Annotated in this window: 48 protein-coding genes and 1 tRNA gene (2 of these 49 only partly in view); 21 read left to right on the top strand and 28 right to left on the bottom strand. The window is 65.2% G+C overall.

The window, feature by feature from the left end:
• A protein-coding gene (locus LDN95_RS07415; protein WP_226017021.1) for a glycoside hydrolase family 68 protein crosses the window boundary here: on the top strand, positions 1-1015 show its 3' portion. The gene continues 137 nt to the left of window position 1, outside the view; only the last 1015 of its 1152 coding nucleotides appear in the window; the start codon falls outside the window, past its left edge; it ends in the stop codon at positions 1013-1015.
• Positions 1016-1045: 30 nt separating this feature from the next.
• Here LDN95_RS07415 and LDN95_RS07410 read toward each other — a convergent pair whose 3' ends face one another.
• Positions 1046-2125 (bottom strand): LacI family DNA-binding transcriptional regulator, encoded by a 1080-nt coding sequence (locus tag LDN95_RS07410; RefSeq protein ID WP_226017020.1) that lies wholly within the window; start codon positions 2123-2125, stop codon positions 1046-1048.
• A 246-nt stretch (positions 2126-2371) separates the two neighbouring features.
• On the opposite strand from LDN95_RS07410, the gene LDN95_RS07405 reads away from it, so the two are divergent.
• From LDN95_RS07405 to LDN95_RS07395, 3 genes are all read left to right on the top strand, one after another.
• On the top strand, positions 2372-4894 hold the full coding sequence (locus LDN95_RS07405) for a TonB-dependent receptor domain-containing protein (protein WP_226017019.1): 2523 nt from the start codon (positions 2372-2374) through the stop codon (positions 4892-4894).
• A gap of 195 nt (positions 4895-5089) precedes the next feature.
• Positions 5090-6616 (top strand): tryptophan halogenase family protein, encoded by a 1527-nt coding sequence (locus tag LDN95_RS07400; RefSeq protein ID WP_226017018.1) that lies wholly within the window; start codon positions 5090-5092, stop codon positions 6614-6616.
• The gene (locus tag LDN95_RS07395) at positions 6564-7997 is read left to right on the top strand and encodes a putative 2OG-Fe(II) oxygenase (RefSeq protein WP_226017017.1); all 1434 of its coding nucleotides are present in this window, start codon (positions 6564-6566) and stop codon (positions 7995-7997) included. The genes LDN95_RS07400 and LDN95_RS07395 overlap by 53 nt, the downstream gene beginning before the upstream one ends.
• On the opposite strand, the gene LDN95_RS07390 is transcribed toward LDN95_RS07395, so the two are convergent.
• The 4 genes from LDN95_RS07390 to LDN95_RS07375 all read right to left on the bottom strand — a co-directional run bounded on the left by LDN95_RS07390 (position 7991) and on the right by LDN95_RS07375 (position 13459).
• The gene (locus LDN95_RS07390; RefSeq protein WP_226017016.1) at positions 7991-8896 is read right to left on the bottom strand and encodes an ROK family protein; all 906 of its coding nucleotides are present in this window, start codon (positions 8894-8896) and stop codon (positions 7991-7993) included. The two genes, LDN95_RS07395 and LDN95_RS07390, sit on opposite strands and share 7 nt — an antisense overlap.
• 131 nt (positions 8897-9027) lie before the next feature.
• Positions 9028-10032, bottom strand: a complete 1005-nt coding sequence (locus tag LDN95_RS07385; RefSeq protein WP_226017015.1) for a LysR family transcriptional regulator — start codon at positions 10030-10032, stop codon at positions 9028-9030.
• A gap of 11 nt (positions 10033-10043) precedes the next feature.
• Positions 10044-10964: an NAD-dependent epimerase/dehydratase family protein gene (locus LDN95_RS07380; RefSeq protein WP_226017014.1), complete on the bottom strand. Its 921-nt coding sequence runs from the start codon at positions 10962-10964 to the stop codon at positions 10044-10046.
• A gap of 11 nt (positions 10965-10975) precedes the next feature.
• A complete protein-coding gene (locus LDN95_RS07375; RefSeq protein ID WP_226017013.1) occupies positions 10976-13459 on the bottom strand; it encodes a TonB-dependent receptor in 2484 nt (827 codons plus the stop codon).
• 170 nt (positions 13460-13629) lie between these two features.
• Here LDN95_RS07375 and LDN95_RS07370 point away from each other — a divergent pair, with 170 nt between their 5' ends.
• Entirely contained in the window at positions 13630-14769 is a 1140-nt protein-coding gene (locus LDN95_RS07370; protein WP_226017012.1) for an FAD-dependent monooxygenase, read from the top strand.
• Positions 14770-14784: 15 nt separating this feature from the next.
• Here the strand turns inward: LDN95_RS07370 and LDN95_RS07365 are convergent, their stop codons facing one another.
• Positions 14785-15447, bottom strand: coding sequence for a TetR/AcrR family transcriptional regulator (locus LDN95_RS07365; RefSeq protein ID WP_226017011.1), 663 nt, complete (start codon positions 15445-15447; stop codon positions 14785-14787).
• A 121-nt stretch (positions 15448-15568) separates the two neighbouring features.
• Here LDN95_RS07365 and LDN95_RS07360 point away from each other — a divergent pair, with 121 nt between their 5' ends.
• Genes LDN95_RS07360 through LDN95_RS07350 form a run of 3 tightly spaced genes read left to right on the top strand, consistent with a single transcriptional unit; the run spans position 15569 to position 21161 of the window.
• Positions 15569-16654 carry an efflux RND transporter periplasmic adaptor subunit gene (locus tag LDN95_RS07360; protein ID WP_226017010.1) on the top strand — a complete coding sequence of 362 codons (1086 nt, stop codon included), beginning with the start codon at positions 15569-15571 and terminating at the stop codon, positions 16652-16654.
• Positions 16651-19740 carry an efflux RND transporter permease subunit gene (locus LDN95_RS07355; RefSeq protein WP_226017009.1) on the top strand — a complete coding sequence of 1030 codons (3090 nt, stop codon included), beginning with the start codon at positions 16651-16653 and terminating at the stop codon, positions 19738-19740. Before LDN95_RS07360 ends, LDN95_RS07355 begins: the two co-directional genes overlap by 4 nt.
• On the top strand, positions 19737-21161 hold the full coding sequence (locus LDN95_RS07350) for an efflux transporter outer membrane subunit (protein WP_226017008.1): 1425 nt from the start codon (positions 19737-19739) through the stop codon (positions 21159-21161). Before LDN95_RS07355 ends, LDN95_RS07350 begins: the two co-directional genes overlap by 4 nt.
• 76 nt (positions 21162-21237) lie before the next feature.
• Here the strand turns inward: LDN95_RS07350 and LDN95_RS07345 are convergent, their stop codons facing one another.
• The 13 genes from LDN95_RS07345 to aroA form a co-directional block, all read right to left on the bottom strand.
• Positions 21238-22791 (bottom strand): DHA2 family efflux MFS transporter permease subunit, encoded by a 1554-nt coding sequence (locus LDN95_RS07345; protein WP_226017007.1) that lies wholly within the window; start codon positions 22789-22791, stop codon positions 21238-21240.
• Positions 22792-22795: 4 nt separating this feature from the next.
• Positions 22796-23866, bottom strand: a complete 1071-nt coding sequence (locus LDN95_RS07340; RefSeq protein ID WP_226017006.1) for an HlyD family secretion protein — start codon at positions 23864-23866, stop codon at positions 22796-22798.
• Complete coding sequence (locus LDN95_RS07335; RefSeq protein ID WP_226017005.1) at positions 23859-24308, bottom strand: MarR family winged helix-turn-helix transcriptional regulator; 450 nt, start codon at positions 24306-24308, stop codon at positions 23859-23861. Before LDN95_RS07335 ends, LDN95_RS07340 begins: the two co-directional genes overlap by 8 nt.
• A 103-nt stretch (positions 24309-24411) precedes the next feature.
• Positions 24412-25938, bottom strand: a complete 1527-nt coding sequence (locus LDN95_RS07330; RefSeq protein ID WP_370631666.1) for an AMP nucleosidase — start codon at positions 25936-25938, stop codon at positions 24412-24414.
• A gap of 785 nt (positions 25939-26723) precedes the next feature.
• A complete protein-coding gene (locus tag LDN95_RS07325) occupies positions 26724-28907 on the bottom strand; it encodes a penicillin acylase family protein (protein ID WP_226017003.1) in 2184 nt (727 codons plus the stop codon).
• A gap of 26 nt (positions 28908-28933) precedes the next feature.
• The gene (locus tag LDN95_RS07320) at positions 28934-31240 is read right to left on the bottom strand and encodes a penicillin acylase family protein (RefSeq protein WP_226017002.1); all 2307 of its coding nucleotides are present in this window, start codon (positions 31238-31240) and stop codon (positions 28934-28936) included.
• A gap of 168 nt (positions 31241-31408) precedes the next feature.
• Positions 31409-32008, bottom strand: coding sequence for a 50S ribosomal protein L9 (gene rplI / locus LDN95_RS07315; protein WP_226017001.1), 600 nt, complete (start codon positions 32006-32008; stop codon positions 31409-31411).
• Between the two features lie 12 nt (positions 32009-32020).
• Positions 32021-32245 (bottom strand): 30S ribosomal protein S18, encoded by a 225-nt coding sequence (gene rpsR, locus LDN95_RS07310; RefSeq protein WP_226017000.1) that lies wholly within the window; start codon positions 32243-32245, stop codon positions 32021-32023.
• A 3-nt stretch (positions 32246-32248) separates the two neighbouring features.
• Positions 32249-32611: a 30S ribosomal protein S6 gene (gene rpsF / locus LDN95_RS07305; RefSeq protein ID WP_226016999.1), complete on the bottom strand. Its 363-nt coding sequence runs from the start codon at positions 32609-32611 to the stop codon at positions 32249-32251.
• 171 nt (positions 32612-32782) lie between these two features.
• On the bottom strand, positions 32783-33931 hold the full coding sequence (locus LDN95_RS07300; RefSeq protein ID WP_226016998.1) for an acyltransferase family protein: 1149 nt from the start codon (positions 33929-33931) through the stop codon (positions 32783-32785).
• A gap of 150 nt (positions 33932-34081) precedes the next feature.
• Complete coding sequence (locus LDN95_RS07295) at positions 34082-34528, bottom strand: PilZ domain-containing protein (RefSeq protein WP_226016997.1); 447 nt, start codon at positions 34526-34528, stop codon at positions 34082-34084.
• Positions 34529-34621: 93 nt separating this feature from the next.
• Positions 34622-35254 carry a (d)CMP kinase gene (locus LDN95_RS07290; RefSeq protein WP_226016996.1) on the bottom strand — a complete coding sequence of 211 codons (633 nt, stop codon included), beginning with the start codon at positions 35252-35254 and terminating at the stop codon, positions 34622-34624.
• Positions 35251-36612: a 3-phosphoshikimate 1-carboxyvinyltransferase gene (aroA, locus tag LDN95_RS07285; RefSeq protein ID WP_226016995.1), complete on the bottom strand. Its 1362-nt coding sequence runs from the start codon at positions 36610-36612 to the stop codon at positions 35251-35253. The genes LDN95_RS07290 and aroA overlap by 4 nt, the downstream gene beginning before the upstream one ends.
• A 225-nt stretch (positions 36613-36837) precedes the next feature.
• Between aroA and LDN95_RS07280 the strand changes: the two genes are divergently transcribed.
• The 3 genes from LDN95_RS07280 to LDN95_RS07270 all read left to right on the top strand — a co-directional run bounded on the left by LDN95_RS07280 (position 36838) and on the right by LDN95_RS07270 (position 38205).
• Positions 36838-37155: an FYDLN acid domain-containing protein gene (locus LDN95_RS07280; RefSeq protein WP_226016994.1), complete on the top strand. Its 318-nt coding sequence runs from the start codon at positions 36838-36840 to the stop codon at positions 37153-37155.
• Between the two features lie 166 nt (positions 37156-37321).
• Positions 37322-37397 (top strand) — tRNA-Ala (locus tag LDN95_RS07275).
• A 61-nt stretch (positions 37398-37458) separates the two neighbouring features.
• The gene (locus LDN95_RS07270; protein ID WP_226016993.1) at positions 37459-38205 is read left to right on the top strand and encodes an enoyl-CoA hydratase/isomerase family protein; all 747 of its coding nucleotides are present in this window, start codon (positions 37459-37461) and stop codon (positions 38203-38205) included.
• A 9-nt stretch (positions 38206-38214) separates the two neighbouring features.
• Here the strand turns inward: LDN95_RS07270 and LDN95_RS07265 are convergent, their stop codons facing one another.
• Positions 38215-39153, bottom strand: coding sequence for an isopenicillin N synthase family oxygenase (locus tag LDN95_RS07265; protein WP_226016992.1), 939 nt, complete (start codon positions 39151-39153; stop codon positions 38215-38217).
• A gap of 89 nt (positions 39154-39242) precedes the next feature.
• On the opposite strand from LDN95_RS07265, the gene LDN95_RS07260 reads away from it, so the two are divergent.
• Positions 39243-39689, top strand: a complete 447-nt coding sequence (locus LDN95_RS07260; RefSeq protein WP_226016991.1) for an EVE domain-containing protein — start codon at positions 39243-39245, stop codon at positions 39687-39689.
• A gap of 159 nt (positions 39690-39848) precedes the next feature.
• Positions 39849-40133 (top strand): hypothetical protein, encoded by a 285-nt coding sequence (locus LDN95_RS07255; RefSeq protein WP_226016990.1) that lies wholly within the window; start codon positions 39849-39851, stop codon positions 40131-40133.
• Positions 40134-40149: 16 nt separating this feature from the next.
• On the opposite strand, the gene LDN95_RS07250 is transcribed toward LDN95_RS07255, so the two are convergent.
• Positions 40150-41550: an MFS transporter gene (locus tag LDN95_RS07250; RefSeq protein WP_226017094.1), complete on the bottom strand. Its 1401-nt coding sequence runs from the start codon at positions 41548-41550 to the stop codon at positions 40150-40152.
• Between the two features lie 166 nt (positions 41551-41716).
• Here LDN95_RS07250 and pgsA point away from each other — a divergent pair, with 166 nt between their 5' ends.
• Positions 41717-42310 (top strand): CDP-diacylglycerol--glycerol-3-phosphate 3-phosphatidyltransferase, encoded by a 594-nt coding sequence (gene pgsA, locus LDN95_RS07245; protein WP_226016989.1) that lies wholly within the window; start codon positions 41717-41719, stop codon positions 42308-42310.
• A gap of 17 nt (positions 42311-42327) precedes the next feature.
• Here pgsA and LDN95_RS07240 read toward each other — a convergent pair whose 3' ends face one another.
• Genes LDN95_RS07240 through rnd form a run of 3 tightly spaced genes read right to left on the bottom strand, consistent with a single transcriptional unit; the run spans position 42328 to position 44865 of the window.
• Entirely contained in the window at positions 42328-42666 is a 339-nt protein-coding gene (locus tag LDN95_RS07240) for an SMR family transporter (RefSeq protein WP_226016988.1), read from the bottom strand.
• Complete coding sequence (locus LDN95_RS07235) at positions 42663-43559, bottom strand: hydrogen peroxide-inducible genes activator (protein ID WP_226016987.1); 897 nt, start codon at positions 43557-43559, stop codon at positions 42663-42665. Before LDN95_RS07235 ends, LDN95_RS07240 begins: the two co-directional genes overlap by 4 nt.
• A 13-nt stretch (positions 43560-43572) precedes the next feature.
• Positions 43573-44865, bottom strand: a complete 1293-nt coding sequence (rnd, locus tag LDN95_RS07230; RefSeq protein WP_226016986.1) for a ribonuclease D — start codon at positions 44863-44865, stop codon at positions 43573-43575.
• Positions 44866-45007: 142 nt separating this feature from the next.
• Here rnd and aspS point away from each other — a divergent pair, with 142 nt between their 5' ends.
• The 6 genes from aspS (at position 45008) to LDN95_RS07200 (ending at position 50822) form a co-directional block, all read left to right on the top strand.
• On the top strand, positions 45008-46789 hold the full coding sequence (aspS, locus tag LDN95_RS07225; RefSeq protein ID WP_226016985.1) for an aspartate--tRNA ligase: 1782 nt from the start codon (positions 45008-45010) through the stop codon (positions 46787-46789).
• Between the two features lie 149 nt (positions 46790-46938).
• Positions 46939-47175 (top strand): acyl carrier protein, encoded by a 237-nt coding sequence (locus tag LDN95_RS07220; protein ID WP_028657713.1) that lies wholly within the window; start codon positions 46939-46941, stop codon positions 47173-47175.
• 138 nt (positions 47176-47313) lie between these two features.
• A complete protein-coding gene (gene fabF / locus LDN95_RS07215) occupies positions 47314-48570 on the top strand; it encodes a beta-ketoacyl-ACP synthase II (protein ID WP_226016984.1) in 1257 nt (418 codons plus the stop codon).
• Positions 48571-48680: 110 nt separating this feature from the next.
• Complete coding sequence (gene mltG, locus LDN95_RS07210) at positions 48681-49664, top strand: endolytic transglycosylase MltG (protein WP_226016983.1); 984 nt, start codon at positions 48681-48683, stop codon at positions 49662-49664.
• A 300-nt stretch (positions 49665-49964) separates the two neighbouring features.
• A complete protein-coding gene (locus LDN95_RS07205) occupies positions 49965-50504 on the top strand; it encodes a 2'-5' RNA ligase family protein (RefSeq protein WP_226016982.1) in 540 nt (179 codons plus the stop codon).
• Positions 50505-50516: 12 nt separating this feature from the next.
• Positions 50517-50822, top strand: a complete 306-nt coding sequence (locus LDN95_RS07200; protein WP_226016981.1) for a hypothetical protein — start codon at positions 50517-50519, stop codon at positions 50820-50822.
• Between the two features lie 153 nt (positions 50823-50975).
• On the opposite strand, the gene eat is transcribed toward LDN95_RS07200, so the two are convergent.
• The 4 genes from eat to LDN95_RS07180 form a co-directional block, all read right to left on the bottom strand.
• Positions 50976-52337 (bottom strand): ethanolamine permease, encoded by a 1362-nt coding sequence (eat, locus tag LDN95_RS07195; RefSeq protein WP_226016980.1) that lies wholly within the window; start codon positions 52335-52337, stop codon positions 50976-50978.
• Entirely contained in the window at positions 52334-53143 is an 810-nt protein-coding gene (gene eutC, locus LDN95_RS07190) for an ethanolamine ammonia-lyase subunit EutC (protein WP_226016979.1), read from the bottom strand. The genes eat and eutC overlap by 4 nt, the downstream gene beginning before the upstream one ends.
• Positions 53140-54525, bottom strand: coding sequence for an ethanolamine ammonia-lyase subunit EutB (locus LDN95_RS07185; protein WP_226016978.1), 1386 nt, complete (start codon positions 54523-54525; stop codon positions 53140-53142). Before LDN95_RS07185 ends, eutC begins: the two co-directional genes overlap by 4 nt.
• 122 nt (positions 54526-54647) lie before the next feature.
• Entirely contained in the window at positions 54648-55976 is a 1329-nt protein-coding gene (locus LDN95_RS07180; protein ID WP_226016977.1) for a DUF5690 family protein, read from the bottom strand.
• A 248-nt stretch (positions 55977-56224) separates the two neighbouring features.
• On the opposite strand from LDN95_RS07180, the gene LDN95_RS07175 reads away from it, so the two are divergent.
• Positions 56225-57142: the 5' portion of an aspartate aminotransferase family protein gene (locus LDN95_RS07175; RefSeq protein WP_226016976.1), read on the top strand. 477 nt of this gene lie beyond the right edge of the window; the window shows 918 of its 1395 coding nt (coding positions 1-918); it begins with the start codon at positions 56225-56227; its stop codon lies beyond the right edge, outside the window.

Raw genomic sequence — 57142 nt, 5'->3', positions numbered from 1 at the left:
AGGGCTGGACTTGTGGGATTGCTGGCCGCTGGCGCACGAGGATGGCCGCACGGTCGTCCATGCCGGGCGGACCTGGTGGTTCTTCCTCAGTTCGCCGATCTTTCCCGATCCGGTGACGCGCCACGGCTTTGCCCGGATACGCCTGCTCAGCCGGGGTGCCGACGGCTGGCGCGATCACGGCAATGCCTTGCCCGACGGGCTCAATCCCGGCACGCGCGAATGGGCCGGTAGCGCGGTGCTGCATGACGATGGCCGCGCGGTGACGTTGTTCTATACCGTTGCCGGGCGACGCGATGGCCCGTTCTCGTTCGAACAGCGGCTGTTTGCGGTGCCCGGCACGCTGGGACCGCAAGGGCCGGAAGGCTGGCAGACCCCGGAGGAGATCATCGTTGCCGATGGCGTTCGCTATATTGCCGACAGGCAGGAGATCGAGGCGCCCGAACCCGGCACGATCAAGGGCTTTCGCGATCCGGCCTGGTTCCGCGATCCAGCCACCGGGGTTGCGCACATCGTCTTTACCGCCAGCGCTGCGTGGGATGACAATCGCTTCAATGGCATCGTCGGGGTCGCCACATGGGATGGCACGTGCTGGGCGCTGGGCGACCCGGTGATCGAGGCGATCGGCGTAAACAACGAGCTGGAGCGCCCCAACGTCCATTTCCGCGACGGGCGCTATTACCTGTTCTGGTCAACCCAGCGGCATACCTTCAATCCGCAGGCGGTGCCGGGGCCGAACGGCATCTATGGCGCGGTGGCGGACAGCTTTTCCGGTCCATGGCGCGCCATCAACGGCAGCGGGCTGGTGGCGGCCAACCCGGCAACCGAACAGACCCAGACCTATAGCTGGTGGGTGACTGGCGAGGACGAGGTATGGAGCTTCGTCGATTACTGGGGGATGCAGGGCCGCGCATTGGCGGACCATCCCGAACTGCTGCGTGCGCAATTCGGCGGCACGGCCGCTCCGGTGTTTCGCCTGCGGTTTGCAGGCGATGCTGTGACGGTCGCCGCTGACTGAGCAGCCCCGACAGGTGATCCGGCGACGGGCTCAGGCGCTTTCGCGGATCACCAGTTCCGGCTGCATCACGGTAGAGGGGGTGTCGACCCCGGCGATGCGTTGCATCAGCGATGCCACCATCGCCTTGGCCCCGCCCGCGATATCCTGACGGATCGTGGTCAACTGGGGGACCGTGCGCGTTGCCAGCGGCAGATCATCGAACCCGATCACCGCGATTTCCTGCGGCACTTGCGCGCCACGTTCATGCAGGATGCGCAAGGTGGTCATGGCGATCACGTCCGAGGCGGCGACGATGCCGTCCACCGCGCGGTCAACCTTGCTGAAGTTGGCCGCGATCTGGTCGGCCAGATCATCGCTGGAAAGCGTGGTCGGCACGACTTCCAGTGTGGCGCCTGAGGCACCATCCACCGCATCGCGGGCGCCGGCCAGACGGTCGGCGATTTCCGGCGCGCGCGGATCGCCGAAGAAGGCGAGGCGGCGCTTGCCTTGCGCGATCAGCCGTTCGGCTGCGAGGCGTCCGCCGGCGCGGTTGTCGCTGCCGACGCTGCAATGGCGGTGCTCTGGACGGCTGGTGCCCCACACCACCAGCGGCAGGTAGTGGTCGGCCACACGATCGATCACGTCGGTCTGGTCCGACTGGCCGATCAGCAGGGCGCCGTCGAGCATTCCCGAATCGACGATGCGGTCGAGCCATTCCACATCACCCGGAATGACCCGGCTGAGCATGATGTCGTGGCCGCTTTCGGTCAGTTCGTCGGCGAGATAGCCGAACAGGCTCATGAAGAACGGGTCGGAGATGTGCTGGCGACTGTCGTGGCCCAGGGGAATCACCACGCCGATCACGCCGGTGCGCTGCATGCGCAGCTTGCTGGCCATCTGGTTGGGGCGAAAGCCGTGTTCGCGCGCGATCGCCTGGATCCGTTCGCGGGTCTGCGGGTTGACCAGCGATTTGCCCGCCAGCGCGCGCGAAACCGTGCCGGGCGACACGCCGGCGATGCGGGCCAGTTCGGTGATGTTACGGATGCGGCGTTTGCCCGCTTCGGCTGGTACAGCGTCTGCAGCGTACGTCTCGGCGCCAGTCTTGGTGGGTTCGTCAGGAGTTCCGGTCATGTCATCGTGTTCTTAGGTGAGTGGCAACCGATTGCAAGGTTTCGCCCGAACAAGCTTCGGAGGAGTGCGCAATCCCGGCACACCACAAGTGATGCGGCAATGCCACAGTCCGACGATAGGATGAAGTGTGGCGATGGCAAACAGTGCAAACCTTTGCAAAATTCGTTGCAAACGTTTGTAGGAGGGATTATCCGACACTCGATTCCCACGGATTGACGTGGGGACACCACTATGGGGGATGACCTGATGAAGCGCCCTGCTTATTATACCTGCGTGTCCGTTGCTGCTCTTGTCGGCGCGGTCGTTGCTGCGCCCGCCTTTGCACAGTCCGCCGCTCCTGCGGCCAGCGAGGCTTCGGCCGAACCTGACACCGCCGAAATCGTCGTTACCGCTGCTGCGGGCGACAAGGCCGCCCGCCTGTCCTCGATCTCCGTTTCGCAGATCTCGCAGGAAGCGGTGACCAACTTCACCCCGCGTTCGCAAGCCGAAGTATTGCGCACGATCCCCGGCCTGAACGTGCAGGACACGGCTGGACCGGGTGGCAACGCCAACATCGGCGTGCGCGGTATCCCGGTGTCGACCGGCGGTTCGGAATATGTCGGCCTGCAGGAAGATGGCCTGCCGGTGACGCTGTTTGGCGACATGCAGTTCGGCAACAACGACTACTGGGTGCGCTTCGACAACAACGTCGATCGCGTCGAAGCGGTGCGCGGCGGTTCAGCCTCGACTTTCTCCAGCCAGGCGCCCGGCGCGGTCATCAACTATGTGTCCAAGACCGGCGAAAAGCAGGGCGGCGAAATCGGCCTGTCGACCGCGCTGAACTATCGCGAAACGCGCCTTGATTTCGACTACGGCGGCCATCTGTCGGACAGCGTGCGCTTCCACATCGGCGGCTATGCAATCACCGGCAACGGGCCCACGCACTTGCCCTATAACGCCCAGAAGGGCTACCAGATCAAGGGCAACATCACCAAGGAACTGGCTGATGGCAAGGGCTACATTCGCCTGAACTTCAAGCGGTTGGACGACAAGGAGCCGACCTTCGCCTCGATGCCGTCGCTGGTGTCGCTGTCGGGCAAGACGATCACCGGCTACAGCACGTTCGATGGCGTCGATGCGCGCAAGTATGCCTCGACCGGCTTGTACAACCAGAACTTCCAGATCCTCGGTTCCGATGGCGCGATCCGCACTGTGCCGATGGAGGGCATCCACCCGGTTGCCACCACGCTGGGCGGCGAATTCCACTACGAATTCTCCGACATGTTCAACGTGACCGACAAGGCGCGCTGGACCGATATGAGCGGCACGTTCTCGAACCAGTGGACTGGCGAAGTTGCCACCTCTTCGGTCATCGGCAAGACCATCGGTGATGCGTTCGGCACGCAGGGCGACACCCGCAAGATCGCGGCGATCCGCTATGCCGCAGGGCCGAAGCAGGGTCAGCTCTATACCTCGAACTTCCTCAGCAACAGCGCGCAGGCCTATGTCCAGATGAAGGACGTCGGCAGCTTCGTGAATGACCTAACGCTGACCGGCAAGTTCGCGGTGGGCGAAGGTTCGAAGGTTACCGCACACGCCGGCTGGTTCCTGATGCGTCAATCCATCGCGATGGATTGGCACATCAACAACGCCACCCAATCGCTCAATTCGTCGGGCAACCCGGTACCGCTTGACCTGTTCGATGCCGCTGGCAACCAGCTTTCAGCCAACGGGCTGACCGGCTTCAACAACCAGTGGGGCGGATGCTGCGGCGGTCGTTCGTATGACCTGACTTATACCGACAACGCACCTTACGTGCAGTTGGAAGGCCAGTTCGGTCACCTCAACCTTGACGCCAGCGTCCGCTTTGACAGCGTGAAGGCCGAAGGTAACGCCTATGCTCCGGTTACCGGTGGCACCGTCACCGTTTCCGACGGTCTGGGCAGTGCAGTTCTGCCGACGTCCAAGACCGGTTCCACGCCGGTCAACGTGCTGAACTATACCCGCAACTATTCGAGCTGGTCGTTCGGCGCGCTGTATGAGCTGAACAGCAACACCAGCGCGTTCATCCGCGTCAGCCGTGGCGGCCGCTTCAACGCCGACCGTCTGCTTTACAACAACAACAACTTCACCGCCGACGGCCAGTTGACCGCGGGCGGCAGCTACCTCTCGGTCAACTACGTGACCCAGCAGGAACTGGGCGTGAAGCAGCGCGGCACGTTCGGCTCGTCGGGTCGCTACCACGCCGAGGTGACCCTGTACCGGGCGCAAGTGAAGGAGAGCAACTATGACTTCACCGCGCCTTCGCGCAACGAAAGCCCGTTCATCGATGCGGTCTATCACTCGTACGGCGTCGAAGCGTCGGCCGGGTTGAAGGCGGGCAACTTCGGTGTCGACGGCTATGTCGTCTATACCCATGCCGAAAACGCGGCGAACAAGGCAACGCCGGTGGCCATGCCCAAGTTCACCTGGCTGGTTTCGCCCAGCTATGACGCGGGCATCGCGGCGGTCGGTCTGTCGGCCAGCGGCCAGTCGAACTTCCTGGTGTCGGGCGGCTACACCGCGCCGGGCCGGACGTTCGTCAACGGCTACGTCAAGGTCCGTCCGGCTGAGGCGGTCGAAGTCTCGCTCAACGTCAACAACTTGTTCAACACGCTGGGCTATCGCGCCAACAACGGCAGCATTGCCGTCGCCGGTCCGACTGCCGGGCTGAGCGCCAACCAGGGCATCTTCGACAACAGCGCAATGCTGGGCCGGACAATGACTGCGGCGATCCGCTACCGCTTCTGATCGGGGCATTTGCGCCTCGGAACCTGTGGTGCAGGCCGACCTCCCTCCCGGTTGGCCTGCATCCGGTTCGATAGCGAACAAGCCTTCGGTCGTACCGGAGAGGCGGGCAGGGCATTCGTCCAGGCCCGCCTTTTCTGTTTGGCGCGGCGGCGTGTCGGCTTAGGATAAAAGCCAATGGGAGCCAGAGGGATGGCCATGGGGCAGGAAACAAACGACCGGGCGATCCGCTCGATCCTGATCGTCGGTGGCGGCACCGCCGGGTGGATGAGTGCCGCCGCGCTGATCCGCGCTTTGCCGCAGGGTTGCGCGATCACGCTGGTCGAATCCGACGAGATCGGCACGGTCGGCGTGGGCGAGGCGACTATCCCGCCGATCCGCCTGTTCAACCAGATGCTGGGCATCGACGAGCGCGAGTTCGTGGCGCGCACGTTCGGATCGTTCAAACTGGGTATCGAGTTCGTCGACTGGGGGCGGCAGGGGCACCGCTATTTCCATCCGTTCGGTCCCTATGGCCGGGCGTTCGATACGGTGGACGTCCATCAGTACTGGCTGCGCGCGCGGGCCGAGGGCGAGACCGCACCGCTCGACGATCATGCGATGGCATGGCAACTGGCCAAGGCAGGACGCTTTGCCCAGCCGTCGCCCGATCCGCGCAACGTGTTGTCGACGTTCGACTATGCCTATCATTTCGATGCCGGGCTCTATGCCCGCTTCTTGCGCGATTACGCGGAGCAGCGCGGCGTGGTGCGGGTCGAAGGCAAGATCGGCAGCGTCCGCCAGAACACCACCAGCGGCTTTGTCGAAGGGGTGACGCTCGAGGACGGTCGTGTGCTCGATGCCGACCTGTTCGTCGATTGCTCGGGCTTTCGCGGGTTGCTGATCGAAGGCGCGCTCAAGACCGGGTATCAGGAATGGACGCAATGGCTGCCCTGCGATCGGGCGATGGCGGTGCCTTGCGAGAATGTCGGGCCGCTGACGCCCTATACCCGCTCCACCGCGCGCGAGGCCGGGTGGCAGTGGCGCATTCCGCTGCAGCACCGCACCGGCAATGGCTATGTCTTTTGCAGCCAGTTCCTGTCCGAACAGGATGCCGCCGACAAACTGTTGCAACGGCTCGATGGCAAGGCGCTGGCCGATCCGCGCCCGCTGCGTTTCACCACCGGGCGGCGCAACGCCTTCTGGAACCGCAACGTTGTGGCCATCGGCCTGTCGAGCGGGTTCATGGAGCCGCTCGAATCAACCTCGATCCACCTGATTCAGGCCGGGATCGCCAAGCTCATCGCGCTGTTTCCCGACCGCAGCTTCGACCCGCTGGTGATCGAAGAGTACAACCGCGTCGCGGTGAACGAGTACGAGCGCATCCGCGACTTCCTGATCCTGCATTACAAGCTGACCGAGCGCAGCGACAGCGAACTGTGGCGGTACTGCGCGGCCATGGACATCCCCGACACATTGCTGACCAAGATCGAGCACTTCCGCCGCTATGGCAGATTGGTTGCGCGCGATGCCGATCTGTTCGGCCCGCCAAGCTGGCTGGCGGTGCATATCGGCCAGTTCAACGATCCGGTCGGCACCGATCCCGTCGCCGATTACCGGTCGGTGGATGGGCGCGGCTGGCTTTCCAAGCTGCGCACCGCGATGCAGGCTGCGGCGCAACAGACCCCGACGCATGAAGCGTTCATCGCCGCCAACTGCGCGGCCGGTCAGCCGGTGCGTGGCTGAAAGCGCGGCCTCACTGCTCGCTGAGGGGCTGCTGGCTGAGGGTCTGAAGGCCCGCGCCGACCAGCGGCTTGACCACGCGCTTGGTGCGTTGACCCGTGCCGCCCACATCGCGCCGCGCGATGCGAACGTGGCGCTGGCGCTGGCGCACGTGCGCTACGAGGCCGGGTTGACGGCGGTCGAGCAGTTCGCTCGGGCGCGCGATCTGGCGCCCGAGCGGTTCGAGCCGCTGCGGGGTCATGCGCTTGCGTTGGCGGGCGAGGGCGAGACCACTGCGGCACTCGCCTTGTTGGATGAGACGCTGGCGGCCAATCCGCTTTGGCTGGATGGGCACCGGCTGGCGGCCAGCTTGCGCACCACGGCCGGGCTCGACGATTTCGATGTGGGTTTTGCCCGCGCCGTGAAGGCGGCACCCGATGCGCTGCCGTTATGGCTCGGCTGGTTCCATCTGCTGGCGCAGGCACGCTGCTGGGAGCGGGCTAGCGCGGTGCTCGATGCGGCGCAGGCGCGCTTTGGCACCACCCGCGCGGTGCGTTTCGGCAGGCTCTACCTGTTGAGCGAATCCGGCGAGGCGGCGGACGATCCCGCGCTGTTCGATGCGGTGGAGGGTGAGGCCGACGCCGGACTGGACCTTGCCCGCATCCGCCACTTCCTGCGCGGCGGGCAGTGGGACCGCGCGCGGCAGGTCGGCGAACGCCACCTTGGCCAGCCGAGCGTGCGTCCGTTCTGGCCCTACCTGACGCTCGCATGGCGCTTGCTGGATGACCCGCGCGGGCGGTGGCTCGATCGCGGCATGGACTTTGTCCGCACGATCGATCTGGGACTGAGCGAGCCGGAACTGACCGATCTGGCGGTTACTTTGCGCGCGCTCCATACCGCGCGGGCGCCCTGGCACGAACAGTCGGTGCGCGGGGGCACACAGACCGACCGGCCGCTGCTGCTGCGGCTCGACCCGGCAATCATGCGGGTGCGCAGCGCGATCGAGCAGGCTGTGGCCGGCTACATCGCGCAACTGCCCCGGCCGGACGCCACACATCCTTTGCTGGCGCCACCGCGCGCGGCATTTCGGCTGGCTGGAAGCTGGTCGGTGCGGCTTCGAGCGCAAGGTTACCACGCCACGCACACCCATCCGCAAGGCTGGATCAGTTCGGCGCTGTATGTTTCGGTTCCGCCCGTGCACGATCTGGGTGCGGCGCCTGCCGGGCACCTTCAGTTCGGCGCGGGGCCACCCGAACTCGGCCTGCCGCTTCAGCCTTATGGCGATGTTGCTCCTGCGGCGGGGCGGTTGATCCTGTTCCCTTCGACGCTGTGGCATGGAACGGTGCCGTTTGTCGGCGGAGAGCGCCTCACCATCGCCTTCGACGTGGTGCCCGCTGTTCAATAAGCGCCCGAAAGCGCCTGCCTGGCCAGCGCGATGGCCCCGGTGATCCCCGCATCGTCGCCAAGGCCGGGCGCGACGATATAGGCCTTCAGCCCCGGATCGAACCGGGGGTGGTTGATATAGCCGTTCAGCGCCGCCTCGGTCCGGGTACGAACCGCTTCGATCAATCCGGGCGCCTTCATCACGCCGCCGCCAAAGATCAGCCGGTCGGGCATGTGCAACAGCACCAGCGTGCAGGACAGATGCGCGATATAGCCCGCAATCAGGGGGATCGCGTCGGGGTCGTTGGCCATCTGGTCAAGGCTGCGGCCCCAGCGGCGCTCAATCGCGGCGCCGCTTGCCAGACCCTCAAGGCAATCGCCATGGTAGGGACAGCACCCGACGAACGGGTCGACGGCAAAGTCGTGTGGCGGCTTGATGTGGCCACTCTCGTAGTGCGAAAAGCCCATCAGCGCGCGCCCATCACGCACCACGCCGGTGCCGATGCCAGTGCCGATGGTGGTGTAGGCCAACGTCTGGCAGCCCTTACCAGCACCTGCCAAACATTCGCCGATGGCCGCACCGTTGACGTCGGTATCGACCACGATCGGCGCGCCGAAGCTGGCCAGCGCGTCGTGAAACCGTGCGCCCGCCCAGCCCGGCTTGGGCGTGGTCGTAAAGGTGCCATAGGCGCAGGAGGCGGGATCGATATCGATCGGGCCGAAGCTCGCGATGCCGAACGCGGAGATCGGGCCATGGGTGGCGCTGGCTTGCGCATAGAATTCGATCAGCGCCGGAAAGCAGGTGGCCGGGGTCTCGGTCGGGATGCGGGTACGGGCAAGGATGGTGCCGTCTGTTCGTGCCAGAACCGCCACGAATTTGGTCCCGCCAGCTTCGATCGCGCCGATCAACTGTTCCGCCATAGTGCCTCATCCCGTCTGACCGCCGATGCTGTCGAAGCCCGGCTGCATGCTTGGCATGGCGCAAGCGCGCGTGCTTTGCAATCCTTTGCAATCGAATGCCTGACCGGTTCCGGACTGATCGCCGAGGTCGGTCAGGCCCCGCGCAGGATGGGATGGTCGTGTTGAAAATGAACCGCGATTTCGTCGCGCCGGGCATCGGCAATCGGCACCACGCGCGCGTCAGCGGCCGGATCGCTTTCATGGGCGAAAGCCGCCAGCCGTTCGACCACCCAACGCAGCGCGCGGTCGTTGTTGTTCGAGATATGCCACTGGACCACTTCGCGGATCGGTGGAATGTCGAACGGCACTTCGCGCAACGCCAGCGGCAGGTTGGCCACGACTTGCGTTGCCAGACGGCGATGCATGGTGGCAATCCGCTTGGTGCCGAGCACCAACCCCGGCTGCGACAGGAATGTGGGCGCAACGATCTCGATCCGGCGTTGGGTTTTCTGGCGGCGCACGAACCAGTCGTCAAACGCGGGTGTCCGGCTCTTGCCGAAGCGCGCCGTGACATGGCCCAGCGCAAAATACTTCTCGCGCGTCATTTCACCCTGCAATGCGGGATTGGCGGCATCACCCACCACCACGTAGTCATCCTCGAACAGGACCTGGCTCGGGTGGTCGGGGCTGATGACGTAATCGACGGTCAACAGCAAATCGATCTGGCCGCGTTCCAGCGCGTCGCCGGGATTGTCGCCCATCGGCTGGATTTCGAAGCGCAAGTTGGGTGCCTCTGCCTCAAGCATGGCAAGAGCACCGGCCAGCAGCACTTGGGTGGAATAGTCAGACGCCATGAGCCGGATGAACCGGTCGCAGGAAGCCGGGTCGAAATCGGGCGCGATGGCAATGGTCGTGCGGATTTGTTCGAGCACCAGTCGCACCGGTTCGATCAGTTCTTCGGCGCGGGCGGTCAGCACCATTGTGCGCCCTTTGACCACCAGCAGTTCGTCGCCGAAATAATCGCGCAGGCGGCCCAGTGCGCTCGATGTGGCCGATTGCGACAAGCACAGCCGATCTGCCGCCAGACTGACGCTGCGTTCGGACAGCAACACGTCGAGCGCAACCAGCAGGTTCAGGTCAAGGCGCTGGAACCGCACGATATCTCTCCTCAGGTCAGCGTCTTGAGCGCGCTGTCCACGAGCCTATCAAGATTGCCGTCATGCGCAAAGCCCGCATGCTCCGCAGCCGGAGTGGCAAGCGGTGGCTGCGCGCCGAAAGCGGCCTCCAACGCGGCATCGGGCAAATAGGTGACCAGTTCCGCCGATGCGCCGCACTGGCGCGCTATGGTGGCGGCAAGGTCACCCATCGTCACCCTCAGCGCAGGGAGGGTGACAGCGTAAGTCGGCGGCAGCAGCGCGGTATCGAGCGTCAGCGCGTGGATGAAATTGTCGGCACAGCGCGACACCGATTGCGCCCAGATGGTTGCCTCTGCGGAGACCGGGCAGGTAAAGGCCTCATCCGCGCGCAAGGCGTGGAACAAGTTGGACATGAACGCGCTTTTCATGCCCGATGGGCCTTTGGGGCGGGCCAGAATCCCCGGCAGCCGCACGGTGACCCCGTCGATCAGCCCGCGATTGGCAAATAGCGCGACCGCGTGTTCCATCATCGCCTTGTGCGCGCCGTAGATCATCTTCGGGCTGAGCGGGGTGGCGTCATCGACAAACGGGGGCAGCGGATCACCAAACACCGCGATCGAACTGGCATAAACGAAGCGCGGCCGGTTGCCGAAGGCGCTGCTCTCCAGCAGCAGATCGTACATTGCGTCGATATTGATGCGGCGCGAGGCGGCGGGGTCGGCCTCGGCCGCGCCGCCCGGAACCGTGGCCAGATGGACCACCGCATCGGTGCCGTCAGCCAGTGCCTCGGCCCGCACTTTCGCATCGCCAAGGTCGCCGACCACCGTGCGGGCGCCGGGCAGAAGCCCCGCGCCCGCCGTATCGACCCCGGTCACGTGGTGGCCAGCGGCCAGAAGCTTGCCGACCAGCTCGCGCCCGACGAAACCGCCCGCGCCGGTGACCACCACTTTCATAGCAACACCCCTCAGAACGAGGCCGAAAGGCGCACGCCATAGGTCTGCGGGGCCGAGAAGTGACCGACCGCGACCCCGAGTGGCGAGGATTGCGGCGACAGATCGCGGCGCTGCTTTTCAAGATTGCGGATGAAGCCGGTGACCGACCAGCCGCCATTTGCGCTACGCACGGTCAGCGCCGCATCGGTGGTCCAGTAGGCCGGGATCTTTTCGAAGGCGAGGTATTCGAACGCGCCCCACTGGCTGTCGCGCCAGGCCGTATCGATGTTTGCGACCAGTTCCAGATCATGCCCCAGCGGCACGACCTGCTCTGCGCCAAGGTTCACCGTCCATTTCGGGCTGAACAGCAGCGGATTGCCCGAGCAGTTGAAGTCCTTGACCGGTGCGCCACCCGCGCTGGCGCCGGTCAGCGTGAACGGGCAGGAAAAGTTGTCGCGCGGCGATGCGGTGTACAAGTGCAGGTCGTCGTACTTGGTGTCGAGGTACTGGACCTTGGCATTGAGCGTCGTGCCGCTCATCGGCTTGGCCACCAGATCGGCATCGAAGCCCTTGATCGTGGCCTTGCCTGCGTTGACGTTCGAACTGATCAACGTGCCGCTGGTGTCGACGGTGAAGTAGGTGATCTGCTGATCCTTGTACTTCCACAGGAACCCTTCGAGGTTAAGCTGCAGGCGGTTGTGCAGGAAGCGGTTCTTCGATCCGATGCTGTAGGCGGTGATGAACTCGGGCTTGTAGCTGGTCACGCTCTCGGTCATCTGCAGGCCACCTGCGCGATAGCCCGATTCAACCGTGGCATAGAGCAGGCTGCTTGGCCCTGCGTCGAACTCGGCCGAGGCCTTCCACGTCACCCGCGAGTAGCTCCGGCTGTCGACGACCGGGTTGTAGGTCTTGAGGATGGCGCCGACCCCGTTGACCAGCGGGAACACCTGATAGCCGGGTTGGTCGGTGCTGGTCGATGCGATCCAACCGTTCGATTTCAACCAGTTGATCGTGTCGCCAGTGTTCAGGAAATTCGGGAAATGGGGGATGGTCCCCGGCGCGGCGCAACCTTGCGCGAACGAGCCAGGCGGCGTGATCAGCCCCGGCGGCGGTGCGCCGCAGAACGTGATGAAGTTGTTGATCAGGCCGTCGATCGACTTCTTGTCATGCGTGAACCGTGCACCGCCGATCAGCCGGAAGCGGTCCGCGACATGCCCCGTCAGCTGGCCGAACAGCGCATAGCTGTCGGTCGTGTGCCGGTAGTCCTGAATCGGCAGGACGAATTCCTGATTGTATTCGTTCTGCGCCTTGATCTTCTCGTTGAACAGGAACGCGCCGACCACGTAGTCGACGATCCCCGCCTTGCCGGCCAGCCGGGCTTCAAGGCTGAACTGGTTGACCTTCTCGTTGGTCTTGGCGGTGTTGAATGCCGGGCCATAGAACAGCGAATGGTCGGAACTCTGGCGATAGGCCGGGATCACCGTGACTTTGCCGATGCTGGTCTGCCAGTTCAATTCGGCGTTCAGGCCCCAATAGGTGCTGTCGGCCTTGGGGTCGCTGTTCATTGCGCCAAGGAAAGCAAAGGCTGGGGCGCCCAGATTGCTTTTGCGGAAGGCGTTGGCGGCGGCGGTGTTGAAGCCTTCGCTGGCATCAAGTCCCGAAGGGAAGAATGTGTACCCGCCGCTGCCATCGGGCGCGAAACCGCCGATGTAGCTGCCGCCGATGCCCTTGCCGCCGACATGGGTGTAATCGGCGCCAAGTCGCACCGACAGATCGGTCGAAGGCTCGTACAGGAACTGCGCGCGCACCGAACCGCGCTTGGCATCATCGGTGCCGTCGCGGTTGTAGCCATCGTGTTCGCTGTAAGCGCCAGCGATGCGCAGCGCGGTGTTCTCGCTGGTCGCAAGGTTGATGTGCGCGTCGCCTTCGATCGCGCTGTAATTGCCATACGACAGGTTGAAGCCGCCGCTGGTGCGGCCGATCTCCGGGCGCGCCGGAATGATGTTGACCGCGCCGCCGGTGGCATTGCGGCCATAGAGGATGCCTTGCGGGCCCTTCAGCACTTCGACGCGGGCAAGGTCATAGAAGGCCGCGCCGAACACGCCGCCACCGCGTCCAAGCACGACGCCATCGTAGGACGGAGTCACGGCCGGATCGTTGTAGCTGCTGGTGGTGATGTTGCCGACGCCGCGAATGAAGATCGAGGCGATGCCGCCGCCCGATGCCGGAACGCTGAGCGCCGGAACCGACTTGGTGATGTCGGAGGCATTGGTGATGCCGCGGCTGATCAGCGCGTCGCCTGCAACCGCATCGATCGCGATGGCGGCGCGCTGCGCGCTTTCGACCTTGCGCTGGGCGGTGACGACAATGTCGGTGATGCCGCTGTCATCGGCGGGCGTTTCGGTTGCGGCGCTGGCTGCGGCAACCTGCTGGGCCTGAGCCGGTGTGACCCCGCAAAGGGCCAGCACAAGGCACGATGCCGACAGGTGCGCAGCATGACGGACAAACTTTTGCATATGACCTCCCCATGTTTTTTGCGAGCCCATGCGCAATGGCCGGGCGCGATGTTCACGTCTTTGATCGTCAGGTAGCGGCAAGCGCGGTCAAGGTCGCACCGATTGTGTGGATAGCGAGGTATCCATGGTTCGGATTTGCCTCTTGCCCGGCGCTGGGTAGGTCTGGCGTCATGGATCGGGAGAACATCAGCAGCGTCGAAAAGGCGCTCATCGTGGGCGGCGGGATCGGCGGCATGGCCGCAGCGATCGCGCTGGCAGAACGCGGCGTGCGGGTCGAGATCGTCGACCTTGACCCCGACTGGCGGGTCTATGGCGCGGGGATAACCATCACCGGGCCGACACTGCGCGCCTATCGGCGGCTGGGGCTGCTCGAAGCGGTCAAGGCGCAAGGCGCGATCACCACCAAGACGCGGCTGTTCCGCTATGACGGCACCCACTTGCACGATCTGGATGAACCGGTGATCGAGGAAGGCCTGCCCGCGACCGGCGGCATCATGCGTCCGGTGCTGCACCGGATCATGCAGGGCAAAGTGCGCGAACTGGCCATCCCGGTACGGCTCGGGCTGACGGTCGAGACGCTGCAAAACGACGACACCGGCGTTGCTGTGGTGTTTTCGGATGGCTCAAGCGGCCATTACAATTTGGTCGTCGGATCGGATAGCGTCGCCTCGCACGTGCGCGATCTGGCCTTCCCACACATGGCTCCGGCTGTGCCGACCGGGCAGGGGTGCTGGCGCATCTCGATCGCAAAGCCGCCCGGGCTCGAATATGGCGAATTCTACCTTGGCCACGCCAATCCTTGCGGGATCACCGCTTGTGCGCCCGACAGCGTCTATATGTGGATGCTGACCGCGCACGAGGAGCGCGAGCGCTTCATGGACGAGGAGGAACTCTTCACCGAACTCAAGCGCCTGCTCGCCGACTTCGGCGGCAACGCCGGCTGGATCCGCGACACCATGACCCGGCAGGACTGGATCAACTATCGCCCGCTGGCCGCCGTGCTGCAGCCCGCGCCGTGGTATCAGGGACGGATCGTGTTGCTGGGCGATGCAGTGCACGCAACCACGCCGCATCTGGCCTCGGGCGCGGGGATGGCGGTCGAAAGCGGCATCGTGCTGGCCGAGGAGCTGGCCCGTGCCGATGACGTCGAGGCGGGCCTGCTAGCCTATCAGCAGCGCCGCCTGCCGCGTTGCAAGGACGTGATCGACAGTTCGGTGGCGGTCGGACGCCTGCAACTGGCGCACGGCGATCCGCGCGAGCATGCGCATATTCTTGAAGGAGCGTTGTCGCGGCTCAACCAGCCGTTCTGACCCCGCCGTTTACGGTCAGTGGCTGAGCAGCATCGGCAGGCCGGCCAGAATGGCGTCGATCAGCACGTCTCGGTCAAGCCAGGGAAATTCGGGTCGGGCGATCAGCAGCGACACCAGCCCGTGCACATGCATCCACGTCATTTGCGCCAGCAGCAGCGCCTTCGGTCCATCCTCGCCGACCAGTTCGATCAACACGCGGTGCATGACCGAAAAACAGCGCAATCCGGACGCCAGCACCGGGTCGTTGAGCAGATCAGTGTTGGCGCTCGCCGGGTCGGGCGGGCAAGGCTTCTTGTCCTCAAGCATGAAGGCCACGCGATACATGTCGGGATTGTCGAGCCCGAACTCGATATAGGCGCGCCCCATCAGCACCAACCGTTCACGCGCGGTGGCCGAGGTGTCGGCATCGCGCTCCATCCGCGCCGTCAGTGTGTCGAACGCGCGCGCGCACAACTCGCCGCCGATCTCGTCGGCATTGCGGAAATGGGCATAAAGCGAGGGCTGCGAGATGCCCACTGCCTGCGCGATCTGGCGGGTGGTGACGTTGGCCATGCCCTTTTGCGCGAACAGTTTCAGCGCGACATCCAGAATCTGGTCACGCCGTTGCCCGCTGCGGGCACGGTGGCCCGTCTGGCCATCGGGTTCCTTTGCGCGGGGCGGGGCAGCGACTTCGTTCATGACAGCATTGTGGCGGCTTGACAGATGGCGGTCAACCTATCATTGATTGGCTATCGGTGATCGGTTGACGATGGCAAGGCATCGTCGGGCGTTCCCGTCCGGCGCAGGAAGGCTTGCTGTCATGACCCGACAACCACGATACCTGATCGCTGCAGGGCTGGCGATAGTCGCCGCCGGTGGCGCTGTGCTGGTCGTCCGATCCGGTGTGGGCGCGCAAACGCCTTCGGCCGAAATCCCTGCGCTGCCGGTTCAAGTAGCGCCGGTGCAGGGCGCTGGGGGCGCCACTGGCGATGCCGCTGGGGCACAAGGCGAGGCCACCTTTTCCGCCACGATCCACCATGACCGCGAAGCGCAACTGGCGTTCCGGCTGCCGGGGCGGATTGCGGCCTATCCGGTGCGAATCGGTGATCACCTGCCGCGCGGTGGATTGCTCGTCAGCATCGAAGCGACGGCTTATGCCGCGGCCAGCCAGCGCGCAGCAGCCGATCTTGATCGCGCACGCCGCGCTGCCGGTCGCTATGCCGCGCTTGCGCTGGAAGGCGCCGCCGCGGGCGCGCAGGCCAGCGATGGAGCCGATGCCGCGCGAGCGGCTGAAGCGGCGGCGCAAGCGGCCCGCTATGACCTGCAATCGACCCGACTGGTGATGCCCTTTGCCGGTGCGGTGATCGCCCGGCGCGGCGAAGTGGGCGAGGTGGCAGCGGCGGGCCAGTCGCTGGTGACGGTGGCGGATACAGCCTCGCCGCTGGTTGCCAGTGTGCAAGTGCCGGTTGCCGTTGCGCAAGGCTTGCGCGCGGGCCAGCACGCCAGCGTGGCTCTGGCATCGGGGCAGACCCTGAACGCGCGCGTGCTGCGCAAGGCCGCCGCCGCCGATGCACGCAGCGGACTGCTGCAGATCGATCTGGTGTTGCCTGCCGGATCGGGAGCCGTGAGCGGTACTCCTGCGTCAGCGCGCTTTGCTAACGGTTTGGGGGCCGCAAACGGTTCCGACGTCAGCACGATCCCCGCCGAAGCTGTGCTTGAGGCGCAGGGCGATCGCGGTTGGGTCTATGTGATCGACAGCGGTGCACGTGCCCGGCGTAAACCGGTGGGGCTGCTGGGCTTCGTCGACCGTGAGGCGCGGATCACCGGGCTGGCTGCGGGCGCGCGGGTGATCACCAAGGGGGCCGGTTTCGTCAGCGAAGGTCAGCGCGTCACGGTGACACCGTGAACGGCTTGATCCGCTTTGCCGTCGGGCGCTCGCAGTTCATGCTGCTGGCTCTGTCGCTGCTGGTGGCGCTGGGCATCATCACCGCGATGGGCCTGCCCCGCACCGAAGATCCGCCGCTCTCAAGCCCCGGTTTCACGGTCGTGGTGGTCTTGCCCGGCGCCTTGCCGCAGGCGGTCGAGCAGCAGGTGACCCGTCCCATCGAGGACGCGCTCGCCGGGCTCGACGACTTGCGCGACCTCAAATCAACCAGCGGCGATGGCGTCGCCACGATCGAGGCCGAATATGTCTGGGGCGTCAACGCCGAACGCAAGTACGACGAGGTCGTGCGTGAGGTGAATTCCCTGCGTCCGAACCTGCCGACCGGTGTGGTGCGGGTGGATATCATCCGCCACCGCCCGACATCGGTGCCGATGATGCAGATCGCGCTGGTCAGCGACATTCTGCCGATGCGCTCGTTCGAAAAGGTCGCCCGCGACCTCAAGAACCGGCTTGCGCGGGTGCCCGGCATCCGCAAGGCCGAAGTGCTCGGCGCCTCGCAGGGCGAGGTGCGCGTCTCGCTCGACATGGCGCGCATGGCCGCCCAAGGCATCGCACCGGGAGCGGTGGTCGATGCCCTGCGCGCTGGCGGTAGCGATACGCCGATTGGCTCGCTCAACACCGGCGATCGCCGTTTCAACGTGCGCTATGCCGGTGCCTATCCCGATCTGGCTGCGGTCCGCGCCACACCCCTGACCACCGCTAGCGGTCTGACGATCCGGTTGGGCGACCTTGCCGACGTGTCCTGGGCCGAGCGCGAGCCGCGCCACATCATCCACTTCAACGGCAAGCGCGCGCTGCTGGTCACGGCCGAACAGGGCAACCGGCAGGATGTGACCGTGCTGACCCGCACCATCGACCGCGAAATCGCGGCCTTCCGCCAGATCCTGCCCGGCAGCGTGCGGCTGGAAAAGGGCTTCGTTCAGGCCGAGAACGTCAAGGACCGGCTCGATCACCTGACCCGCGACCTGCTGCTGGCGCTTGGCATCGTGGCGATCACGCTGCTGCCGCTGGGCTGGCGCGCCGCCGTGGTGGTGATGGTGGCGATCCCGGTTTCCCTGCTGATCGGGGTGCTGGCGTTGGCCGCGTTCGGCTTGACGTTGAACCAGTTGTCGGTCGCCGGGTTCGTGCTGTCATTGGGTTTGCTGGTCGATGACGCCATCGTGGTGATCGAGAACGTGGCGCGCTGGCTGCGCGAAGGGGCCGACCGCACTACCGCCGCCATCGGCGCCACCTCGCAAATCGCCATGGCGGTGATGGGTTGTACCGCCTGCCTCATGTTCGCGTTCCTGCCGCTGATCGCGCTGCCCGAAGCCTCGGGCGAGTTCATCCGCTCGTTGCCGGTCTCGGTGCTGGGCACGGTCGCGGGTTCGTTGCTGGTGGCGCTTACGCTGATCCCGTTCGTGGCGGCGCGCGTGCTGAAGCGCGATGAGGATCCGCACGGCAACCGCCTGTTGCGCGGGCTGACCGGCGTGATCGAGCGGGTCTATGCGCCGCTGTTGCACCGTGCGCTCGACCGGCCATGGCGCGCGCTTGGCAGCGTGCTGGCGCTTTCGTTGCTGGCCGTGCCACTGCTCATGGCCATCGGCACCAGCCTGTTTCCACCCGCCGATCTGCCGCAATTCGTGGTCCGCGTCGAAATGCCGCGCGGCTCTGCCTTGCAGACGACCGAGGCCATGGTTGCCCGCGTCGAACAGCGGTTGCGCCGGGAAAGCGCGATTGCCTGGACGGTTGCCAACGCCGGCCGCGGCAGCCCAACGCTCTACTACAACAACCAGCCGTCGCCCGAAGATCCGGCGCTGGGCGAAGTGGCGGCGGCCTTGCGCAAGTGGGAGCCCGAAAGCAGCCCGCAAGTGCTCGAACGGTTACGCGCCGATTTCGCCCGCATGCCGGGCGCGCGGATCAAGCTCGTCACGTTTACGCAAGGGCCCTCGGTCGACGCGCCGGTCGCCTTGCGCATCGTCGGACCCGATGTGGCGACCCTGACCCGGCTGGCACATCAGGCAGAAGGTGTGCTGTCATCGATGCCCGAACTGCGCGACGTCGGCAATCCGCTGCGGCTGGCGCGTACCGACCTGACGCTGTCGGTCGACGATGCCCGCGCCCGCGCCTTGGGAGTGCCGTCCGGTGCCTTGCGCAGTGCGGTGCAGATGGCGCTGGGCGGGGTCTCTCCGGCGATCGTGCGTGATGGCGACGACGACGAATATCCGGTTACCGTCCGCTTGCCGATGGCCGAACGCAACGAAATCGCCGCGCTCGACCGGATTCTGGTGCCCACTGCCAGCGGCGCCAGCGTGCCGCTGTCCAGCCTTGCCAAGCCGATCGCGGTCTCGGGTCCGGCCGAGGTCGACCGCTACCAGCGCGAACGCTCGGTCACGCTGACCGCATGGGTCAACGAAGGCACGCTGGTATCGCGCGCCACCAAGTCGGCGGTGGAGCGCATCCAGTCCGCCATTCCGTTGCCGCCCGGCTATGCGCTGAAAGTCGGTGGCGAAGCGGAAACGCAGGCGCGCAGCTTTGGCGGATTGCTCCCAGCGATCATTGCGGCATCGCTTGGCATTCTGGCGGTTCTGGTGCTTGAATTCGGCCGGTTCCGGCTGGTGGCGGTGGTTGCAGGCGTGGTGCCGCTGGGCTTCTTCGGCGCGGTGGCCGCGCTGTGGCTGACGGGCAACAGCCTGTCGTTCACCGCCTCGGTCGGCCTGATCGCGCTCGTCGGCATTGAGATCAAGAACTCGCTGCTGCTGGTCGACTTCACCGAGCAGTTGCGCCGCGAAGGGATGGGCATCCGCGAGGCGGTGGAGCGGGCAGGCGAGATGCGCTTCCTGCCGGTGCTGCTCACCTCGATCACGGCCATCGGCGGGCTGCTGCCGCTGGCGATCGAGGGCAACGGGCTCTATTCACCGATGGCCATCGCGATGATCGGCGGGCTGGTTACCTCGACCCTGCTGGCGCGCATCGCCACGCCGGTGATGTACCTGCTGCTGGCCGGCCACCGCTCTGCCGACGGGCAGGTGTCCGACGGTGCTGCCCTACAAGGAGCCGTGGCATGATCCGCTTGTCTCGGTTTGTCAGCCCGCTTTGCGCCACCTTGCTGTTGGCGGGATGCGCCGGCAATCCTCCGCTTGCGCCGCTCAAGCCGCCGGTCGCGCCGAACTGGCAGGCCGCCAATGCCGCGCCTCGCCAGCAAACGGGGCTGGCGGCAAGTGCGCAGCAGGAGGGCTGGTGGCATGCCTATGGCGACCCGGCGCTCGATGCGCTGGTCGCCCGCGCGCTTGCGGACAATACCGACGTGGCAGTTGCCTTGGCCCGTGTCGACCAAGCGCGCGCGGCCAGCAGGGCCAATGGCGCGGCGCGGTTGCCGTCCGGTCAGGTATCAGGCTCGCTCGCCCGCGCCGAACAGTCGCTCGACAGCGGCTTGGGGCGGCTGACGCGCTATGTGCCCACGCTGTCGCGCACCCAGAACGAGGCGGTGCTGTCAGCCAGTCTGGGCTGGGATCTCGATCTGGCAGGGGGCTTGCGCAAGGGCCAGCAGGCCGCGCGCGCCGACGCCGTGGCTGCGCAAGCCGGACTCGCAGCAGCGCAACTGGCGGTCGCCGCCTCGGTGGTCGAAAGCTATCTCGATTACCGCGCGGCGCAGGCGCAACTGGCGCTGGCGCAAGCGCGCGTAGATCAGCTTTCCGACCGCCTGCGCTTTGCCGAGGCGCGGCTGGCGCATCAGGATGGTTCAGCGCGCGATCGCGATGACCGTGCCGCCGAGCGCAGCGCCGCGTCGGCGGCAGTTCCGCTGTTGCGCGCGCAAGTTGATGCGGCGCGCTATGGACTGGCGGTGCTGACCGGGGTGACTGCGCAGACGCCACTGCCCGAACTGGCCGGTGCCGCCGACATCCCGCAGGCAAGTGATCCTGCGGCCGGAGTTCCCGCCGACCTGCTGCGCTTGCGTCCCGATCTGGTCGTGGCCGAAGCGCAAGTGCTGGCCGCGCACGCCCGCGTCGGCGCAGCGCTGGGGGAATACTGGCCGCACGTGACGCTCAACGGGTTGATCGGTTGGGACACGAACAGCCTTGGCAGCTTCGGCGCGGATTCGGCACGGGTTACGCAAGGGGCCATCGGGTTGCGCTGGCGGCTGTTCGACTTTGCCCGCATCGATGCGGAAGTCGCCGCCGCCAAAGGGCGCGAACGGGAGTCGCTGGCCAGCTATCGCGGCGCCGTGCTGAAGGCCGGATCGCAAGTGGAAAGCAGCTTTGCCGCGCTGGCCGCAAGGCGTGCGGCGTTGCAGGCGCAGCAAGACCAGTTAACCGCCGTCAGCAGCGCCTTGCACCGCGCCGAGGCCGCGCTGCGGGTGGGCGAGATCAGTCAGGATCAGTTGCGCGGCGCAACTCTGGCACAGATCGCGGCCAAGGCCCAAGTCGTTGAGGCGCGCGCGGCACTGGCTCAGGCGGTGCTGGCCTGCCATCGCGCGTTGGGCGGGTAGCGCGGGGGAGGATAGCTCGGGGCGGGTAGCTCGGGGGATGGTAGCTTGGGCGTCGACTTGCCCTGCCGGATCGCTGTCAGTGCGCAGCCTCAGCCACGCTGGCAGATGCCGAGGATGGTCCGGCAGTGGCCTGCTTGCGCCACCTGACCAGCAGCAGGAACGGAACTGCGGCTACACAGGCGATTGCCATGCCGAAGAAATCGTCGATGTACGCGACCATTGCGGCCTGCTGGTTGACCATGCCATCGACCACGCGCAGCGCCATTTCGGCCGCGCCACCGTAAGCGGTGATGCGATCAAGATCGAACGGCACCAGCATCCGCGTGACGTGGGCGCCGATCTCGGCATGGTTGATCTGCAGATTGCGCGCCAGCATGACCGAGGCGGCCGAAATGCCAACCGACGATCCCAGATTGCGCATCAGGTTGCCGAGGCTCGACCCATCGGTACGGTAGGCTGAAGGAAGGGTGGCAAAGGAGATCAGGTTCATCGGCATGAACGTGAAGCTGATGCCCACCCCCTGGATCAGGCCGGTCATGATGATCGGTTCGCGCGGCATTTCCACCGACCAGCCAGTCATCAGCCACAGCGACAGCGCCATCAGCAACAGGCCTATGGTCAACAGCGCGCGCGGATCGACCCTGGCCATCAGCGGCCCGAACAGCGTGATCGACAGCAGCATGCCTACCCCGCGCGGACATAACAGTAGCCCCGACTGGAACGGCGTATAGCCATAGATCTGTTGGAGCAGCCCGGGCAGCAGCGCCATGACCGACATCATCACCAGTCCGATCAGGAACATGAAGCCAAGGCCGACGGTAAAGTTGCGGTCGCGGAACAGCGCCAGCGGAAACAGGGGGTGCTCGTTACTTATCAGATGGATCACGGCCATCCAGCCGCAACTGGCGGCAATGATCGCGTAGATCACGATCTCGCCCGACGCGAACCAGTCCTTGGTCAGCCCGCGATCGAGGATCAACTGCATTGCGGACACCGCCAGCGCCACCAGAATCCAGCCGAATAGGTCGATCTTGCGCGGTTGGGTCGGGGTTTTGGGCAGAAACAGCAGCAGCAGCGCGAAACATCCGATCCCCACCGGCAGGTTGACGTAGAACACCCAGCGCCAGTTGTAGTTGTCGGTCAGGAAACCGCCGATGATCGGACCGCAGATCGGCCCCAGCATAACGCCTTGGGTATAGATCGACATCATCCGGGGGCGTTCGGCCAGCGTGCTGGAATCAAGTGTGATCGTCTGCGCAAGTGGCGCCAGAAAGGCTCCGGCAAGGCCCTGCAAGATGCGGAACAGCACCATCTGCTCGATGCTCTGCGCCGCACCGCACAGCATCGATGCGACCGTGAACAGCAGGACCGATCCGAGCATGAGCTGGCGCAGACCCACCCGGTTGACCAGCCAACCAGCCAGAGGCAGCGCCACGGCAGAGGCCAGCACATAGCTGGTCAGCACCCAGGTGATCGTGTCCTGCGTCGCCCCCAGCGAAGCCGCCATGTGCGGCAGCGCGACGTTGGCGATGGTGGTATCGAGCGTCTGCATGATCATCGCCGCCATCGCGCCGACCAGCAGCAGCGCCCGGTTGCGCGACACGATCACCGGAACATCGGTGTCGGCCATGGCCCTATTTGCCGACATGGACCGTTACTGTGGCGCTCAACCCTGCGATCAGCGGCCGGTCGGACTTGCTGTCGATGGCGATCCGTACCGGCACGCGCTGGATCACCTTGACCCAGTTGCCGGTGGCGTTCTGTGCAGGCAGCACCGAAAATTCGGACCCCGTGCCCGCTCCGATTGAATCGACATGGCCTGTCAGCTTCAACCCGGGATAGGCATCGAGCCGAATGTCGGCTTTCTGCCCTGCACGCATATGGTTGAGGTCGGTTTCCTTGAAGTTGGCGTCGACCCGCGTACCGCCGTCGCGCATGACCGTTGCCATCGGCACCCCGGGGAACACCATCTGCCCGACTTGCAGCCGTGAAACTTGCGTGACGATGCCCGCAGCGGGCGCTCGCACCACGGTGCGGTGCAGATCGAGCGTGGCCTTGGCACGCGACGCGCGTGCGGCAGCAACGGCCGGGTTAACCCCCGGCACTTGCGCGCCCTGAGCGAGCTGCGCGCGCGCTTTTTCCACCTCGGCCTCGATCGAGAACAGTCGGTCGCGCGCACTGGCGACGGCGTGCTGCGCCTGATCCATGTTGGCGCGGGTGTTGAAACCCCGGTCGAGCAAGGCCTTGGCGCGCGCGAAGTTCGCTTCGGCCAGCGCCACGTCGTCGCGCGCACCGGCCAGATCGGCAGCGTTGGCGCCGACATCGGCCTGCAGCGCGATGATCCGCGATTGGGCGTTGGCGATCTGGGCATCGGCCTGGTCGATGGCGACCTTGAAGTTGGACGGATCGATGGTGAACAGCACGTCGCCTGCATTCACATGCTGGTTCTCGCGGACGTTGACCGATGTGACAAGGCCGGTCAGTTCGCCAGCCACCGAAACCATGTCCTGTTTCAGATAGGCGTTGTCGGTCTCGACCTCACCTTGATGGCCGAACCAGTACCACAGAGCGATCCCGATCACGATGATCGGACCCGCCACCATCAACGCCAATCGGCTGCGGCGGGCACGGGTGCGCTGAACATGGGCGGCGGCAGCTTGCAAGGCGGGCGTATCCTTGGCGGGAAAGGGATCGGCTTCAGCCATGGGCCAGTTTCGCTTCGGTTATCGGTTCATCGGACAAGTTCGCGCGCAGCCGTTGCAACAGTGCAAGGACTTGCTGATGCTCGGTATCGTCAAACCCGACCAGCGCGTCGGCAAACACGTCAGTCGCGCATTCGGCCAACCGTTCCATCAGCCGTTCGGATTCGGGGGTCAGGAACAACCGCCACTTGCGCCGGTCGGCAGGATCGTGGCGACGTTCGACAAAGCCCACTTTCTCCAGCCGGTCGATCATACGCCCGGCGGTGATCGCCTCCACCTCCAGCCAACTCGCCAACGCGCACTGGTTGGTTCCGGGGGTGCGCCGGATGGCGGCGAGCATGCGCCATTGCGGGCCAGTGACGCCGAGCTGGCGCGCGGCCACGTCGAACCGCTTGCGGAACAGCCGCCCGACATCGGTGGCCAGAAAGGCGACGTTGTTATTCATGTCCTGCCGATAATAGCAGTGCTTGGTAAAGTCAATTTGACGACTCGACTGCGGTCATTCCGGATTGGCGCAAGGCGGCTCGTTACCGTCCGACCGCCCTGCGTTAGCGGAAGGGCGGCTCGTTAAACGCGCGCAGCTTGCGGCTGTGCAGACGGGCGCCTTGCTGGCGGAGCAGTTCGCAGGCGGTCGTGCCGATTTCGAGGTGGGCGGCGATGGCTTCCTCATAAAAGCGGTTGGCCTGTCCCGGCAGCTTGATTTCGCCGTGCAGCGGCTTGTCGGACACGCATAGCAGGGTTCCGTAGGGTACGCGGAAGCGGTAACCTTGCGCGGCGATGGTGGCGCTTTCCATGTCGATGCCGACCGCGCGCGACAGGTTCAGCCGCTTGGCCGAATGCGAATAGCGCAGTTCCCAGTTGCGATCGTCGGTTGTCACCACGGTGCCGGTGCGCATGCGCTTTTTCAGGTCGGCGCCGCCGGTGCCGCTGACCATTTCGGCCGCCGCCTGCAAGGCCACCTGCACTTCGGCGATGGCGGGGATGGGGATTTCAGGCGGCAGTACCGGATCGAGCACGTGATCGTCGCGCAGATAGGCGTGTGCCAGCACATAGTCGCCGATCTGCTGGGTGGGGCGCAGGCCGCCGCAGTGGCCGATCATCAGCCACGCTTCGGGGCGCAGCACGGCCAGATGGTCGCAGATGGTCTTGGCGTTGCTGGGGCCGACGCCGATGTTGACCAGCGTGATGCCCGACCGGTCGGGCGCGACAAGGTGATAGGCCGGCATCTGGTGCCGCCGCCATGCGGTGTCGGACAGGCGGTCGCGGGCATCGTCGGTGCGTTCGGTGATCTCCATGCCGCCCGCGCCCGACAGCGCGACATAGCGTGACCCATCCAGTTGCTTCCCGGCCCAGCCAACGAATTCATCGACATAGCGGTGGTAGTTGGTGAACAGGATGTACTTCTGGAACGCTTCGGGCCGGGTGCCGGTGTAATGCGCCAGCCGGGCAAGGCTGAAATCGGTGCGCAACCCGTCGAACAGGCTGAGCGGGAACGGGCCATCGCCGACGATGTATTCGGCATCGGCAATCTCATCCCCGATGTGGGCCAGTTCGGTTGTGGGAAAGTGACGGGCAAGATCCTGCGGCCGCACTTTGCCGATTTGTGCGCCATAGGCGCCGTCGAGCACATAGGGGAACGGGATTTCCTGACGCGATGGCGCGACCTCGACGCCGACATCGTAATCCTCAAGAATCAGCCGCAACTGTTCGCCCAGATAATCGGCGTAGAGCGACGGGCGCGTCACCGTGCAGGCATAGTTGCCGCGCTGGGTAAGCCGCCCGAAGGCGCGGCCCGTGGACACGTTGTCGGGATCGCCCGGCAGGCGGATGCGCAGTTCGGGGTAGCAATATGACCCATCGCGCCGCCGCGATGCCGGCGGAACCGTGCCATTGTCGGCAAAGGCGGCGATATCGGCGCGCAACTGCGCCACGGCGCGGTCATAGAGGCGGGCGAGTTCGGCGAGGATGGTGGCAATGGCGTCCATCCGCCGAACTCTATCGCGCCTTGGTGACGCTGCAAAGGCGTTGCCCCGGAAGTGGAGCGGAAAGGATCGGGCGAGGCGGTTCGGACAAATCCATTGATCGATCAAACGGCGGAATGTGGTGGTTAGCTGCCGTTCAAAGGAGGACCTATCGGACCTGCGTCATGTCGAGATTGAGCCTTCACAATCTTGAATCCGGCACGCCTTGCTGAGTTTAGCGCTGATTGCACACATCTCGTTGGCGTGGCCGGAGCGTGCGTGATGACAATTCCACGCTTCTTGTCGAACCGGGCCTCCAAGTCGCTTTGGAACTGAGCGGCAGTCAAACCAACATCTCCCGTCCAAATCCAGCATTCGCCCCTCTCAAATGTCACCGATACGACGTATAGCGGTGCATCGTCATGAGAAGCGGGCAACGATGAGGCGCTTACAAGCAGCGCAAATGAAGCCAAGCTTATCGAGACGTTCATCCTGAATCCTTGTCAGTCATCGGCAATGTCCGCAACTGTTGCGGCTGCTGCCATCCGGGAAAAATCGTTGCGCCACCTCAGCACGACGGCGGGAATTGGTGGTTAGCGGACATTTCTACAAACACCTTGTCCGTCGCCCCGTGCTTGACACGGGGCCGGGCTTTCCTTGCGGCCTCGCGTTTGGCATGTGGGAGCGAGGGAAAAGGGCGGCTGGCTGGATTTTCGGGACCAGTGGTATCCAGCGGGGATGGTGCCGTGAGGCGACGCCGAAAGGCAGCCAAGCCCCGTGTCAAGCACGGGGCGACGTCAGGTTCTGGTTGGATTTTTGGTGAACCGCGATGTCTGCAAGTGGGCGCTTCCAGCCACTCGCCAACACATTGGGCCACCCCCCTAAATCACCCACGCGGCCTATTTGATCGTCAGCACCTGCGTGCCCTTGATGTGCCCGGCAAGATCGGCGGGGGTGAAGTAGACCGGGCGCAAGTTGCCGTGGGCGTAGCGGTCGACCTGATCGGCGAAGTGGGGCGAGGCGGGGTCGTTGCTTTCGCCGCCGATGCTGACGGCGCGGGCGCGCACTTGCGGGCCGAATTCCACCACCGCGACGAAGCTGTTGCCCTTGGTGCCGTAATAGCGCTTCGTGCCCGGATAGCGCTTGGCCCCGAACGAGGCGAGGGCCCCCCACTGCGCGCTGGCAAAGGCGATGGGCGTGCTCGGCTTGGCGTCATCGAACGTCTGCTCGATTGCGCCGTCATTGCGCTGGTAGCGGTTGATTTCGCCCCACGGGACGGCCCAAGTACCAAAGTCGGCCTGCAACCGCGCCACCGCTTCATCCAGAGCGGCGAGGCGCTGTTCTGGCGTGGCCTTGGCATCCATCCAGTCGTAGACCGAAATGCCCTGCGCCTTGGCATCCGCGGCGCCCTTGGCCCACAGCGCCTCGGCCCAGAACACCGCAAGGCTGGTGGCGGTCGAGGCGATGCCATTGCGCTGGTTCCAGCTTTTCAGCAGCGCGATAGGGGCGGCACGCGCAGCGTCGGGCGCGGCGGCGTCGGCAGCGAACAGGCCGGGCAGCAGGCGGGTGAAGGCTGGCAGCCACGGATCGTAGGCCGCGCGCATCAGTTCATCGAGCGTGAAATCCTTGCGGCCTTGCAACACCTTGACCGCATGCGGCCCGCGCGGATTTTCACCGACCTGATCCATGTAGCGCGGGAAGTCGGCGGCGCGCGGACTGTCGGGCCCGGCCGCGCTCCACGGGCCATTGTTGGTGTTGAATACCCAGCCGTTCTTCGGATTTATGGCCTGTGGCAGGCTGGACAGCGGATGCAGTCCCTTCCAGTCGGTGGCGGGATCGCTGCCATCGACCGGCTTGGTATAGTCAAAGCGACCATCGCGGACCGGCACGAATTGCGGGTGGAGATAGGCGATCTCGCCCTTGCTGTCGGCAAACAGGGTGTTGTTCGAACTGTTGGCCTGCAGCGCGGCCACCTTCAGGAAACCGGCCAGATCGGTCTGCTTGGTGCGCAGGAAGCTTTGCTGAAGCGCAGCGACCGGACGATTCATCAGCGCTGTGGCGATCCACTTGTCGCCATCGGCGCGCGTGATCGGCCCATGGTGGCTGGCATACGTGGTGAAGGTCCGGGTTTTCAGCGAGCCATCGGCCTGCCGCACCTGCAAGGTAACGGGCTTGACGGTGAGCGGGCGCAATTCCTTGCCATAGCGATAGCCGGTTCCGCCCGTCGGCAGCGGCAGTACGGTTTCGGCAAATTCGTCGATGTTGTCGATGGTGCTGCTGGTGTGCATCCAACCGGCCTGCGCGTTGAAGCCCTGATAGATGAAGAACTGGCCCCACGTCGCCGCGCCATAGACGTTCAACCCGGTGTCGCTGCTGACTTGCTGTTCCGACCGGAAGAAGAAGCTGGTGTGCGGATTGATCAGCAGCAGCGCATGGCCGTCCTTGGTCAGCGCCGGGGCGATGGCCATGCCGTTCGACCCTTGCGGTTCGCGGAACAGCAAGCCGCGCTCGGCCATGGTCAGCGCCACCTGCTTCTTGCCATAGAACGCTTCCAGCTGGCTCAGCGGCACTTCCTCGATATCGCCGCCGATGCTGCCTTCGGAAAAGCTCAGCGCCATCCACGGCTCGAACCGGGTCAGCACTTTGGCCTTTGTCTGCGGGTGATCGGCCAGATAGGCGTTGAGCCCGGCCGCCCAGGCATCCATCAGCTTGCGCAGCCAGACCGGGCTTTTGGCATAGTCGGCCTTGAGCCCCTCGGGGTCGATGAACAGCCGCTGGCGCAAGTCCTGCCACACCGCGCCGTCGCCCTCGGCTTCGGCCAGGCGCCCCAGATTGACGAGGAAGTTGCGCTCGATCCGGGGAAAGTCGTCCTCTGCCTGCGCATAGATCATGCCATAGATCGCATCGGCATCGGTTGCGCCATGGACGTGGGCGATGCCCCAGTCGTCGCGGGTGATGGTGACGGCGCGCGGGGCGGCAGCGGTCGGCTTGACTGCATGCGCTGGCGCGGCGCACAGGGCCAGCAGAGGCAGGGCGGACAGGGCGGCGAGACGGGCCATAAGGCTGCGACGGAGCAAGGTCATGCCGGGGTTCCTTCGGGCAGATGGCATCAATGGCGGACCAGCACGCGCGCAGAGGTCGTGTGGCGAGCCAGATCGTCGGGATAGAAATAGATCGGGCGCAATTCGCCATGGGCATAGCGGTCGATCTGGTCGGTGAAGTGCCGCGATTTCGGATCGCCGCTGGCGCCGCCGACGCTGATCGCGCGGGCGCGGACACGGGGGCCGAACTCGACCACCGCGACAAAGCCGTTGCCGTGATAGCCGTAGTAGCGCTTGGTGCCGGGCATGCGCTGCGCGCGGAATGCGGCGAGCGAGCCCCATTGCACGCTGGTGAACGGGATCGGCGTCGATGGCCGCAAGTCGCTGTACGTCTGGTTGAGTGCGCCATCGTTGCGCTGGAAGCGGTTGATCTCGCTCCACGGAACCCGCCAGTCGCCGAAGTCGCCCTTCAAGCGGGCAAGCGCCTCGTCCAGCGCGGCAAGCCGCTGTTCGGGCGTGGCGCGCTTTTCCATCCATTCCCACATGGTAATGCGATCGCGCTGGGCGGCGGCTGCCCCTTTGGCCCACAGCGCCTCACCCCAGAACACCGCCAGGCTGGTGGCGGTCGAATCGAGGCCCCAACGCCGGTCCCAGCCGCGCAGCAGCGCGATCGCCGCGTCATGGGCGGGATCGGGAGCGGCCTTGTCGGCGGCGAACAACGGCGGCAACAGCCGGTCAAACGCTGGCAACCACGAATCATAGGCCGCGCGCACCAGCCCATCGAGCGTGAACTTGACCGGGCGATTGAGCAGCCATTCGGCATGCGTTGCGCGCGGATTGGTGCCGACCTGATCCATATAGCGCGGGAATGCGGCCTTGTTCGGGCTGTTCTTGCCCGCCGATCCCCACGGTTCGTTGTTGCTGTTGTAGACCCAGCCACTGGCCGGGTTGATGACGTGCGGGATCGCGGCAAGCTCGGTCGGGCCCTGCCAGTCGGCCGCCGGATTGCTGCCGTCCACCGGCGCCCGCCGGTCGAACGCGTCGGACCGCTTGGCCACGAACTGTGGCAGGAAGAACCCGATCTCACCCTTGCTGTCGGCAAAGGCGGTGTTGACGGTGGCGTTGGCGCGGAATGACTCGACCTTCTGAAAGTCCGCGATGTTGCGGACTTTCATTCGCAGCCAGCTTTGCTGCAGGCTGGCCAGCGGATTGTTGTGCACCGCCAGCGCGATCCACTTGCCGCCATCGTCGCGTACGATCGGTCCATGGTGGCTGGCCCATGTGAGAAAGCGGCGGCTGGCCAGCGTGCCATCGGGTTTGCGCCAGCTCAGCGTCACCGGGCGCTGGGTCAACGGGCGCACCTCCTTGCCGAAGCGATAGCCCATGCCGCCCAACGGCAACGGCACCACGGTTTCGGCAAATTCATCGACATTGTCGGCGCCTGAGACGGTGATCGCCCACCCGGCCTGCGGATTGAACCCCTGATAGACGAAGAACTGCCCCCAGGTGACCGCGCCATAGGCGTTGAGCCCGGTGGCGCTGGTGATCTGCGCCTCTGACCGAAAGAAGAACGGCGTATGCGGGTTGATCAGCAACAGCGCATGGCCATCGCGGGTGCGCGACGGAGCGATCGCCATGCTGTTCGAACCCATCGGTTCGCGGTTGGTCAACCCGCGCTCATCGGCGGTCATCGCCAGCTTCTCGCCGCCATAGAACGCCTGCAGTTGCGTCAACGGCGCACGGAAGAAGTCGTTCTCGATGCTGCCCTCGGTGAACGCCAGCGCCATCCACGGTTCGAACGAGCGGATCACGCGCGGCTTCACTTGCGGATGGTCGGCCAGATAGGCGTTCAATCCGGCCGCCCATGCCTGCATCAGCGTGCGCAGCCAAACCGGCGCGCGGGCATAGTCGGCCTTCAACCGATCCGGATCGACGAACAGCCGTTGGCGCAGATCCTGCCAGATCGCCTTTTCCCCGTCGGCTTCGGCCAGACGCCCTAGGCTGACGATATAGTTGTTTTCAAGCCGCGGGAAATCATCCTCGGCCTGCGCATAGGCAAGGCCGTAGACCGCATCGGCGTCGGTCTTGCCCGAGACGTGGGCGATGCCCCAGTCATCGCGGCGGATCAGCACCGAGACCGGCGCTTGCGCCGCGGCACTGCGCGCCTTGGCGGCATTGGCACGCGCGGCGTTGACGGGGGTGGGCGCTGGTTTGGCTGGGGCGGCTGTGGCCGGTGGATTCGGCGCAGGTGTCGGCCTGCTGGGCACGACCGCGATGGCAATGCCGGCCGACCCTGCGAGCAATGCGGCAAGTCCGGCAAAGACCCAAGTCCTGCGGCGATTGCGCACCGGTGAATGCCCTGACGTTTTCCCCATATGCTCAGTCATGGCGCAGGGGCCGGATTACGGCAAGAGGATCGGATCGCCGGTAACTTGACGATTGCAAATGCAAGGCGCGGATTTGCGCGATCCGGCCGGGGTGGATACGAAAAAGGGCGCCTCCTTGCGGAAGCGCCCCGTTTCATCTGCGAACAGACCGTTCGATCAGGCTTCGGCTTCGGCCGAATCGTCGTCGAGCAGGTCGGTCGGGATTTCGCCCGGTTCCGCATTGGGATCGTAAGCTTCGGTGAAGCCGCCGACTTCGGTGTCGAACATCGCGTCGATGACGTTGACGCCCTTCGACTGCAGTTCGGCTTCGTCGGGCGAGCGGGCCACGTTGACCTTGACCGTCACCGACACTTCCGGGTGCAGCGCAACGCGAACGTCATAGACGCCCAGCGTCTTGATCGGGCGTTCCAGCACGACCATGGACTTGTTCACCTTGGCGCCCTGTTCGACCAGTGCGTCGGAGATGTCGCGCACCGACACCGAACCGTAAAGCTGGCCAGCGTTGGACGAGGCACGGATCAGGACGACTTCGCGGCCTTCGACGTTGCCCGATTCGACCTTGGCGTCTTCGCGGCGGGCCGCGTTTTCGGCTTCGATGCGCGCGCGGTTGGCTTCGAAGACCTGACGGTTGGCGTTGTTGGCGCGCAGCGCCTTCTTGTTGGGCAGCAGGAAGTTGCGTGCGTAACCGTCCTTGACGGTCACTTCATCGCCAATTCCGCCCAGCTTCTCGATGCGCTCGAGCAGGATGATCTGCATGTCTGGCGCTCCTTACTTGACGAGGTAGGGAAGCAGGCCGACGTGCCGGGCGCGCTTGATCGCCTGGCTCAGCTCGCGCTGCTTCTTTGCCGAAACGGCGGTGATGCGGCTGGGAACGATCTTGCCACGCTCGGACATGAAGCCCTGCAGCAGACGCACGTCCTTATAGTCGATCTTCGGAGCGTTCTTGCCCGAGAACGGGCAGCTCTTGCGGCGGCGGAAAAACGGACGGGCCATTGCTTATTCCCCTTCGCGCTCGCGGCGGCGGCTGCGCTCGCGATCGTTCTTGCGCACCATCACCGAAGGGCCGGCTTCGTGTTCATCGACGCGCACGGTGAGGAAACGGATGACATCTTCGTTGATCGCCGTCTGGCGCTCAAGCTCGGCCACCACGCCCGCAGGGGCGTCGATGTTGAGCAGCACGAAGTGCGCCTTGCGGTTCTTCTGGATCTTGTACGCCAGCGAACGCAGACCCCACGACTCGGTCTTGGTGACTTTGCCGTTGTTGGTTTCAACGATTTCGGTGGCAGTGGCAGCAAGCACATCGACCTGAGCCTGGCTCAGATCCTGGCGCGCCAGAAACACATGCTCGTATAGCGGCATGCTTCATGCGTCCTTTTCAATCTAACCGATCGCTGGCTGATCCGCGGGATTGCGGGGCCCCTCCGGCTTTCTTCGAGTCCCCGACGGCAAAGCCAGCGGGGAAGCGGGGCCCTTAGCCGATCTGGCCGCAGATGCAAGCCCGCTGTCTCAGTTGTCGCGCGGTGCGGGGCATCAAGCGCGCGCCGGGCGGGTCGCTCCGCCGCGTTGCGGGCGTATGCCGCAGAACGCCAACGCCAGCAGCGTATTGCGCCGCACCAGCAGGTAACACCCGGCCGATGCCAGCAGCACCAGACCCGAGATGACCAGCCACTGTACCACCGGCATGGGCGAGGTGGGCAGCAGGCGCGCCATCAGCGTGATCGCAATCATCGCCCAGGTCATGTGGAACAGGTAGATCGCCATCGCGCCGTCGACGAGGAAGGCGACGACTTTGCTTGGGCGCGAGGCCAGCCGGGCAAGCACGCCGAACGCCACCAGCGAGGCAAGAATGCCCGCCACCTGACTGGCCACGCCGTCGACCAGCCGCCACATCGGATCGATGTCCATCGGCAGGCCGAACGCCGGTCGTGCCATCGGGTCGAGCCAGACATGCAGTGCCACGAACGGCAGCGCCAGCGGCAGGGTCCGGCGCAGCGGCAGGTTGAACACGTGTTCGCCCATCCGCCAGTGCCATGCCAGCGCACCCAGTCCGAAGGCGGGGGCATATTGTAGATAGCGGATCAGCAATTGCTGGTCGAACACTGCCTCGTTGTCCTGCAGTTCCAGCCCATAGGCGGCACCCGCCAGCAGTGCGCCCCACAGCGCAAGGCCAAGGATCAGGCCCAGTGCCCGCCAGCCGCGCAGCGCCAATGCGTTGCGCCACGGCGCGCCAGCCGAGCGCCAGCGCAGCGGGAACAGCGAAAACGTGCAGACGAACAGCAGCAGCACGATCAGGAACCACAAGTGTTCGAACGCCAGCGGCAACCCGTGAAAGCCGCCCGCCCACTGTTCGGAGAGGCCGACCTTGAGGTGGTACTGGATTACCGCAAGGCTGGCCACGCTCGCCACCAGCGGCACGCCGACCCGGATAAGGCGGTCGGCAAACCACGGGCCTTGGCCGCGCTTTTCCCGCACCATCGCGGCAAAAAAACCAGACAGCATGAAGAACGCCGACATCCGGAACGTGTGGATCAGCGACAGGCTGAGCGCGATTGCGGGCGCTTCCCGGAACCCCGGCGCTTCGGGCGACAGGATCATGATCGCGGTGGTGGCCACGTGGAACGGAATGCCCAGCAGCAGGAACAGGGCCCGTGCGGCGTCAAGATGGTGCAGGCGGTTCACGCCAGCGCAGCTTTGTGCAAGGTCAGGTCTTCGCAATTTCTGGGCGATGACCGGCTGCGCAAGCGCGTCCGATCCGCGGCGCCTCGCCGTTACGCTGCGGATGGCGCGCGGTAAAGTCCATTGTTGCCTCCTGACGACGGGGCGCAGCGCTCAGGCGGCGAACCGCTGGGCCTGCTTCGGGATCGGCTCCACTACCTCGCGCAGCCTGTGCGCAGGCTGAACCGGGGCTGCTTCCTGTCGCAAAAGTGGCGCTTGCCCGATCGCGTAATCGGCAACGAGCGAGGCAAACAGCTCTTCATCGAGCGGATCGAGAAATTCCAGCCCGGCGGTGCTGGGATTCGCCCAGATCACGAACGCGATGGTCGGGCGCGCCGCGCCGGGCAGGAGCAGGGTGATCGGCTCGCCCACCCGTTGGATGCCGATGCCCCCGATCCGCGCGCCCTGGGGGGTCAGATCGGTCAGCAGAAAGGTTGACCGCATCAGCCCCGCCTTGCCCCTCACCGGCAGTTCCACGCCGACGCGTGGCGCCCGGCGCGCACCATCGGCGATGCCGTGAAACGAGCCTGCAGGCTGGGGTTCGGGGCTTTGTGTCCGCATGTTCGGGCCTTCCGCTGGCAGTCGCTTCGCCAGTGGAGGACGGTTAACATGCGGCCCTTTTCAGGGCTTTCTGCGGGCCTTACGCGTTTGTGCCTAAGCGTGATGCGCGGCAAGGCGCGCTTCGACAAGCGCGATTGCCGCATCGACCGCCGCATCCAGCGACAGGTCCGAGGTGTCGAGCAGAACCGCGTCCGGGGCCTGACACAAAGGCGCGGTGGCGCGGGCTGCATCGCGGGCATCGCGAGCGGCTAGGTCTGCCTCGATCGCCGCGCGCGTCACATCTTCGCCACGCCCGCGCATTTCGGCATGACGACGCAGCGCGCGGGCCGCGACGCTGGCGGTGACGAACAGCTTGGCCTGCGCCTGCGGGGCGATGACGGTGCCGATGTCGCGCCCGTCCAGCACTGCGCCGCCCGGTTGCGTGGCAAAAGCGCGTTGGCGGTCGAGCAACGCGGCGCGCACTTCGGGGTGCACCGATACCCGGCTGGCCAGCCCGCCGCAGCTTTCCGACCGCAGTGCCGGATCATCAAGCAGGCTGTCGGCAAAACCGGTTGCGGCAACTGCATCGGCCGGGTCATCGGGATTGCCGCAGGCCTGTGCCACTGCAAACCCGACCGCGCGGTAAAGCAGCCCGGTATCAAGGTGTGGCACGCCGAAATGCGCGGCCAGCGCGCGTGCGATGGTGCCTTTGCCCGAAGCGGTCGGGCCATCGACGGCGATGATCACGCGTTCGGCCCGGCGATGGCGCCAAGCTGTTCCAGCAGCGTCTCGAACACCGGAAAGCTGGTGGCGATGGGGCGCGTGTCGTCCACTTCGACCCCGCCGCGACTGGCCAGCCCGGCCACCGCCATGCTCATCGCGATGCGGTGGTCGAGGTGGGTCGTGACCGGCGCATTGTTGGCCCCGCGCAGCAGATCGCCGCAGGTGCCATCGATGATCAGGCCGTCCTCGGTCTCGGTCACGCGCGCACCGGCAAGCTCGAGCGCGGCGCGCATCGCGCTGATCCGGTCGGACTCCTTGACGCGCAATTCTTCAAGACCGCGGGTGACGGTGCGGCCCGAGGCGAGCGCGGCGGCGACGAACAGCACCGGAAACTCGTCGACCATGCTCGGCACAACCGCTGGATCGACTTCTATCCCGGTCAGCGCGGAGTGGCGCACATGCAGGTCGGCCACCGGCTCGCCGCCGACTTCGCGCCGGTTCAGCTCCACGATCTGCCCACCCATCAGCCGCAGCACGTCGAACAGCGCCGCGCGCGTGGGGTTGAGCCCGACGTTCTCGACCACCAGGTCCGATCCCGGTACCAGCAGCGCCGCCACGACGAAGAACGCGGCGGACGAGGGATCGCCCGGCACCTCGATCACTTGCGGGCGCAGCTCAGCACGGCCGTTCAGGCGGATAACGCGGGCGCCATCGGTGTCGATTTCGACGCTCAGGTCCGCGCCAAAGCCGCGCAACATGCGTTCGGAATGATCACGCGTGGGCACCGGCTCGATCACGGTGGTGGTACCCGGCGTGTTGAGTCCGGCCAGCAATACCGCGCTTTTCACCTGAGCCGAGGCGACCGGCAGGCGGTAGCTGATCGGCACTGGCACGGCGGCACCGGTAACGATCAACGGCAACCGCCCGCCGGGATAGGCGGTGAATTGCGCGCCGACTTGCGACAATGGCTCGATCACCCGCCCCATCGGGCGCTTCGACAGGCTGGCATCGCCGGTGAAGCAGGCGGTGATCGGGTGGCTGGCGACCAATCCCATCAGCAGGCGCGTGGAAGTGCCCGAATTGCCCATGTCGAGCGCGCCCGCCGGTTGCAGCAGTCCACCGACGCCGACGCCCTCGATCGCCCATTCCCCGCTGTCGTGGCGCTCGATCGTGGCGCCCATGGCCCGCATCGCGGCGGCGGTGGCCAGCACGTCCTCTCCTTCAAGCAGCCCCGTCACACGGGTGGTGCCGACCGCCAGCGCGCCGAGCATGATCGAGCGGTGGCTGATCGACTTGTCGCCGGGTACGCGAATGCGGCCGATCAGCGGCCCGGTGGCAACGAAGCGGCGCGGGCGGGCGGTTGCGGTTGCATGTGACGACAAGGGTCCGGGTACTTTCTGATCGGTTGCGATGAGCAAGAAGGGTCATGGGGTAAGGCAGCTAAAAGCGCGCGGCTTTTGACAGCGCCGTGCGCCTATGGCAAGGCGCGCGCCTTCGGTTGATTCCACGCCTTCCTTGATTTCGTCGGGGTGCGGCACCATCAACTTTCTGCGATTTTCGCGCCCGTCGGCCGTCCCGGTCGGTCGGGCCAGACTTGAGGAATATTCATGGTCAAGCCTGAATGGGGCGCCAAGCACAGCTGCCCGAAGTGCGGCACGCGCTTTTACGATCTCGGCAACTCCGATCCGGTCACCTGCGTCGAGTGCAAGTACGCTTGGATTCCCGAGCCCGTGCTGAAGTCGAAGCAGCCGATCCCGTATGAAGAGATCCAGAAGGAAAAGGTTGTCGCCGATCCTGACGTGGATCTGGCGGACGAGGATCTGGACATCGATGATGACGGCGATTCGCCCGACAACGATGTCGACCTTGGCGGCGACGATGATCTGGGCGTGCCCGGTCATGACGGCGAGGACGAAGAAGTCTGATGCCGTTTTGCGCGGGCCCGGCCGGTTTCGGTCGGGCCTCGCGGAAAAATTGGACGGGGCAGATTTTTTGTCTTGCCAGCGGTGCGGGCCTCGCATAATGGCCCGGCTCCCGGCGGCGGACACCGCCGGAAACGGTCGCCTCCCAGGGCACCGTCGGAAACAGAGTGGGGCCTTAGCTCAGCTGGGAGAGCGCCTGCATGGCATGCAGGAGGTCAGCGGTTCGATCCCGCTAGGCTCCACCAGTTTCCATCTCTCTCCCCCGCCAGCTTGCTTTCAGAGCCCTTGCAGGGTGGGAGACTTTCCTTGATCGATCTCAGCTTTGACGGCGCGCTGGCGCGTATCACGCTTGCTTCTGCGGCAACGCGCAATGCGCTCGACATGGCCGGTTGGGCGGCGCTGGCCGATGCGGTGGCGCGTGTGGCGTGGTCGGGCGCGCGTGCGCTGATCGTGTGCGGAACCGCCGAAGGTGGTTTTTGCGCCGGGTCGAATTTGCGCCAGATCGCGCGACTGGCTGAACACCCGCACGAACGCGAATCCTTCCGGCAGGCGATGCGCGCCGCGCTCGAACCGCTGGCCGCGCTGCCGATCGCCACATTGGCGCAGATCGAGGGCGATTGCTTTGGTGCAGGCGTAGCATTGGCGCTCGCTTGCGACATTCGCATTGCCGGGCCGCGTGCGGTGCTGGCGATCACCCCGGCAAAACTTGGCATCACCTACCCGCAGGAGGACGTTGCGCGTCTGGTCGCGCTGGTCGGACCGGGACAGGCCGCGCGGCTGCTATACGGCGCAGGGCGGGTCGATGCGGACGAAGCGGCGCGCATCGGGCTGGTCGAGCTTGTGGCCGACGATGCAGCCGCTGCCACACACGACCTTGCCTGCCAGATCATCGCCAATGCGCCGTCGAGCGTGGCCAGCCTGAAGGCGATGGTGCGCCACGGCGCCGCCGGACACCACCCGGCGTTCGATCACGCGTTCGAGGCGGCCTTTGCCGGGGCTGACTTCGCCGAAGGGCTGGCCGCCTTTGCTGCGCGGCGCCCTCCTTCGTTCTGATCGGCCGGATCAGGCCCTCAGGCCGATCTCGCGCAACCGTTCCTGCAAGTAATCGTCGGCGGTGATCGCTGCCGGATAGCGATCGGGGTTGTCCGGAGTGATGCAGCCGGGCAGCGTCTCGATGCGGAAATCGCTGCGCAAATGCAGGAAGTACGGCATCGAATAGCGGCTGAAACCGGCGCGTTCGCCGCGAGGGTTGCGGACCCGGTGGGTGGTCGATGGCAGTACGTGGTTGGTCAGGCGTTGCAGCATGTCGCCGATGTTGATCACCAGCGCGCCTTCGGGCGGGGCCAGTTCCAGCCATTCCCCTTCGCGGGTCAGCAGTTCGAGCCCGGCTTCCTCGGCACCAAGCAGCAAGGTGATCAGGTTGATGTCCTCGTGCGCTCCTGCCCGGATCGCGCCGTCGTCTGCATCGGGCACGGGCGGATAGTGCAGCAGCCGCAGCACCGAATTACCGTCAGCGATGGCGGGAGCGAACCAGTCTTGCGGCAGGCCCAGCCACACCGCGATGCGCGCCAGCAGCATGGCACCAACCCGTTCGAATTCGGCATAAAGCGCGGTGAAAGTCGCGCGGAAGTCGGCGGGCAGATCGGGCCAGATGTTGGCCGGCATTGAAGGCCCCAGTAGCGGATGCCCTGCCGGCAGCTCGCGCCCGATGTGCCAGAACTCCTTGAGATCGCTGACTTTGGCGCCCTTGGCGATTTCGGTGCGGAACGGGGTATAACCACGCGCGCCGCCTTGTCCGGGCATGTGGTAGCCGCGCTTTTCCGCATCTGGCAAGGCGAAGAACGCCTGCGTCAATTCCCACGCGCGCGCCACCAGCGCGGGGTCGAGCCCGTGGTCGCGCACCATCGCGAAGCCAAAAGTGCTGAAGCTGCGGCCAAGGTCTTCGGCCAGCGTGGCAGGATCACTGGCGAGCGAGAGCACCGGCAAGGAGGTTGAGGGCATAAGGTTCCTGCGAGGGGTATTGCACCGGGGGAGATTGCGCCGCAAAGGCGTTTGCAGAACCGGCCTTAGCGCCATTTGCCGAGGGATTCATGAGCAAAATCGACGTGATGGATGTGGCCGGGCGCCAGTTGTGGCTGATGAAGTCCGAACCCGATGTCTACAGCTATGACGATCTGGTGGCCGAGGGTGAGGGCACTTGGGACGGGGTGCGCAACCATCTGGCCGCGCGCAACTTGCGGTCGATGGCGGCGGGCGACCTGGCGTTCTTCTATCATTCCAACATCGGCAAGGCGGTGGTGGCGGTGGCGACCATCAGCGTGCCCGGCCTGATCGACCCGACCGACCCCGAGGGCAAATGGGCGGCGGTAAAGGTCAAGCCGGTGGCAAAGCTGTTGCGGCCGGTCACGCTGGCGGAAATCAAGGCGACCGAGGCGTTGGCGCAGATGGACCTGATTCGCCTGTCGCGCCTGTCGGTCGGCGCGGTGCGGCCCGACGAATGGGCGCTGATTCTGGACATGGCGGGGGGCCCGGTCTGAACTTTCGCTGGAGCAGTGGCCATAACCCACGTTGATTGTCCGGGGTAATTTCCGAACCAAAATCGAGGCAACCGCTTACTTGTCCCAGCGCGGAACTGTGCGCCGAAACCGGGCTTTGCAGCCTGTCATAATGGTAAACAAATCGTTAACAGGATCGAGATGGATTTTCGCTCGATCTCTTCCTCTGCAGTTCCAGCCGCATCCGGCAAGGTTGCAGCGTTCGGTTGCCGCAAGTCCGGCCCGCGCCACCCGTTTCGCGCCAAGCTGCCCGCCCACGTGCGCGCTCCGCTGCCGGTTCTTGAGCCGGAAGTCGCAGCCGCCATCGAACGCAGGAAACTGCGTTCCGATCCGGTCGACTGGCAGCGTCTGACCTTGCAGGATGCGAAAGACTTTCTGCTCGCCTATTGCGCTTGCTTTGTCGCGCTGATGGCGTTCATCGCCTGATCGGCTGGTACCCGCGTCAACCGTGGTGGATGCTGAGTTCGTGGTGCCGTTCGGCGCGATAGAGCAGGTAGCCGAGCAGCGCTGAAACCAGACACATCGCGCCGCTTAGCAGCACCTGGTTGACGATCGACACGTGCCACCTGCTCAGGGTGACCGCCAGCGCCGAACCCAGCGCCATTGCGGCCGAATTGACGATGTTGTTGGCCGCAATCGTGCGCGCGGTTTCCGACTTGTCGACGATGGTGGTCAGAAACGCATAGAGCGGGACCACGAACATGCCGCCCGAAATGGCGATGCCCAGCAGGCTGAGCAGCAATGGCACCGCGAGCGGATGACCGATAAATGTCGCAGCACCCATCAGCACACGGTCGGTCGGAAGCACCCACGCCTTGCACACCAAGTGGAACGCCACGACGAACAGGCCCATCACGATGACGCTGGCAGGGGAATAGCGCGCTGAAACTTTGCCCTTCAGCAGCCGGTTGATCAGGACCGAACCGATCGCGATGCCGATCGAGAACACCACGAGGAACAGGCTGGCCACTTCCTTGCTGGCGCCCAGCACGTTCTTGGCCAGCGGCGGGAACTGGATGAACAGTACCGCGCCGACGGTCCAGAAGAAGCTGATCGCCATGATCGCGAGGAACACCGGGCGGAAACGCATGGTGTTGCTCACGAGCCGCCAAGCCGACCAGCCCTGATCGGCCAGGAACACCGGTACGAAGATCAAGGTCCGTGCGACCGGGCTGGAAATGCGTGCGAACACGGGTCGCAGCAGCGGGAATTCAAGGGCGCGCCCGCATTCCGAAGGCGGAGCCGGTGGCACTTGCCGTCCGGCGACAAAGCCGACCAGCGCGGTCAGCACGACCACTACCGCAGCGGCTTCGACAGGAATCCAGCCTGCCACGATCGTTCCGGCCAGAATGGCGATGTAAGTGCCCGCCTCGACCAGTCCGGTGCCCGCCAGCACTTCGTCTTCCTGCAGGTGCTGGGGCAGGATGGCGTACTTGATCGGCCCGAAGAAGGTGGAATGCAGCCCCATCGCGAACAGCGCGGCGAGCATCAGCGGGATGGCTACGGCATCCACCTCGACCCGCCGCCACGCCAGCAGCAGGCCGCAGGCGCCCACCAGCATGATGCCGATCTCGCAAGTCTTGACGATGCGGATGATCCGCGCCTTGTCGCGCAAGTCGGCCAACTGGCCCGACAACGCCGAGAACACCACGAACGGGATGATGAACGCCGCGGAGGCGATGGCGGAAAACCGGCCTTCCTGCGCTTCGGAGTTGTAGATGCTGTACACCACGAACAGCACCATGGCGTTCTTGTAGAGGTTGTCGTTGAAAGCGCCCAGCAACTGGGTGACGAACAGCGGCAAGAACCGGCGTTGATGGATCAGGTGTGTGGTCGTGGTCATTCCGGTGTCCGGCATCCTCATTGCGCCCGACCCTTAGCGTGGTGGGCGAAGCGGGCAAGGGGGGACGTGCCGCGCCGTTGCGCGCACAAGACCAAAGCGACAACCGGGCGCCGGCGCTGCAACTGCCGATTTGAACTTGCCGCATTCCGGCGTTACGCTTGGGCTGATGCTGACTTTGCCCAACTTGCTCACGCTCTCGCGGATCTTCGCCGTGCCGGTTCTGGCCGCGCTGCTGTGGTGGCCCGGCTATCCGTTCGCCTATGGCGTGGCCTTCGCGCTTTATTGCCTGATGGGACTGACCGATTATTTCGACGGTTATGTCGCGCGCGCGCAAGGCACGGTGAGCAAACTCGGCGTGTTCCTCGATCCGATTGCCGACAAGATCATGATCGCGGCGGTGATTCTGGTGCTGACCGCGCAAGGCGTGCTGACCGGGCCTTATGTCGGTGATCTGCACGTGGTGGCCGGACTGGTCATCCTTGTGCGCGAGATCGCGGTGTCGGGCTTGCGCGAGTTTCTGGGCGGATTGCAGGTATCGGTGCCGGTATCACGGCTGGCCAAGTGGAAAACCACCTTCCAGATGATCTCGCTCGGCGCGCTCATCCTTGGCAATGCGACGCCCGGTTGGATCGTGAACCTCGGCGGGATCGATGCCAACGTACCGCACACCATCGGCCTGTTCACGCTGTGGGGCGCGGCGGTGCTGACTTGCATCACCGGCTGGGACTATCTGCGGGTCGGCCTCAAGCACATGGATTGAAACGGCTGCGATCAGGATCAGGCCGCGCCGGATTTCGAAAACAGGTTGAGCACGGCCACCCCGGCGATGATCAGTCCGATGCCGATCAGTGCGGGCTGATCAAGCTTCTGGCCATGGACCAGCCACGCCAGTGCGGTGATCAATACGATCCCTACGCCCGACCAGATGGCATAGGCAACGCCGGTCGGAATGCGCTCAAGCGTCAGCGACAGGAAGTAGAACGCCAGCGCATAGCTGAGCGCGGTTACCACCAGCGGAATTGGGCGGGTGAACCCAGCGGATTGCTTTAGCGCGGTGGTGCCGATCACTTCGGCGACGATCGCGATGAACAGGATGGCCAATGGCGACAGCTTCATCCGGCGCGCAGTTCGGTTGCCAGCATGCGGAATTCCTCGCTTCTTGGCGAGTTCTTGCGCCAAACCAGCGCGATCTCGCGATAGGCATGGTCCGAATTGAGCGGCCGTGCCACGATCCGCGTGTCGCGCAGGATGCCCGCATCGATCGCCATTTCGGGCAGCATCGTCAGCCCAAGGCCATTATCGACCATCTGCACCAGCGTGTGCAGACTGGTACCGATCATTGTCGCACTGGCGCGCATCTCGGGGCGGTTGCACGCGGCAAGCGCATGCTCCTTCAGGCAGTGTCCGTCCTCGAGCAACAGCAGCCGGGTTTCATCGATCAGTGCAGGCGACACGAATTCGGGGGGATCGCGCGGGTCGTCCTTGGGAAAGGCGACATAGAGCGGATCGTTGAACAAGTGCTCCACCTCTACCTCGCCAGTGGCAAAGGGCAGCGCCAGCAGCACGCAATCGGCGCGGCCATGGTGCAGCGATTCGATCGCGGCGGAGCTAGGCTCCTCGCGCAGGAACAGCTTGAGCAGCGGCCGCTCTGAGCGCAGGCGCGGCAGGATGCGCGGCAGCAGGAACGGCGCAATCGTGGGGATTACGCTCATCCGCAACTCGCCCGACAGCGGCGCGCCGTGGCTTTGGACAAGCTCGGACAGTTCCTCCGCCTCGCGCAGCAGGCGATGCGCCTTGGCCACCACCTGATTGCCCAGCGGGGTGAAGCGCACGACACGGCGGGTGCGCTCGACCAGCGTCACCCCCAGCAGCGATTCGAGTTCGCGCAAGCCTGCCGAAAGCGTCGACTGCGACACGAAGCTGGCATCTGCCGCACGGCCGAAATGGCCATGCTCGTGCAGCGCAACCAGGTATTGCAACTGCTTGAGCGTGGGCAGGTAGATGCTCATGCCTCAGGCCCGATCAGTCGTCCGCACCGGCGGTGGTGTCGTCGTCGTTGGCCGCATCATCGTGAAACAACGGACCATCGTCATCGTCGTCATCCTGGACCAAAGCGGAGGCGGGCTGCGCCGCGCCGTTGTTGCCGATGTCATCGATGTGCGCCATCTTGAGCTTGCCGCCCACGACCGCGAACGCCAGCTTGCCTTCGACGAGTTCAAGCGCATCGCGACCGAACTGCTCGAACCGCCAGCCTTCCAGCACGGCCAGTCCCTTGCGCTGCCCGGCGGCCAGCGCCTCAAGGTCATCGGTACGCGCCAGTAGGCGGGCGGCGATGTCGATCTCGCGGCCGCGGATCTTGAGCAGCAGCTTGAGCAGGTCTGCGACCAGCGCGCCTTCCTTGCCCAGCGGAGCGCCACGCGGCGCGCGCGGGGGCATTTCCGCATCGGTCAGCGGCTTGGCATCGGCGAGGCACTGCATCAGCCGACGGCCGATGTCGTTTTCCCGCCAGCCGCTCGACAGCCCGCGCACTTTGGCCAGTTCGTGCTGTTCACGTGGCGGGTGGCTGGCGATATCGGCCAGCGTTTCGTCGCGCATGATCCGGCCGCGCGGGATGTTCTTGTCCATCGCCTCGCGCTCGCGCCAGCCGGCCAGGGCCTTCAAGCGCCCCAGCACCGCCGGGTTGCGGCTGGGCGCGCGGATTTTCTGCCACACGGTTTCGGGATCGGAGCGGTAGTTTTCGGGATCGGCCAGCCGCTCCATCTCGATATCCAGCCATTCGCCGCGCCCGGTCTTGATCAGGCGCTTGAGCATGCGCGGGAAGATCTTTGCAAGATGGGTGACGTCGCCGATCGCATAGTCGATCTGCCGCTCGCTCAACGGACGGCGGCTCCAGTCGGTGAAGCGCGCGCCCTTGTCGATCGAAAAGCCCAGCCAGCTTTCGACCAGATTGGAATAGCCGATCTGTTCGGACTGGCTGATTGCCATCATCGCGATCTGCGTGTCGAAGATCGGGTGCGGGGTGCGTCCTGTCAGGTTGTAGACGATTTCCACGTCCTGTCCGCCTGCGTGAAACACCTTGAGCACGTCCTCGTTGTCGACCAGCAGGTCGAGCAAGGGGGTCAGATCGATGCCCTGCGCCAGCGGGTCGATGGCCGCGGCTTCATGCTCGTCGGCGATCTGGACCAGGCACAATTCCGGCCAATACGTGTTCTCGCGCATGAACTCGGTATCGACGGCAACGAAATTGGCCTTGGACAGGCGGGCACAAAGATCGGCCAGCGCCTCGGTCGTGGTGATCAGTGGATGTATCTTCATCGGACTTTTCTGTATGGCCCGCGCAGTCCGCGAGGGTGCGTGGTGCCCCCTGCCGGGGACGGCGGCTTGACAAAACGGCGGCCTTCGCCTCTTGGCCGCCTCCGTCACCTGCCCGATTGCAGACCGATTGGAAAGAGCCTCGATGCATCCTTATCGCTCCCACACCTGCGGCGCCCTGACGCTGACCGACGTTGGCGCCTCCGTGCGGCTGTCGGGTTGGGTCCATCGCAAGCGCGATCACGGCGGCGTGCTGTTCGTCGATTTGCGCGATCACTATGGCATGACCCAGATCGTCGCCGATGCCGACAGCCCGGCGCTGGCGCTGCTCGAAGGCCTGCGGGTCGAATCGGTCGTCACCATCGAGGGCGAGGTCAAAGCGCGCAGCGCCGGGACCGTCAACGCCAACCTGGCGACCGGCGCGATCGAGGTCTATGCCCGTACCGCCACGGTGCTGGCCGCGGCCGAAGAACTGCCGCTGCCGGTGGCGGGCGAGCAGGAATATCCTGAGGATATCCGTCTGCGTTATCGCTTCCTCGATCTGCGTCGTGAGACACTGCACGCCAACATCGTCAAGCGGACCAAGATCGTGCGCGAAATGCGCCGCCGCATGGAAGATGCCGGTTTTGCGGAATACTCCACCCCGATCCTGACCGCCTCCAGCCCCGAAGGCGCGCGCGACTTCCTCGTGCCCAGCCGCATTCATCCGGGCAAGTTCTATGCGCTGCCGCAGGCGCCGCAGCAGTACAAGCAGTTGCTGATGGTGGCCGGTTTCGACCGCTATTTCCAGATTGCGCCGTGCTTCCGCGACGAAGATCCGCGCGCCGACCGTCTGCCGGGCGAGTTCTATCAACTCGATCTGGAAATGAGCTTCGTCACCCAGGAAGAAGTCTGGGAAACGATGGAGCCGGTGATCGGTTCGGTGTTCGAAAGCTTTGCCGAGGGCAAGGCGGTGACGCCGATCGGCAGCTTCCCGCGCATTCCTTACGATGAGGCGATCCTCAAGTACGGCTCGGACAAGCCCGACTTGCGCAACCCGATCATCATCCGTGATGTCACTGAGGAGTTCCGCAGTTCTGGCTTCGGCCTGTTCGAGAAGATCGTCGGTGGCGGCGGCACCGTGCGCCTGATCCCGGCGCCGAACACCGCCGACAAGAGCCGCAAGTTCTTCGACGAGATGAACGACTGGGCGCGTGCCGAAGGCCATGCCGGGCTTGGCTATGCCACCCGCAAGGGCGGCGTGTTCGGCGGTCCGATCGCCAAGAACCATGGCGAGGACAAGATGGCCGCGCTGTTCGATGCGCTGGGCCTTGGTCCCGATGACGGTTGCTTCTTCGCCGCTGGCAAGGAAGCGCAGGCGGCAAAGCTGGCGGGTCTTGCCCGGACCCGCGTGGCCGACCAGCTTGGCCTGATCGACAAGAGCCGGTTCGATCTGTGCTGGATCGTCGATTTCCCGTTCTATGAATGGGACGAGGACAACAAGAAGGTCGAATTCAGCCACAACCCGTTCTCGATGCCACAAGGCGGGCTCGATGCGCTCAACAATCAGGATCCGCTGACGATCAAGGCCTATCAGTACGATCTCGTCTGCAACGGCTACGAGATTGCCTCGGGCTCGATCCGCAACCAGTCGCCCGAAACGATGGTTCGCGCGTTCGAGATCGTTGGCCTGAGCAAGCAGGACGTGGAGGAGCGCTTTGGCGGCCTTTACCGTGCCTTCCAGTACGGCGCGCCGCCGCACGGCGGGATGGCGGCAGGCGTCGACCGCGTGGTCATGCTGCTGTGCGGGGTGCAGAACTTGCGCGAGATCTCGCTGTTCCCGATGAACCAGCGCGCCGAGGATCTGCTGATGGGCGCACCGTCTCCGGCCGAGTTCAAGCAACTGCGCGAGCTGCATTTGCGCGTGGTGGAGCCGTCCAAGGGGTGATAGCCTTGGCGCAAGCCACAAAAATCGTATCGTCGCGGGGCGCACCACACGGGCGTCCCGCAGCGTCCCACTTGCCAGCTTTCGTTCCGCCCATTAGGGCGATCTCCTGAACTGGCACAACAACCCGTTTCCTTCGAAGGGGCAGAGTAATGAGCGATACCGCCGACCGCGTTAAGAAGATCGTTGTCGAGCACCTCGGCGTTGAGGCCGACAAGGTCACCGAAGACGCAAGCTTCATCGATGATCTTGGTGCCGATTCGCTCGACATCGTCGAGCTGGTGATGGCTTTTGAAGAAGAATTTGGCGTCGAGATTCCTGACGATGCGGCCGAGAAGATCTCGACCGTTTCGGACGCGATCAAGTACATCGACGAAAACAAGGGCTGATTGCCCACAACCCCGTTTTGCCCTGAGCTTGCCGACGGGCTGCCGTCCGCGCGAGTGCGGTGGCAGGGGAAAACTTCGGCAGGCTCAGCCCTTTGAAAAAGGGGGCTGGGCCTGTTTGCTTGTTATCCGGAGAATTCAATGCGTCGTGTCGTCGTAACCGGTCTTGGCCTCGTCACCCCGCTCGGCGCGGACGTCGAAACCGTGTGGGCCAACCTGCTTGCCGGAAAGTCCGGTGCCGGGCCGATCACGAAGTTCGACGCCAGCGACCAGAAGTGCCGCATCGCCTGCGAAGTGAAGCCTGCGGGCCATGAATATGGCTTTGATGCGGGCAAGCGCGTGGATCACAAGATCCAGCGCCAGGTCGATCCGTTCATCGTGTTCGGTATCGATGCCGCAGGACAGGCGCTCGAAGACGCGGGCCTCACCGAAATGGATGAAGCCACGCGGCTGCGCGCGGGCTGCTCGATCGGCTCGGGCATCGGCGGATTGCCGGGGATCGAAAGCGAATCGCTCGTGCTCGCTGAAAAGGGGCCGGGCCGCGTTTCACCGCACTTCGTCCACGGCCGCCTGATCAACCTGATCTCGGGTCAGGTCTCGATCAAGTACGGCTTGATGGGACCGAACCACGCGGTCGTCACCGCCTGCTCCACCGGCGCGCACTCGATCGGCGATGCCGCGCGGATGATTCGCGATGACGATGCCGACATCATGCTGGCAGGCGGTGCGGAAAGCACGATCTGCCCGATCGGCATCGCGGGTTTCGCACAGGCCCGCGCGCTCAACTGCAGTTTCAACGACCGCCCCGAACAGGCCAGCCGCCCTTATGACAAGGACCGCGACGGCTTCGTCATGGGCGAAGGCGCGGGCGTGGTGGTGCTCGAGGAGTACGAGCATGCCAAGGCGCGCGGGGCCAAAATCTATGCCGAAGTGGTCGGATATGGCCTGTCAGGCGATGCCTATCACGTCACCGCGCCGCACCCCGATGGCTCTGGCGCGTTCCGCTCGATGGAAATGGCGTTGAAGAAGGCGGGCATGACCCCTGCCGACATCGATTATGTCAACGCCCACGGCACCTCGACGATGGCCGACACCATCGAACTGGCCTCGGTCAAGCGGCTGTTCGGCGATGCCATCGGCAATGTCTCGATGTCGTCGACCAAAAGCGCGATCGGTCACTTGCTGGGTGGCGCGGGTGCGGTCGAAACGATTTTCTGCATCCTGTCGATCCGCGACCAGATCGTGCCGCCCACGCTCAACCTCGATAACCCCGATGAGGGCACAGAGGGCGTCGATCTGGTGCCGCACGTCGCCAAAAAGCGTGTCGTGCGCGCCGCGCTCAACAATTCGTTCGGATTTGGCGGCACCAACGCCAGTGTCGTGGTCAAGGCGCTCTGAGCGCAAACCGCAGGACTCCGGGCAAAGGTAATGGCGGGGCCAAAGGCAAAGTCAGAAGCGGGGCGCGAAGCAAAGCCCGGGGCAGGGCGCGGGCAAAAGGCAGACAAGGCATGATCCGTCGTCTCGGACCGCTCCGCTCAGCCGCACTGGCGGCGCTTTTGCTCGGCCTGCTTTATGCGGGCTGGTTCCTGTACGGCTGGTATGGTCCCGGCCCGGCTGACAAGGAAACGGCGTTTCAGGTGCCCGAGGGCGCCGGCTTGACCGTTGTCGCCGCGCGGCTGGAAGAGCAGGGACTGATCGGCTCGGCCAGCGCCTTCCGCCTGCGCGCGCGGCTGCTGGGCAGCGCTGGCGGGCTCAAGGCCGGTGAGTTCAGCCTGCCTGCCAATGCCAGCGCGGCGCGCATTCTGGCCATCCTGCAAGGGCAGGAAGGCGTGCTGCGGCGGCTTGTCACGATCCCCGAAGGTCTGCCCTCGATCATGGTGCAGGAACGGCTGATGGCACAGCCGCTGCTTACCGGTACGGTGGCCGTGCCGCCGGACGGCAGCGTCCTGCCTGACAGTTATGCCTTCCAGCGCGGCGAATCGCGCGCGGCGGTGTTGCAGCGGATGCAGACGGCGATGGACCGCACGCTGGCCGAACTGTGGGACAAGCGTGCCCATGACACTGTCGCCAAGACCCCGCAGGAAGCGGTGATTCTGGCCGCCATCGTCGAGAAAGAGACCGGCAAGCCCTCGGAACGGCGCATGGTCGCAGGGCTTTACTCCAACCGTCTGCGCAACGGCATGCTGTTGCAGGCCGATCCCACGATCATCTATCCGATCACACGGGGCAAGCCGCTGGGCCGCCGCATCCGCCAGTCCGAGATTCAGGCGGTGAACGGATACAACACCTACACCATGGTCGGGCTGCCGCGGGGTGCGATCACCAATCCTGGCCGCGATTCGATCGAGGCGGTGCTGCATCCGGCGCAAACCGACGCGCTGTACATGGTTGCCGATGGCACCGGCGGGCACCAGTTTGCCACCACGCTGGAAGAGCACAACCGCAACGTCGCGCGCTGGTTTGCGCTGCGCAAGGCCAAGGGCGAGCTTTGAGCCGAGGCGCAAAGTGCCTCCAGATTGGCGCGAAAGTGGGGGTTTCCCGGCGACAAATGCGCGACTCTTTAAGGTTTTGCTAAGGATTGCACCCTAATACTTAGTCCGTAGGCAGCGCTAACCAACCGGAAAGCCCGGAAGGCAAGCGAAGTCTCTCGCGGGAACGTTCCGGCCTTGCCGAACCCTCCATCCACCCGGGCTACGACTCCCCGGCCGAACGTTCCCGCAACGACTTTCCGATAGAGAAAAGTTTCCCATCAGGGTCGCCGCGCGCGGCCCTTTTTGCGCTATGGCCTTGGCATGGAATCCCTGCCGACCGCTCTGCCGCCATCCGCCCCGCTGATTGTCACGGCCACGCTTCCCGCCGCGCTGCAAGGCCGCGCCGAGGGCTTGCGCCGCGCGCACTTTCCGCCCGAACGCAACCACCTGTCGGCGCACGTCACGCTGTTCCACGCGCTGCCGGGTTTCGTGTTTGAGGAGGCACGGCAGGTGCTGGCCGACTTGTGCCGCACCCGCGCGGCTCCGGCGGCGCAGCTTGACGGGTTGATGGACCTTGGCGGCGGCACCGCGCTGCGCATCCGTTCAGAGGCAATGCTCGATCTTCGCGCCGACATCGCCGACCGCTTCCACGGCCTGCTGACCGCGCAGGATCAGGCGCGCCCCCGCCTGCACGTGACGGTTCAGAACAAGGTCACGCGCGCCGAGGCCAAGGCGCTGCAAGCCGAACTGGCGACGCAAAGCTGGGATGCCCCATTCAGCTTCGCAGGGCTGGCGCTCCACCACTATCGCGGCGGCCCGTGGGAAGCAGCAGGTACATGGAGCTTTCGCGGCCGGGGGTGAGGGGAATTGGAAATGGACGGGCGCATCTACGCTTTCAAAGGGGAAGGTGTCGCAGATCAGGCAGCCAATCGGAGGCATGGCGCCAGACATGCGCTTATGATATTTGTGCGATGCCTCGACATTGAAACGGCTGAAATGCAGGCATTCCGCATCGCAGCAGAAAAAGGATGGGATTTCGTGACCCTGCAAAAGGGGGGCGAAGTAACTATTGAGCCAAGTGAAGTGACGGAGCAATATCTTCGCGCTGCGCTAGTGGATGCAATTCAGGGGGGCAGTTCCATGGTTACATACAATGCAGAATTACCCCCTAATTCCTAACCCATGTATCTTCTGGCCTGCATGGCTCCAAACCTCCGTCATGCTGAACTTGTTTCAGCATCCATCCCTCCACCGGAAGCTGCGGTGTCAGGCGGAGAGACGGACCCTGAACCAAGTTCAGCGTGACGGGAATCGGAGGAGTTGGCTCTTCGCTTACTCCCCAACCTTCGCCATAGTCCCCCGCCGATAGAGCAGCGAGCCGCCGACCGATCCGCTCATCAGCACGGCAAAGATCAGCGCCAGTTCGCGGTTGTTCCAGGCCATGGTGACGATGGCGACGCTTGCCAGCACCAGCGCCAGCGCGGGGAAGAACGGGTAGAGCGGGGCGCGCCATGGCCGTACGAGGTCGGGCTCTGAGCGGCGCAGACGGAACAGGGCGGCCATCGAGACGATGTACATCAGCAGCGCGCCGAACGCGGCAAGGATCACCACGCTGGCGGTCAGCGATTGCCCGGCGATGTGGACGAAATTGTCGCTGAGGATTGTCGCTACGCCGATCACGCCGCCCGCCACGGTCGCCACGTGCGGGGTGTGAAAACGCGGGTGCAGCCGGGCGAACACCGGCGGCAGGAACCCGGCGCGGCCCAGCGCGAAAATCTGCCGCGCATAGCCCATGATGATGCCGTGAAAGCTGGCGACCAGCCCGAACAGGCCAAGCCCCACCAGCATGTGCAGCCAGCCGCTCGATTCGCCGACCGCGCGCTTCATCGCCTGCGGCAGCGGATCGTTGATGTTGGCCAGTTGCGTCCAGTCGCCCGAACCGCCTGCAAACACCATCACCCCCAGCGCGAGCAAGACCAGCGTGACGATGCCGGTGACATAGGCGATGGGGATGGTCCGGCGCGGATCTTTGGCTTCCTCGGCGGCCATGGCCACGCCTTCGATGGCAAGGAAGAACCAGATGGCGAACGGCAACGAGGCGAAGATGCCGCCAATGGCTGCGGGGGTGAAGTGGTCGGAGCCCGCCCAGCCGCCCTTCAGGAAGCTGCTGAGATGGAACGCGGGCTGGACCACGCCCATGAATACGAGCAGCTCGCCGACTGCCAGAATGGTGACGAACAGCTCGAACGTGGCGGCAATATGCACGCCCACGATGTTGAGCGTGATGAACACCACATAAGCCCCCAGCGCGGCGTGCACCGGGTCGAGCGCGGGGAACTGGACCTTGAGGTACGCGCCGATGGCCAGCGCGATGGCAGGCGGTCCGAACAGGAACTCCACCAGCGTGGCAAACCCCGCAACCGCGCCGCCAAATGGGCCGAACGCGCGGCTGGCGTAGGCGAAGGGGCCGCCTGCGTGCGGGATGGCGGTGGTCAGTTCGGTGAAGCTGAAGATGAAGGCCACGTACATCAGTGCGATGACCAGCGTCGCCACCAGAAAGCCCAGCGTGCCCGCAGCGGCCCAGCCATAGCTCCAGCCGAAATACTCGCCCGAAATGACCAGCCCCACCGCGATCCCCCACAAGTGGAACACCGAAAGACGCTGCGACAGGCTGTTGGCGGGACTGGTGGTCATCGCGACGGTGTTTCCTCGATCGGGGTGTAAGCGCTGGCGGTTCCAGGGCCGGCCAACAGCAGCGCGGCATCGTCCTTCAAATCGACGCCCGACAGGCCAAGGCGCAGCGATTCGCGCAGCAACCGGCCAAGCAGTGCAGCCGCCGCCGCAGGCGAAAGGCCACCCGCGGCGTGGATGTTGGAGATGCAATTGCGTTCGCTATCGGCGCGGCCGGGTCGCGGGCCATAGGTCAGGTAGAGGCCAAGGCTGTCGGCGACGCTGAGGCCGGGCCGCTCGCCGATCACCACCACGACCACGCGCGCGCGCAAGGCCTCGCCCAGCGGATCGCCCAGTGCCACTCGCGCTTGCCAGGCGATGATTACAGGACCGATGGACAAGCCGTGAAGTTCCGCGATGCAGGCGCGCACCAGCGCCGCCGCGCCGCTTTGCACCCCGGTTGCCGAAAGTCCGTCACCGATCACGAACAGCACGTCGCAGCCGTCGCCTGCGGGGGGCAGGGCGCTGAAAGAGGCCTTGGACAGCGTGCGGCCAAGGTCGGGGCGACGCAGGTAGGTCGGCCGGTCGGGCGCATCGCTGCACACCTGCACCACTGGCAGCGGGGCAAGGTCGGCGGCCAGCGCGTCTGCATCGAGCGGGGCGTGGACGGCATCGCGCGCGCGGGCATGGGCAAGCTGAAAATCGAGCACGTCGGCCAGCGGCAGCGTATTGCCCACCCGGCCCAGCCCGATCCGCGCCGGGGTCGTCGCGCGCAAGGTGGTCCAGATGTCCTGCAGCGTTGGGGCGGGTGAGGGCGGCTCGCTGGTCATGCGCCCACCAGCCGGGCCAAAGGCGGAACCGTGCCCGAGGCGAGCGCGCGGATGCCGCCGGCGGCGTCCAGCATGCCCATGCGGTCAAGCCATGCCTCGAACTCGGGCGCCGGGCGCACGCCCATCATTGCGCGCAGCGTCAGCGCATCGTGGTTGGACAGGCTTTGATAGCTGAGCATCACGTCGTCGCTGCCGGGCACGCAGATCAGGAAAGAACAACCCGCCACGGTCAGCAGCGTCATCAGCGTGTCCATGTCGTCCTGATCGGCCTCGGCATGGTTGGTGTAGCACACGTCGACACCCATCGGCACGCCCAGCAGCTTGCCGCAGAAGTGGTCCTCAAGCCCCGCCCGGATGATCTGCTTGCCGTCATACAGGTATTCGGGGCCGATGAAGCCGACCACGGTGTTGACCAGCAAGGGATCGAACGCGCGTGCCACGGCATAGGCGCGGGTCTCCATCGTCTGCTGGTCCACGCCGTGGTGCGCGTTGGCCGACAACGCCGCGCCCTGGCCGGTCTCGAAATACATCACGTTGTGCCCGACCGTTCCCCGGTTCAGGCCGAGTGCAGCGTCCTGCGCTTCCTTCAGGATGGCCAGATCGACGCCAAAGCCGCGGTTGGCGGCTTCGCTACCGGCGATCGACTGGAACACCAGATCGACCGGTGCGCCGCGCGCGATGATCTCAAGCGCGTTGGTCACATGGGTCAGCACGCAAGTCTGCGTCGGGATGTCATAGGCCTGCCGCAAGTCGTCGAGCATGTGGATCAGCGTTGCGGCGCCGGGCACGCTGTCGGTCGCGGGGTTGATGCCGATCACCGCATCGCCCACGCCATGCAGCAGCCCGTCGAACACGGCGGCGGCGATGCCGAGCGGATCATCGGCCGGATGGTTGGGCTGCAAGCGCGTGGCCAGCCGCCCTTCCAGCCCGATGGTGTTGCGAAACGCGGTGACGACGCGCGCCTTGCGGGCGACCGCGATCAAGTCCTGATTGCGCATCAGCTTGGACACGGCGGCGACCATTTCGGGGGTCAGCCCGCGGGCGACCGCGGCAAGCGCGGCGGCATCGGTAACGGTGTCGAGCAGCCAGTCGCGAAAGCCTCCGACGGTCAGGTGCGAAAGGCGCGCAAAGGCAGCGGCATCGTGGCTGTCGATGATCAGCCGGGTAACTTCGTCCGCTTCGTAAGGGACCAGCGCTTCGTTCAGGAAGTGGTCCAGCGGCAGGTCGGCCAGCACCCGGCGCGCGGCCACCCGCTGCGCGGCGCTGTGCGCGGCAAGCCCGGCCAGTTCATCGCCCGACCGCGCCGGACTGGCGCAGGCCAGCACGTGCGCCAGCGAGCCAAAGGCATGGCGTTCGCCACCAAGATCGCAACTGTAGCGCAAAGGCGTGTCGGCTCCGCGCCCGGAATGGGCGTCTCAAACCCGCTGCATCCCACGCCGGGGCAGGGCAGATCAAGCCGGGCCGACGCGCAGTGCCCGCCCTTTTTTGCGGGTGGGGTGATCGCTCAAGCCGAGAGTCGGGCCGCGCTTCCGGTAATGCCTGCTGTCGCCTTCTCGCTGCGCGCGCGGTGGATGAACGACAGCGCCGAGCCGATCGTCAGCGCGGCAAGGATTACCGCAGTGGCATAGGCCCAGCCGATGTAGAACGGCAGCCAGGCCAGGCCGGGGGTGGCAAAATTGCGCCACAACAACAGCGCCACGCTGCCGCCATAACCCGATGCGTCGGCCACATAGATCAGGAAGCCGGCGTTGCCCGCACGCCCGAGTGCGGCGATCATGCGGTCGAACAGCATCGCGTTGAACGGTGTATAGGCAAGGTAGAGCCCCGTTCCCGTCAGGATCATCCACGGCAGCGGGGCAAGCAATCCGGCCTGAAACGCCAACGTGCCAAGCCCCAGCATCGCCGCGCCGAGCACGATCAGCGCGTGGATCGCCAACAGCGCCCGCAAGTTGCTGCGCACCAGCATCAGCGCGGCAAGGCCCGCCAGCGCGGCGATGGTGACCGGCAGCTCGCTTTCCGAATAGATCGCGGCCGAGCCGCCATAGCCCAGCGCCTGCCACAATTCGGCGGCGAAGTTGTCGCGGAAATCGCGGATCGCAGTCAGCAGCACATAGCCGGTGACGAGCAAGGCAAGCGGCACGGCGTTCTCGCGCAGCAGGGCCGAGCGCGCAGCCTTGTCCATCGGCACGCGCGGGGCGCGTTCGGCCTCATCGGCAGGGCTGGGCGGCGGCAGGCGTTCGAGCTGCCACAAGGCCAACGCCAGCAGCGGCACGAACAGGATGCCGGTGGCCGCGGGCATCCATTGCTCGCTCACCCCGTTGTGCAGCATCAGCGTGGCGACCGATTTCACCAGCCCGGATGACAGGATGAAGCTGGCGCAGAGCATCGATCCGAGCAGTTCCGAAACCCGCCGCCCTTCGACATAACTGAACACCAGCCCCCAGATCATCCCCAGCGGCAGTCCGTTGAGGAACAGGCAGAGCAGCCCCCATGCAGGCGGCAGCAGCGCAAAACCGACCAGTGCCAGCCACGCCGTGCCGATCAGCAGCGCAATCGCGCGCGCGCGGCCGGTGCGACCGAACTGTGCGATCACGCGGATGCCGATCAGCTTGGACAAGGCATAGCCCAGCACTTGCGCGATGATCAGCGCCGACTTGTAATCGAGTCCCAGCGGGTGGAAGTCGACCCCGGCAAACGAGGCGGCCGCAATCGGCTTGCGAAACGCGTACATCGCGAAATAGGCGGAAAAAGCCGCCAATCCGCCCAGCAGCAGCACTGGCCAGTCGGTGCGCGGGGCCTTGGGTATGGCTGGGGAAACAGATGGCCGGGGCACGCGACTTGCCTTTCGTTGCGGAAAGCCGTGGCTATGGTCGGGCTATGCGACAGTGGTGTGACTGCAAGTTCGCGCGCGAACAGGCTTGCCCGAATCCTGTGATCGCAGATAGAAGTGAGAAGGCGCTGACCATTCTGGCCATTGCTGCACAGGGCCAAGGGTCAAAAGGCCTTGGCCTGATGTGCCCGGACCGTCTATCGCCATTCCGTTTCGCCCGGGCACAGTGCCCGCAAATCAGGAAACTGCCCGTGCCCGATACCGATCTTGCCAATCCCGTTTCGTCCGGCCCCAATTCGGCAGAAGCGCGCGACGTGCGCTATCACCTGCATGGCTATACCGACGCCCGCCGCCATGCCGAGATCGGGCCGATGGTGATCGAACGCGGCGAAGGCATCTACGTGTACGACAACAGCGGCAATCGTTTCATCGAGGCGATGTCGGGTCTGTGGAGCGTGGCGGTCGGCTTCAACGAACCGCGTCTGGTCGATGCGGCGGCCAACCAGATGCGCAAGCTGCCTTATTACCACACCTTCACCCACAAATCGCACGGGCCGGTGATCGATCTGGCTGAAAAGCTGATCTCGATCGCGCCGGGCGGGATGAGCAAGGCGTTCTTCACCAATTCGGGGTCAGAGGCCAACGACACCGCGATCAAGCTGGTCTGGTATCGCTCCAATGCGCTGGGCAAGCCCGAGAAGAAGAAGCTGATCTCGCGCCAGCGCGCCTATCACGGGGTCACGCTCGCTTCGGCCAGCCTGACCGGCCTGCCCAACAACCACCGCTCGTTCGACCTGCCGATTGCAGGTGTGTTTCACACCGGCTGTCCGCATTTCTACAAGGATGGGCTGCCGGGTGAAACCGAAGAGCAGTTCGCCACACGCCGCGCCGAGGAACTGGACGCGCTGATTCAGGCCGAAGGGCCCGACACGATCGCGGCTTTCTGGGCCGAGCCGCTGATGGGCGCGGGCGGCGTGGTCGTGCCTCCGGCAACCTACTGGGAAAAGATCCAGGCCGTGCTGGCCAAATACGACATCCTGCTGGTGGCCGACGAAGTGATCACCGGCTTCGGACGTACCGGCAACATGTTCGGCTGCGAGACGTATGGCATCAAGCCCGACATCATCCTGCTGTCCAAGCAGATTTCCTCGTCCTACCTGCCGCTGTCG

Origin of the sequence: Novosphingobium sp. FKTRR1, from assembly GCF_020404405.1 — a bacterium.
Taxonomy (GTDB): Bacteria; Pseudomonadota; Alphaproteobacteria; order Sphingomonadales; family Sphingomonadaceae; genus Novosphingobium.
This window is presented reverse-complemented; position numbering and strand designations above follow the sequence as displayed.

What these genes read in the sequence shown, in the direction of transcription:
- LDN95_RS07410 (WP_226017020.1), bottom strand. Translation starts at nt 2,125, where the DNA reads ATGACCGGAACTCCTGACGAACCCACCAAGACTGGCGCCGAGACGTAC.
- LDN95_RS07405 (WP_226017019.1), top strand. Translation starts at nt 2,372, where the DNA reads ATGAAGCGCCCTGCTTATTATACCTGCGTGTCCGTTGCTGCTCTTGTC.
- LDN95_RS07400 (WP_226017018.1), top strand. Translation starts at nt 5,090, where the DNA reads ATGGGGCAGGAAACAAACGACCGGGCGATCCGCTCGATCCTGATCGTC.
- LDN95_RS07395 (WP_226017017.1), top strand. Translation starts at nt 6,564, where the DNA reads ATGAAGCGTTCATCGCCGCCAACTGCGCGGCCGGTCAGCCGGTGCGTG.
- LDN95_RS07390 (WP_226017016.1), bottom strand. Translation starts at nt 8,896, where the DNA reads ATGGCGGAACAGTTGATCGGCGCGATCGAAGCTGGCGGGACCAAATTC.
- LDN95_RS07380 (WP_226017014.1), bottom strand. Translation starts at nt 10,964, where the DNA reads ATGAAAGTGGTGGTCACCGGCGCGGGCGGTTTCGTCGGGCGCGAGCTG.
- LDN95_RS07375 (WP_226017013.1), bottom strand. Translation starts at nt 13,459, where the DNA reads ATGCAAAAGTTTGTCCGTCATGCTGCGCACCTGTCGGCATCGTGCCTT.
- LDN95_RS07370 (WP_226017012.1), top strand. Translation starts at nt 13,630, where the DNA reads ATGGATCGGGAGAACATCAGCAGCGTCGAAAAGGCGCTCATCGTGGGC.
- LDN95_RS07365 (WP_226017011.1), bottom strand. Translation starts at nt 15,447, where the DNA reads ATGAACGAAGTCGCTGCCCCGCCCCGCGCAAAGGAACCCGATGGCCAG.
- LDN95_RS07360 (WP_226017010.1), top strand. Translation starts at nt 15,569, where the DNA reads ATGACCCGACAACCACGATACCTGATCGCTGCAGGGCTGGCGATAGTC.
- LDN95_RS07350 (WP_226017008.1), top strand. Translation starts at nt 19,737, where the DNA reads ATGATCCGCTTGTCTCGGTTTGTCAGCCCGCTTTGCGCCACCTTGCTG.
- LDN95_RS07345 (WP_226017007.1), bottom strand. Translation starts at nt 22,791, where the DNA reads ATGGCCGACACCGATGTTCCGGTGATCGTGTCGCGCAACCGGGCGCTG.
- LDN95_RS07340 (WP_226017006.1), bottom strand. Translation starts at nt 23,866, where the DNA reads ATGGCTGAAGCCGATCCCTTTCCCGCCAAGGATACGCCCGCCTTGCAA.
- LDN95_RS07335 (WP_226017005.1), bottom strand. Translation starts at nt 24,308, where the DNA reads ATGAATAACAACGTCGCCTTTCTGGCCACCGATGTCGGGCGGCTGTTC.
- LDN95_RS07325 (WP_226017003.1), bottom strand. Translation starts at nt 28,907, where the DNA reads ATGACCTTGCTCCGTCGCAGCCTTATGGCCCGTCTCGCCGCCCTGTCC.
- LDN95_RS07320 (WP_226017002.1), bottom strand. Translation starts at nt 31,240, where the DNA reads ATGGGGAAAACGTCAGGGCATTCACCGGTGCGCAATCGCCGCAGGACT.
- rplI (WP_226017001.1), bottom strand. Translation starts at nt 32,008, where the DNA reads ATGCAGATCATCCTGCTCGAGCGCATCGAGAAGCTGGGCGGAATTGGC.
- rpsR (WP_226017000.1), bottom strand. Translation starts at nt 32,245, where the DNA reads ATGGCCCGTCCGTTTTTCCGCCGCCGCAAGAGCTGCCCGTTCTCGGGC.
- rpsF (WP_226016999.1), bottom strand. Translation starts at nt 32,611, where the DNA reads ATGCCGCTATACGAGCATGTGTTTCTGGCGCGCCAGGATCTGAGCCAG.
- LDN95_RS07295 (WP_226016997.1), bottom strand. Translation starts at nt 34,528, where the DNA reads ATGCGGACACAAAGCCCCGAACCCCAGCCTGCAGGCTCGTTTCACGGC.
- LDN95_RS07280 (WP_226016994.1), top strand. Translation starts at nt 36,838, where the DNA reads ATGGTCAAGCCTGAATGGGGCGCCAAGCACAGCTGCCCGAAGTGCGGC.
- LDN95_RS07265 (WP_226016992.1), bottom strand. Translation starts at nt 39,153, where the DNA reads ATGCCCTCAACCTCCTTGCCGGTGCTCTCGCTCGCCAGTGATCCTGCC.
- LDN95_RS07260 (WP_226016991.1), top strand. Translation starts at nt 39,243, where the DNA reads ATGAGCAAAATCGACGTGATGGATGTGGCCGGGCGCCAGTTGTGGCTG.
- LDN95_RS07255 (WP_226016990.1), top strand. Translation starts at nt 39,849, where the DNA reads ATGGATTTTCGCTCGATCTCTTCCTCTGCAGTTCCAGCCGCATCCGGC.
- LDN95_RS07250 (WP_226017094.1), bottom strand. Translation starts at nt 41,550, where the DNA reads ATGACCACGACCACACACCTGATCCATCAACGCCGGTTCTTGCCGCTG.
- pgsA (WP_226016989.1), top strand. Translation starts at nt 41,717, where the DNA reads ATGCTGACTTTGCCCAACTTGCTCACGCTCTCGCGGATCTTCGCCGTG.
- LDN95_RS07240 (WP_226016988.1), bottom strand. Translation starts at nt 42,666, where the DNA reads ATGAAGCTGTCGCCATTGGCCATCCTGTTCATCGCGATCGTCGCCGAA.
- LDN95_RS07235 (WP_226016987.1), bottom strand. Translation starts at nt 43,559, where the DNA reads ATGAGCATCTACCTGCCCACGCTCAAGCAGTTGCAATACCTGGTTGCG.
- rnd (WP_226016986.1), bottom strand. Translation starts at nt 44,865, where the DNA reads ATGAAGATACATCCACTGATCACCACGACCGAGGCGCTGGCCGATCTT.
- aspS (WP_226016985.1), top strand. Translation starts at nt 45,008, where the DNA reads ATGCATCCTTATCGCTCCCACACCTGCGGCGCCCTGACGCTGACCGAC.
- LDN95_RS07220 (WP_028657713.1), top strand. Translation starts at nt 46,939, where the DNA reads ATGAGCGATACCGCCGACCGCGTTAAGAAGATCGTTGTCGAGCACCTC.
- fabF (WP_226016984.1), top strand. Translation starts at nt 47,314, where the DNA reads ATGCGTCGTGTCGTCGTAACCGGTCTTGGCCTCGTCACCCCGCTCGGC.
- mltG (WP_226016983.1), top strand. Translation starts at nt 48,681, where the DNA reads ATGATCCGTCGTCTCGGACCGCTCCGCTCAGCCGCACTGGCGGCGCTT.
- LDN95_RS07205 (WP_226016982.1), top strand. Translation starts at nt 49,965, where the DNA reads ATGGAATCCCTGCCGACCGCTCTGCCGCCATCCGCCCCGCTGATTGTC.
- LDN95_RS07200 (WP_226016981.1), top strand. Translation starts at nt 50,517, where the DNA reads ATGGACGGGCGCATCTACGCTTTCAAAGGGGAAGGTGTCGCAGATCAG.
- eat (WP_226016980.1), bottom strand. Translation starts at nt 52,337, where the DNA reads ATGACCACCAGTCCCGCCAACAGCCTGTCGCAGCGTCTTTCGGTGTTC.
- eutC (WP_226016979.1), bottom strand. Translation starts at nt 53,143, where the DNA reads ATGACCAGCGAGCCGCCCTCACCCGCCCCAACGCTGCAGGACATCTGG.